Raw genomic sequence first — 57,671 nt, 5'->3', positions numbered from 1 at the left:
CCCCTCACCGGTGTTGGTGTACGCGCAGTCCGCGACCACCCGCAGCTCATTGCGCCCGGCCAGCAGCCCCGGCAGCGCGATCCGCGAGTCCTTGAAGACCTCGTTCGGGTCGAGCGCGTCGCCGTTGAGCACCACCTCGTGCACCGTGGGCGCCACCAGGTCGATGAACGACTCCGCGCCCGACTCGGCGGCGTCGAAGCGCACCGTGGTCACGGAGCGGTAGGTACCGCCCTCCTGGGCGCCGCTCAGGTCCAGTTCGATCTCGTACGCGTCCACCGTGAGGAGGCGCGCCCGCTGCTGCGCTTCCTCCCTTGTGAGGTTGGTGCCAGGCACGTCGGCCAACTCCCGTTCGTCATGTGCGGTACGCCATGCGTCAGGCGGATGGCCATCCTCGCACGTCGGCCGGTCGGCGTCGGTAGGCCAAAGGGCGACTGAACGGGAGGAACACCGAGGGGGAGCGGCCGGCCGACCGCTCCCCCTCGGACGAGGCGTGGGCGTCAGCTCAGGTCGGCCGCCACCAGCTCGGCGATCTGCACCGCGTTCAGCGCGGCGCCCTTGCGCAGGTTGTCGTTGGAGAGGAACAGCGCGAGACCGTGCTCGACCGTCTCGTCCACCCGGATCCGGCCCACATAGCTGGGGTCCTGGCCCGCGGCCTGGAGCGGGGTCGGGATCTCCGAGAGCGCCACGCCCGGGGCCGCGGCCAGCAGCTCGGAGGCGCGCTCCACGCTGATCGGACGCTCGAAGCGGGCGTTCACCTGGAGCGAGTGGCCGCTGAAGACCGGCACCCGGACACAGGTGCCGGACACCTTCAGCTCCGGGATCTCCAGGATCTTGCGGCTCTCGTTGCGGAGCTTGTGCTCCTCGTCGGTTTCGAACCGGCCGTCGTCGACGATCTTCCCGGCCAGCGGGAGCACATTGAACGCGATCGGGCGGGCGTAGACCTCGGGCGCGGGGAAGTCCACGGCCGCGCCGTCGTGGGTGAGCTCGGCCGCGCGGTCGGCGGTCTTGCGGATCTGGCCGTCGAGCTCGGCGACGCCGGACAGCCCGGAGCCGGAGACGGCCTGGTAGGTGGTGGCCACCAGGGCGGTGAGCCCGGCCTCGGCGTGCAGCGGGCGCAGCACGGGCATGGCGGCCATGGTGGTGCAGTTCGGGTTGGCGATGATGCCCTTGGGGCGGTCCACCGCGGCGTGCGGGTTGACCTCGGCGACGACCAGGGGCACCTGGGGGTCCATCCGCCAGGCCGAGGAGTTGTCGATCACGACGGGGCCCTGTGCGGCGACCTTCTCGGCCAGCGCCCTGGAGGTGGCGCCGCCCGCGGAGAACAGGACGATGTCCAGACCGGAGTAGTCGGCCGTGGCGGCGTCCTCGACGGTGATCTCGGTACCGCGCCACGGGAGCGTACGCCCGGCCGAGCGGGCGGAGGCGAACAGCCGCAGCTGCTCGGCCGGGAAGTCACGCTCGGCGAGCACCCTGCGCATCACTCCGCCGACCTGGCCGGTAGCTCCGACGATTCCGATCCTCATATCAGCCCTTTTCCTTGGTTGTGCCTGTTCGGGGCGCCTACCCTCCTGGCAAGTGTCTCAGGCGGGTCCGTTACCGTCCCGTGATTTATCCCACGGCGGGGGCGGTTCCCAGGGTGGATGAACGCCGAGTGAGGAGAAGAATTCCTGTTCACAAGGGCGCGATGACCGTTTGCTACCGCCAAGATCCACGTGTGGAGATCGGCGACCGGCGTTGCCGCCTCGTTCACCGCCAGGCCATTCCCGATGCCAACGATCCGAGGTGAGGGCAGCGTCGCTGTCCGCCCGTTTCCGCGTGTCCACTCGGGGAGATCGCGCATGTCCCGCATACGGTCCGCCGCAGCCGCCGTCGCCCACCTCGACCGGCGCACCTTCCTCGCCGCAACCGCCGCCACCGGTGCCACGGCCGGTCTGGGGCTTGCCTTCGGGCCCGGCAGTGGTTCGGCCGACGCCACGCAGCCCGCCACCGCGCGTGCCGCGGGCCGCCGGGTGGTGCAGGCCCCGGCGGCGCCCTCGACGGCCGGTACGACGCTGGAGACGTTCTCCGCCGCGCAGGGCGCCACCGGCTACCGGCGGCTCGCCGACGGCCCCGCCTGGACCCGTGAGGTCCGCGGCGAGATCACCGGCGCCAAGGGCGGCCGCGAGGACCGGCGCACCGCGCTCGCCTCGTTCGTCCAGCTCACGGATCTGCACCTGACCGATGTCCAGCACCCGATGCGCTACGAGTTCCTGCGCAGCGGGCGCGCCGGGGCCTGGCGGCCGCACGAGGCGCTGACCATCGCCGGGGTCGCCTCGCTCATCGAGCGGATCAACGGGCTGCGCGGCGGACCCGCCACCGGGGCGCCGCTGTCGTTCGTCATGACCACCGGCGACAACACCGACAACAACGCCAAGATCGAGCTGGACTGGTTCCTGGCCGCGATGAACGGCGGCCGGATCACCCCCAACACCGGCGATCCGCGCCGCTACGAGGGCGTGCAGAACAGCGGGCTCAAGGAGTTCTGGCACCCCGAGGAGGCGCTGCGCGACGCCGACAAGAAGCTCGGCTTCCCGCGCATCGACGGCTTCCTCAAGGCCGCGCTGCGCACCGTCAACAGCCCCGGGCTGCGGCTGCCGTGGTACTCCACCATCGGCAACCACGACGATCTGGCGGGCGGTGTCTACTCCCTCGGCCACGACTTCTACGCGGACTTCGCCACCGGGAAGCGCAAGCTGGAGATCATCCCGGCCGATGACGCCGAGCGGCTCTTCAAGGGCACACGCGTCGGGGGCGACCCCAAGGGCGTCCAGATGAAGGCGCTGCTGGACGCGCATGCCAAGGACATGCGCACGGTCACCCCCGACGAGCGCCGCGCGCCGTTCACCCGGGCCGAGTACCTGGCCGCGCACCTGGACCCGGCCGCCACCGGCCCCGGTCCGGTCGGCCACGGCTACACCAAGGCCAACCTCGAGCAGAACACCCTCTACTACTCGTTCCGGGTCTCCGAGAACGTGATCGGCATCAGCCTGGACACCACCGACCCGGGCGGCCACTACACCGGGTCGCTCGGCACCGCCCAACTGCGCTGGCTGGAGCGGGCCCTGAAGGCCCACAAGGACGACTACGTGATCGTCTTCAGCCACCACTACAGCCGCAGCCTGGACAACATGAACCACGACCCGGCCCGGCCGGGCGAGGCCCGCCACGGCGGGGACGAGGTCGTCGCCCTGTTCCAGCGTCACCCCAAGGTGCTGGCCTGGATCAACGGCCACAGCCACAAGAACGAGATCACCCCGCGCGGCACCTTCTGGGAGATCACCACCGCCTCACATGTGGACTTCCCCCAGCTGGCCCGGGTGTTCGAGGTCGTGGACAACCACGACGGCACGATCTCCCTGTTCACCACGCTCATCGAGTCGGCCGCGCCGCACCGCACGGACTTCTCGGACCTGTCCCAGACCGGTCTCGCGGCGCTCTACCGCGAGCTGTCCTTCAACGCGCCCGGCGCCAGCCAGAAGCTGGCCGGTGACGCCACGGACCGCAACACCGAGCTGCTGCTGCGCAAGCCCTGAGCCCTGATCCTGAGCCGCCCGCACCGGGTGGCCCGGTACCCCGCCTCCGCGCCGGGGCATCGGGGCGTCAGCGCGGCAGGACCACGACATAGGAGGCCGGGTCGCGGTCGGCCGCCGCGATCAGGGCGGTACGGACCACCGCGGCCTGTTCCTCCGGGGTCTCCCGGAGCTTCTTCGGGGTGACGCGCACGACCGTGATCCCGAGCCGCTCCAGGTGTTCGCGCTTGCGGCCGAAACCGCCGCGCCAGACCTCCTCGTCCTGGCGCGGCGCCCGGGTGTCGATCTCCACCGCCACCGCCTGGTCACGCCAGTAGGCGTCCACCCCGCCGAGAGCGGGCCCGCCGGGCAGCCGCAGCTCCACGTTCCACAGGGGCTCGGGCAGGTGGTGGCCGCGGATCATGTCGTACAGCCGCCCCTCGGCGATCGCCCGGCCCTCGGCGAGCAGCGCGTCCACGGCGTCCACGACATGCGGCCGGGACAGCAGCCGGGCCGAGTTCAGCTCCGCGACGACGGCCGTGGCCTCGCAGTGGCCGTGACGCACGGACTCGGTGAGCAGTCTGCGGACCAGGACGGCGTCGGTGAGCCGGGCGACCGCGTCGGCGAGGGCGCGGGCCACCGGGGCGGTGGGCACCCCCGCGACGTACTGGGGGCCGGGCAGGGTGCCCGCCCGCACGAAGCGGACGAAGCCGGTGGCGCGCAGCCGCCGGGTGCGCGGCACCAGGACGTCGATCCGGTCCAGGGAGGCCAGCGGGGGAGCGGAGGAGAAGTGGTGCAGGGCGAGCGCGGCAAGCCCGGTGATCATCGCCTCGCCGTGTGGCTCGCCGCCGCCCGGCGCGGAGCCGTCGGCGCCCTGGCCGCGGCTCGCGGTGTACAGCAGCGCGGCCAGCAGCCGCTCCTCGCTGGTCGCCGGGCCGGGGTGGAGCAGATGGACGCCCGGCAGGATCTGCTGCCAGGGCCCGCCGGCCCGGCTGCGCTCGGCGGCGACGGACGCCGTCACTCCGTGCTGGCGAAGCTGACAGGTTGTCAACACCCGGCGCTGGACGTCCGAGAGGTGGTGGAGGGGGCGGGGGGACAGCGGCGTGTTGTGGCTCATGCCCCCGCCATTCCCGCGCCCGCCGTACCGGCTAACCCCTGTTACAGAGTCGTCGACAAAAGCGGACAACCCCGCACTAAAGTACGGCAGTTCGAATGCCGAAAAGGCTCCCCGGCCCGATGCCCGGCGGCTCCCCGGCCCGATGCCCGGCGGCGCCCCGCCATCCCCGCCGCGCCGCGCCCTCCTGGCCGCGTCCGACCTTCCTGGCCGCGCCCCGCCATCCCGGCCGCGCGGCCCGGCTACGGTGCCCGGCCGTGAGGGGCCGGACCGTCGCCGAGGTGGCCGCCGAGCTGGACGCAGGGGAGCGCCCCGAATTCCCGGTGAACATCGCGATCACCCGGGAGGACGGCGCGGTCACGGGCGAGATGTCCATCGTCTGGACCCTGGACCCCGCAGGGGTGCCCGGCTTGCGGGGTTCCGCTGCGAGGCCCGGCTGCGAGGCCCGGCTGCGGAGTCCGACTTGCGAGGCCCTGCTGCGGGGCCAAGCTGCGAGGTCCGGCCAAGCGGCCCGGCTGCGGAGTCCGGCCGCGGGGTCCCGCGAGGCCCCGCAGCGGTGCCCGGCTTGCGGGGTCCGGCCGCACGGCTCGGTCGCGGGGTCCGCCCGTAGAGCCCCGCCGCACGGCCCGGCCGCGACGTCCCGCCCCGGTGCCCGCGCGGCGCTTGCCCGGCGGTCGCCGGGGGCGCCGCGCGGGCGTCCGAGGGTCGGCGTACGCCTTAGGCGGCTGCCCTCTCGTCGCATTGCTGCCCGCGCAGGGCGCGGGCGAGGTCGTCGCGTGCCTCCAGGACCAGCCGGCGCAGCGCGGGCGCCGCGTCCGGGTGGCCGTCCAGCCAGGCGTCGGCCGCCTCCAGGGCGCGGGCGTCGCCCTGGGCGGCCGGGAACAGCCCGCGCACGATCGCCATCCCGATCTCGATCGACCGCTCCTGCCAGATCCGCTCGATCACCTCGAAGTAGCGCGGCGCGTACGGCGCCAGCAGATCCCGCTGGCCCGGCTGGTCGAAACCGGAGATGGTGGCCTCCACCAGGGCGTTGGAGAGGCGGTCGGACTCCACCACCGCGTCCCATGCCTCGGCCTTGACCGCGGCGGAGGGCCGGGCGGCCAGACACCGCACCTGGTGGCGCTTGCCGGAGGCGGTGTCGTCGCGCGCCAGCTCGGCGCCGATCAGCGCCTCGTCGGCCTGACCGCTCGCGGCCAGCGCGGCCAGGAACGTCCAGCGCAGCTCCTGGTCCACATCCAGCCCGTCGATCCGGGCCGTGCCGTCCAGCAGCCCGCTCAGCATCCGCAGCTCGGACTCGGCGACGGCGACCTGCGCGAAGAACCGCGCCCAGGCGAGCTGATGCCCGCTGCCCGGCTCGGCCAGCCGCAGCTCGCTCAGCGCGACCTCGGCGCCCGCCGCCTCGCGCGCGTCCGGCGCCGAGTAGTGGTGCAGGGCGGACAGCGCCCACGCCTGGACCATCTGCAGCACGCCGATGTCGCTCTCGGCCCCGGCGAACCGCCGCACCAGCTCCAGATAGTCGCGGGCGGGCAGCAGCGCGTCACGGGTGAGGTTCCACAGCGCGGACCAGCTCAGCGCGCGGGCGAGGGGGTCGGTCAGCTCGCCCAGGTGCTGGCGCAGGGTGTCCAGCGACCTCTCGTCGAAGCGGATCTTGCAGTAGGTGAGGTCGTCGTCGTTGACCAGGATCAGATCGGGCCGGGAGACGCCGGTCAGCTCGGGGACGACCGTACGGGGACCGTCGACGTCCACCTCGGCGCGGGCGTAGCGCACCAGTGCCCCGGGGCGCTCACCGGCCGGGGCCTCCTTGCGGTACAGCCCCACCGCCACCCGGTGCGGCCGCAGCGTGGGGTGGCTCTCGGCGGCCTCCTGCTCCACCGCCAGCTCGGTGATGTGCCCCTCGGCGTCATAGGTGGCCTGCGGGGTGAGCGCGTTGACCCCCGCGGTCTCCAGCCAGGCGCGCGACCAGGTGGCCATGTCCCGCCCAGAGGTCTCGCCGAGCACCGACAGCAGATCCGACAGCCGGGTGTTGCCGTACGCGTGCCGCTTGAAGTAGCGCCGCGCGCCCTCCAGGAAGGCGTCCTGCCCGACGTAGGCCACCAGCTGCTTGAGCACGGACGCGCCCTTGGCGTACGTGATCCCGTCGAAGTTGAGCTTGGCGTCCTCCAGATCACGGATGTCGGCCGTGACCGGGTGGGTGGAGGGCAACTGGTCGGCGCGGTAGGCCCAGGCCTTGCGGCGGTTGGCGAAGGTGATCCAGCCGTCGGCGAAGCGGGTCGCCCCGACCAGGGCGAAGGCCCCCATGAAGTCGGCGAACGACTCCTTGAGCCACAGGTCGTCCCACCACTCCATGGTCACCAGGTCGCCGAACCACATATGCGCCATCTCGTGCAGGATGACGTTGGCCCGGTTCTCGTACGACGCCTGTGTGACCTTGCCGCGGAAGATGAACTCCTCCCGGAAGGTCACACAGCCCGGGTTCTCCATCGCGCCGAGGTTGTACTCCGGCACGAACGCCTGGTCGTACTTGCCGAACGGGTACGGATAGTCGAAGTGGTCGTGGAAGAAGTCCAGACCCTGCTTGGTGACCGTGAAGATGTCGCCCGCGTCGAAGTGCTTGGCCAGCCCCTTGCGGCACAGCGCGCCCAGCGGGATCTCCAGCTCGGAGCCGTCCGGCAGCGTGCGGCGGTAGAGGTCGCACTCGTGGTGGTACGGACCGGCGAGCACGGCCGTGATGTACGTCGAGATGGGCCGGGTCGGGACGAAGTGGCTGGTCGCGGCACCATCGCCGGCACCGGACGGCTCGACCCGGTCCACCGTCCCGTTGCTCAGCACCGTCCAGCCCTCCGGGGCGGTCACCGAGAAGGTGAACGGGCCCTTGAGATCCGGCTGTTCGAAGTTGGCGAAGACCCGGCGGGCGTCGGCCGGCTCGTACTGGGTGTAGAGGTAGACCTCGCCGTCCTCCGGGTCCACGAAGCGGTGCAGGCCCTCGCCGGTCCGGCTGTAGGCGCACTGCGCGTCCACCACCAGCTCGTTCTCCGCGGCGAGCCCCTCCAGGGCGATCCGGGAGCCGTCGAAGACCGCCGCCGCGTCCAGCTCCCGGCCGTTGAGCCGCACCGAGGTCACCGAGGGCGCCAGCAGATCGGCGAAGGTCGCCGCGCCCGGCTCGGCGCAGCGGAAGCGGATCGTGGTCGTGGAGCGGAAGGTGCGCGGCCCGGACCCGGTGTGCTCACCGACGGCGGACCGCAGATCGAGCGCAACCTCGTAACCCTCGACGGTGAGCAGCTTCGCCCGCGCACGGGCCTCGTCACGGGTCAGGTTCTCACCGGGCACGACGCGGCTCCCTCGGCAATGTCTCGCATCTCGGATATCGGACAGCGGAAATCATGTCACGGTGCACCGACAGCCGGTATCGGGGAATGGGCTCCCCTCCCGCCCGCGTTGGGTCAGGTAGCCAGTTCTCTATTCATTTGCGATGACCACGCGCCCGCTTGAGGAGAAACCATGACCGAGACTGCCAAGACGCCCGCCGACTTCTGGTTCGATCCGGGGTGTCCCTGGGCCTGGATGACCTCGCGCTGGATGCTCGAGGTGGAGAAGGTGCGCCCGGTCGAGGTGCGTTGGCACGTCATGAGCCTCGCCGTGCTCAACGAGCCCAAGCTCGATGAGCTGCCCGAGGAGTACCGCGAGCTGATGAAGACCGCCTGGGGCTCGGTCCGGGTCTGCATCGCCGCCGAGCAGCAGCACGGCAGCGAGGTCCTCGGCCCCCTCTACACCGCGCTCGGCACCCGCTACCACAACCAGGGCCTGGAGAGGGGGAACCGCGAGACGATCGTGGCCGCCCTCGAGGAGGCCGGTCTCCCCGCCGACCTCGCCGACTACGCCGACTCCGACGCGTACGACACCGAGCTGCGCGCCTCCCACAAGGAGGGCATCGACCTGGTCGGCCAGGACGTGGGCACCCCCGTCATCGCCGTCCCGGGCTCGGACGGCGAGCAGGTCGCCTTCTTCGGCCCGGTGGTCACCCCCGCCCCCAAGGGCGAGGACGCCGCCAAGCTGTGGGACGGCACGCTGCTGGTCGCCTCGATCCCCGGCTTCTACGAGATCAAGCGGACCCGTACGGTCGGCCCGATCTTCGACTGACCGCCTGAGCCGCCGCCACGGCAGGGCCCCCGCGCGAGTCGACCGCGCGGGGGCCCTTTTCGCTTCCCGGCCGCCCATGCGTGGGCACACGCATGGGCGGCCGAGTGGCCATGCCCGGGCGCTGTGCCCGGGGGCAGGGGGCTCAGCCCCGGCGGCCCACCAGCTTCCAGGCGGCCGGCAGCGCGCCCATCGCCAGCGCGGCCTTCAGCGCGTCCCCGATCAGGAACGGGGTGAGCCCGGCCGCGACCGCCTCGCCGAGGGAGCTGTGGGTGGCCAGCGCGAGATACGGGACGCCCACGGCGTAGGTGACCGCCGAACCGACCGCCATGGTGCCCGCGGTGCGCAGCACCCCGCGGTCACCGCCGCGCCGGGCCAGCGCGCCCACCACGGTCGCCGCCAGCAGCATGCCCAGCACATAGCCGAAGGACGGCATGGCGGCGCCGGAGCTGCCCTCGGCGAACCACGGCACGCCCGCCATGCCGACCAGGGTGTACAGCGCCAGCGACAGGAAGCCGCGCCGGGCGCCCAGCGAGGTGCCCACCAGCAGGGCGGCGAACGTCTGGCCGGTCACCGGCACCGGCGAACCGGGGACCGGCACCGAGATCTGGGCGGCGAGACCGGTGAGCACGGCGCCCCCGATGACCAGCGCGGTGTCCCGGGCCAGGACGCGCCGCGCGGGAAAGACCGCGTCCGCGAGGACCGTACCGGGTGTGGCGGCGGCAGAAACCGTGCTCATCAGCGATGCTCCCAGGTCAGAGGGTGGATACGGCGACGCTAACCCAACGCGCGGGCCCCGGACACCGTCGGATGACCACAAAGCCGGACGCATCGGCTTGGCGGCTTCTGGCAGAGACACCCGATACGGAGCGTGACGCAGGTGTCCGATATCCAGAAAAGTTTGGTCGTGATGTTGTCCTGATAGGACGCGCCCTTCACACTAGGGACGTTTTGCATCCGCCCGCCCGCCTCGTAAGGGACAGAGAAGAAGAATGAACCGGACATCCGCGTCCTCCGGGCCATCCGGCACCGCCGAGGCGACCGGCACGGGCGCGACCGCCACGCCACCGCTCTCCCACGGCCTCAAGCAGCGCCATCTGTCGATGATCGCCCTCGGGGGTGTGATCGGCGCGGGGCTGTTCGTCGGCTCCGGCGCCGGAATCGCCGCCGCCGGTCCGTCGATCGTGGTGGCCTACGCGGTCTCCGGGCTGCTGGTGATGCTCGTGATGCGGATGCTCGGCGAGATGTCGGCGGCCAACCCGGCCTCCGGCTCGTTCTCCGTGCACGCCGAGCGGGCGATCGGGCCCTGGGCGGGGTTCACGGTCGGCTGGATGTTCTGGATCCTGCTGTGCGTGGGCATCGCCGCCGAGGCGATCGGCGCGGCCGGGATCATGGTCCAGTGGTTCCCGGGCACCGACTCCTGGATGTGGGTCGCCCTCTTCATGGCGATGTTCTGCGCGACGAACCTGGCGGCGGTCAGCAATTTCGGCGAGTTCGAGTTCTGGTTCGCCGCGCTGAAGATCGCCGCGATCACGATCTTCCTCGTCCTCGGCGTACTCGCGATCCTCGGCGTCCTGCCGGGCACCGACGCCCCCGGCGGCTCCCACCTCACCGGTGACGGCGGCTTCCTCCCCAACGGCGTGAACGGCATGGTCGTCGGCCTGCTGGCCTCCGTCTTCGCCTACGGCGGACTGGAGACGGTGACGATCGCGGCGGCCGAGTCCGAGAACCCGGTCAAGAGCGTCGCGGGCGCGGTGCGCACCGCGATGTGGCGCATCGCCCTCTTCTACGTCGGCTCGATGGTGGTCGTGGTCACGCTGATCCCGTGGAACGACAAGGCGTTGGTCGCCGAGGGTCCCTACGTCGCCGTCCTCAACCACCTCGACATCCCCGCGGCCGGGGACATCATGAACGTGATCGTGCTGATCGCGCTGCTCTCCGCGATGAACGCCAACATCTACGGCGCCTCCCGCATGTCCTACTCCCTGGTCACCCGCGGCGAGGGCCCCGCCTTCCTGGGCCGCGTCACCGGTGGCGTCCCCCGCCTCACCGTGCTCGCCTCCTCCTTCTTCGGCTTCGTCGCGGTGCTGCTCAGCTACTGGTGGCCGGACACCATCTTCAAGTGGCTGCTCAACATGGTCGGCGCCGCGGTACTGGTGGTCTGGGGCTTCATCGCCGCCGCCCAACTGCGCATGCGCAGCCGCCTGCAGCGCGAGGCGCCGGAAAAGCTCGTGGTGAAGATGTGGCTCTTCCCGTACCTGACCTGGGTCGCCCTGGCCGCGACGGTCGGAGTGCTGGTGCTGATGCTGCGCGAGAGCGACACCCGCAGCCAGCTCTACGCCACGGCCGTGATGGCGATCGCGCTCGCGATCATCGGATACGTACGGCAGCGGACGGCGGCGGCGCGGCAGGAGGGCTGATCAGGGCCGGGATTGGGCTTCGGCCTGCGCTTGCCATTCGGCGAGCGACTCACGGTTCTGCGTGACGAACGGGTGCTCGGGGCCGAGCACCCGTTCGCGGCGCTCGACCACCTCCCGGAGCGTCGCGGTGGCCTCGTCCAGCTTGCCGAGCCCGTGGGCGACCCGTGCCTTCAGATTCAAGGCCGCGAGGGTCTGCGGGTGATCGGGACCTTGGAAGCGGATGCGCTCGGCCAGGGCACGGCGGGCCACCGGCTCGGCCTCCATGTATCGGCCCAGCACCCTCAGCCCCTCGGCATGGTTGTGGTGGGCCATGAGGGTTGCTAGGTGGCCGTGTGGTAATGCGCGCTCACAGTCCTCGACGACCCGGGCCGCCTCGTCGAACTCCTCCGAGTCGCCGAGCCGCGGCAGAACCTCAAGAAGCCACGCTCGACTGAAAAGCGTCTCCCCGGAGTCTTCGCCGAGCACCCGCCGCTGCCCGGCGATCGCGCGTCGCAGCAGGTGCACCGCTTCTTCCACATGGCCGAGGATGGCGACCGGCACATGCAAAACGGCACACGTGCGCAAAGTGTCGGGATGATCGACGCCGAGAATCCGCTCGCGGCTCCGCAGCACCTTCCTGAGCGTCGTCTCTGACTCCGTGTAGTGCCCCATGCGGTGCTGGGTCCGGCCCATGATGTGGCGCGCGCTCAGGACCACGGGGTGCTCCTCGCCCAGAAGGCGCTCGGCCACGTCCGTGACGGCCACGGACATCGACAACGCCACTGCGAAGTCACCCGCCGTGAAGAGCTGTTCCACGACGCGGACGGCCAGCCGGGCCGCCCCTTCGCCCGGCGAGCCGTGCAGCAAACGGGAGGCGTGCGGGGCCAGCAGCCGCAACTCGGTACGTGTCTCAACCGGCGCGGCATCCTCCGGCGGCAGCGCCGCCTCCAGCAACCGCCCCGCCGCCTCGGCCAGCGCCGCACGCTGCCCCTCCGGAACCCCTACCGCGACGCTGTCCAGCAGCACCCCATGAGCCTGTACGCACCGACGGCCGTCCGCCTCGACCATGCCGATCAGCGAGTGGTCGAGCAGACCGCGCAGCGCGGGCTCGACCCGGTCCGCGGCAAGCGGCGGGTCGAGGTGGCCGAGAAGCACCTCTCCCCGCGCCACCGGCATCAGCAGAGACAGCGGCACCGGGTCCGCCGCCCAGCAGGACAGCAGCCGCAGCAATGTGGTCGCCTCCGGCAGCCCCTGTCCGGCGAGGGCGTCCAGGGACAACTGCCAGGTGCGGCCCACCAAGTGGCGGGACTGGCCGCTGCCCGTACCTGCCGCGCCCTGGTCGACGAGCGCCGTCGAGTCCTCACTCAGCTTCCGGTCGTACTCGTCCATCGACCACGACTCCAGGAGTTGATGCGACAGATGCGAACCCGCCAGGGTCAGGGCCAGCGGCAGACAGCCCAGCCGTCGCGCCACCTTCTGGGCCGATTCGACGGTACCGGCGTCCGGCGCCAGATCGCAGAGGACCTGTGCCGCGTCGGCCTCCGGCAGCACCCCGACGGGGTGCCGTGCCGACCCGGTGCCCCGCCACAGCGGCGACGTCGCGTGCCGCGTGGTCACCAGGACCGTGCCGAGCGGGCTGGTGCGCAGCCAGCCGCCCTCCTCCAGGACCGTCGGGTCGTCGGCGTTGTCCAGGACCAGCAGCCAGCGCTGGGCTGAGTGGTCCAGGTAGTGCCAGACGAGGTCGGCGGCGGCACGCTGGCCGCTGGCCGCGGCGGCCAGCTCCCCCGTGGTCGCGCCCCGGTCGCCCGCCACGGCGAGCATGCCCGCTCGCAGGGAGATCCGCTCCGATGCGTTCACCCAGAGTCCGATGCGTCCCTGGTCCCTTACGGCCTCCGTGAAGAGGGCGTGCGCCACCGCCGTCTTGCCGCAGCCGCCCAGGCCGTGCAGGACGTGAACGTCACCACCGGGGCCGGTGACGGCTGCCCGGAGGCGCTCCATGAGGTCGGCGCGGTCCCGCAGGATGCCCGGCGCACGGCCGACGAGCGGGACGCGGACGGAGTCGGGGGCGGTCATGCCCCGAGTGGCAGTCGAGACCGGCGCGAGCAGCGGGGCCGCGCCGGGCTCGTAGTGGTGGTGATGCTCCTCGATGTACTGGTCGCCGCCGGTCTGGAAGACCCGGCCCTGGCCGGACGCGCGGCCGTCGATGGGGCCCGGCCCGCTCATCGCTCGGTGATGTGCTGGTCGCGGCCGGCCTGGTAGACCCGGCCGCTGCCGGACGCCTCGGCCGTCATGTGGATCTCGCCGACGGCGGGTCGTTGATCGGGGCGGCGGGGGTTCAACTCATCCAGGATGCGGCGCAGTTCGTCCGCCACCTCCGGCTGGGCCACCAGCAGTCGGCGCACCCGTCCCTGCCATTCGGCGGCCAGCTCCGCCTCGGAGTCCTCGTCGCCCGTCTCACGCGCGAGCAGCAGATCGGCGCGGCTCGCCTCGAACTCCTCGCCGATGCCGTCGGCTCTGGCGGGCTGGAACCGCTGCCAGAGCGAGACGAGGCCGTCTCTGGCCGACTCCCAGGCGGTGGTGGCCATCAGCGTGACCATGGTGGTGCCCGCCGTCCTGGCGAGATCGGCGATCTGCGGATCCATGCCCTCCCCCTTCGAGCGACCTTTGATCATAGGTCCGCCGTTCACTCTGCGGATGGATCAGATCAGGCCACTCCCGGTGCACGGCGCCCCGGCCCGACCGGCGTGCACGCGGTGGCGGAAAACGCTCTTGCTGCTAGCGTGTACTTGCAAGTTAATTGCAATAACGCGGTCCGAAGGGCTTCGCATGGCCATCTACACACTTCCTGAACTTCCGTACGACTACTCGGAGCTGGCCCCGGTCATCAGCCCCGAGATCATCGAGCTGCACCACGACAAGCACCACGCCGCGTACGTCAAGGGCGCGAACGACACGATGGAGCAGCTCGCGGAGGCGCGGGACAAGGATCAGTGGGGCTCGATCAACGGGCTCGAGAAGAACTTGGCCTTCCATCTGTCCGGCCACATCCTGCACAGCATCTACTGGCACAACATGACCGGTGACGGCGGCGGCGAGCCGCTGGAGAGGGACGGGGTCGGAGAGCTGGCCGACGCCATCGCCGAGCACTTCGGATCCTTCGCGGGCTTCAAGGCCCAGTTGTCCAAGGCCGCCGCCACCACCCAGGGATCGGGCTGGGGTGTGCTGGCGTACGAGCCGGTCAGCGGGCGGCTGGTGGTCGAGCAGGTCTACGACCACCAGGGGAACGTGGGGCAGGGCTCGGTGCCGATCCTGGTCTTCGACGCCTGGGAGCACGCCTTCTATCTGCAGTACAAGAACCAGAAGGTGGACTTCATCGAGGCCATGTGGAAGGTCGTCAACTGGCAGGATGTGGCGCGCCGTTACACGGCCGCCAAGGAGCGCGCCCACAACCTGCTGCTGGCCCCGTAACCCGGAGCGCCCGCCAGACCACCTGCTTGCGTGATCGTCTTCTCACCGAACACCGGGCAGGCGGAAAAGGGGCCCCCGCGCGGTCGACTCGCGCGGGGGCCCTGCCGTTGGTGGGAGTGGTGTCCTCAGGTGAGGGTCCAGCGCTGGTTCGAGCCGTTGTGGCAGCTCCACAGCACCAGCCGGGTGCCGTTGCCGGTGCCGTTGTCGTAGGCGTCCAGGCAGCGGCCGGAGCCCTGGTGGACGAGGGCGCCGGAGGCGTTCACCTGCCACTTCTGGCCGGTGGCACCGGTGCAGTCGCCGATGACGACCTTCGTGCCGTCGGCGGTGCCGTCCTTCTCGGCGCCCAGGCATTTGCTGCCGTAGACGGTCAGTTCATTGCGCGAGGTGAGCCGGAAGAGCTGGTTCTGGCCGCCCTGGCAGTCCCAGAGCTGAGCCTGGGCGCCGTTGGAGATCGTGTTCTGGTCCAGATCGACGCAGCGCCCGGAAGCGGCGCCGATGATCTCGGCACCGTCGGTGCCGGGGAGGTCCTGGACGGTGATGGTGTCCGGGCCGCCGCTCAAGGTCACCGTGTTGGCGCCCTTGGCCAGCGAGAGCAGGACGGAGACGGTGCGGCGGGCGGTGGCGGAGCCGGTGGGCGGCAGGGCGAGCGTGGTGGCGTACTGGCCGCCCACGCGGAGGGTGGCGGTGCGCGGGGCGGTGCCGCCGTTGGCGTAGGTGAGGTCGGCCAGTTTCAGCCCCGCCGTCTTGGCCGTGACGGTGAGGGAGCCGGTGCCCTGGTAGGTGGTGCCGGGGGCTTCCGTGCCCGAGACGGTCAGCAGCATCGCCTCACCGGCCGGGACGGTGGCGGTGTAGCCGCCGCTGTGGGTGCCCACCGGGGCGCGCTTCCAGACGTCGCGGACGGAGGCGGCGGCGCCGGTCAGCCCGAGGTCGGTCCAGCGGGCGGTGATGGGCTTGGCGGCGGAGGTGCGGTTGAGCAGCAGCACGGCGCGCTGCCCGGTGCCGGACAACACCTTGGCGTACACCTGCAGCCCCGCGGCGTCCTCGGCGACCTTCACCCCCTGCAGCCCGCGCGGGTCCTGGTCGACGGCGATGACCTCGGGGTTGGTGAGGTTGGCGGCGGTCTCCCGCGTCATGGTGGTGAGGTCGTTCCCGGCGAGCAGCGGGGCGCCGGAGATCGCCCACAGGCTCATATGGGTGCGGTCGAGCGTCGCGTTGGAACCCTTCATGCCGACCGTAAGCATGTCCGGGTCGTTGTAGTAGCCGGTGTGCTGGGCGGTGGGGTGCAGGCCCTGGTCGAAGTTGGACAGCATCGCGGTGGCCGAGGGCGTCTGCCCCCAGTAGATGATGTCGGTGCTGGTACGCCACAGATCGCCCGCGCCCGGGGCCCAGTTCCACGGTCGGCCCGAGCCCCATTCGCACAGCGACAGCACGAGACGGCGGCCGGTGACGGCGGTCGCCGCCTTGTTCGCCTCGCTGAGGGCCCTGTAGGTGGCCTCCTGGTCGAGCCCCTCGTCCTGGCCCCCGCACCAGTCGACCTTGACGTAGTCGAAGCCCCACTCCTGGAAGGCCCGCAGATCCTGCTCGTAGTGGCCTTCGCTGCCGCTGCCCGGGGCGGGCGGGGTGCCCGGCGGGGTGGGGTAGAAGTAGCCGCAGCCGTTCTTACCGGCGTCGGTGTAGATCCCGGCCTTGAGCCCCTTGCTGTGGATGTAGTCGGCGATGGCCTTCATCCCGCCGGGCCACTGCTGGGAGTCGACGGTGATGTTGCCCTTGCTGTCGCGGGTGCCCCACCACCAGCCTTCGTCGATGTTGACGTACTCGTACCCGGCCTCGGCCATGCCGGAGGACACCAGCGCGTCCACCTGGGCCTTGATCGTGTCGTAGTCGATCTGGCTGGCCAGGCTGTTCCACGAGGCCCAGCCCATGGGCGCGGCGGGTACGTCGATCTGCGGGGCGGGCGCGGCGGGGGCCGAGGTCGCCGCGTATGCCACGGCGCCCGGCCCGGTGAAGCCCAGCCCGGTGAAGCCCAGCCCGGTGAAGCCCAGCCCGGTGACGGTCAGCAGAACGGACAGCAGAACGGCCGGCAGTGCCCCGGTCAGGCGCCTGGGCCGTGATCGGGGCCGTGATCGGGGGCGTGGCCGGTCGGGGCGGAATAAGCGTGACAGGCCGAGGAGGACAAGGCGCATAAGGAAACCACTCCCATTCGATATATCGAACCATGTTCGCGATATGGGTCGTAGCTGATCTGCGAAGGATTCTGTGGACCCGGCCGGTCGATGACAAGAGGTGTGCGTGGGGAAACCGTCCCCCGACGCCACCGGGCCCCGCGCGGACGGCTCGCGCGGGGCCCCGGTGGTCCACGGCGGTCAGCCCGCGGTCTCCGGCGCCCGCCCCCGCGTCCGGCGGATCGCCCGTGCGGCCATCGGGCCGACCAGGGTGATCAGCGACAGGCACAGGATCGCCGCGGAGAGCGGGCGGGTGAAGAAGATCGTCCAGTCGCCCTCGCTGAAGGCCAGCGCACGCCGGAACTGGGTCTCCGCCATAGGACCCAGCACGGCGCCCAGGATCAGCGGGGCGACGGGATAGCCGGTGCGGCGCATGCCGAAGCCCAGGACGCCGAAGAGCACCGCGATGCCGAGGTCGACCGCGTTCTGCGACAGCGCGTACACCCCCAGGGCCGCGAAGACCAGGATGCCTGCCGTAAGCAGCGGGCGCGGCAGCCGGAGGAGCTTCACCCACAGCGGGATCAGCGGCAGGTTGAGCACGAGCAGCATCACATTGCCGATGTAGAGGCTGGCGATCAGCGTCCAGACCAGCGCCGACTGGGTCTCGAACAGTTGCGGGCCGGGCTGCACGTTGTACATCTGGAACGCGATCAGCAGCACCCCGGCCGTCGCGGAGGTGGGGATGCCCAGCGTCAGCAGAGGCATCAACACCCCGGAGAACGCGGCGTTGTTGGCGGCCTCGGGGCCCGCCACCCCCTCGATGGCGCCCTTGCCGAACTGCTTCTTGTGCCGGGACAGCCGCTTCTCCACGTTGTAGCTCAGGAACGTGGGTATCTCCGCGCCGCCCGCGGGCAGGGCGCCGATCGGCAGGCCGATCGCCGTACCCCGCAGCCACGGCTTCCAGGACCGCCGCCAGTCCTCGGGGCTCATCCCGATCTTGCCGCCCACCGGGAGCACCCGCTCCTCGGGCGCCCGCCGCAACCGGGCCGCGGTGTAGAGCGCCTCCCCGATCGCGAAGAGGCCGACGGCGACGGCCACGATCTGGATCCCGTCGTACAGCTCCGGCACCCCGAAGGTGTAGCGCGCCTGGCCGGTGAGGCTGTCGATGCCGACGAGCCCGATGGCCAGGCCCAGGAAGAGGCTGCACAGCCCGCGCGCCGGGGCGTCGGCCACGACCGCGGTGACCGTGGCGAAGGCGAGGATCATCACGGCGAAGTACTCGGCGGGCTGGATCTTCTCGGCGATCTGCGCCATGGCCGGGCCCGCGAAGGTGATCCCGACGGTGGAGATCGTGCCCGCCACGAACGAGCCGATGGCGGCCGTGGCGAGCGCGGCCCCGGCGCGCCCCGATCGGGCCATCGGATGGCCCTCCAGGGTCGTGGGGACCGACGCCGTCTCCCCGGGCACGTTCAGCAGGATGGCCGTGGTGGAACCGCCGTACATCCCGCCGTAGTAGATGCCCGCGAAGAGCACCAGCGCTCCGGTGGGGTCGAAGACGAAGGTGAGCGGGAGCAGCAGCGCCACCGTGGTGGCGGGACCCAGACCGGGCAGCACGCCGACCAGCGAGCCCAGCGTGCAGCCCGCGAACGCCAGCAGCAGATGCATGGGGCTGAAGGCGCTGCCGAAACCGCCCATGAGGTCGTTGAGGACATCCATGGTCAGAACGCCAATCGGACGATGCCGGGCGGCAGATGGATGCCCAGCAGACGGTCGAAGAGGAAGTACACGGCCAGCGCGAGCACCAGGCCGATCAGGGCGTCACGGAGGAGTCGGCGGCTGCCGAGCACCCGCGCGACCAGTGCGAAGAGCACGGCGGTCGACTGCCAGTAGCCACAGGGGGCGAGCGCGAACAGATAGCCGACCAGCAGCGCGAGCAGGGCCGCCACCGGGCGCCACTCGGTGAGCCGGGTCTCCTCGCGCGCCTGCTCGGCCTGCACCGGGTCGCTGCCGCGGAACGCCTGGACGACGGCGACCGACGCCGCGACGCACAGCCCCACGCCGACCAGCAGGGGGAACGCCCGGGGGCCCACGTCCTGGTCGATGGCCCCCTCCGGAATGGCGAACGCCCAGCCCAGCACGGCCACACCCGCGGCGAGGAAGAGCAGCGCGGCCACCCGCGGCCCCCAGAGCGGCCCATCCGGCGGGGCGGCGCCGCCGGGCGCGCCCGCGGCATCCTGCGCCGGGCTCGCCACATCGTTCCGCGCGGTCACCGCCGCGTCGCGCTCGCTCACGGCCTCGCCCGGTGTGCTCACCGCCGCGCCGCGCCCGCTCACCGCCTCGCCCGGTGTGCTCACCGCCTCGTCCCGCGCGCTCATGAGCCGAGCCCCACGGACGTGAGCGCCTGGCCGACCTGGCGCTGCTGCTTGTCGATCAGGGCGCCGTACGTCTTTCCCGGCACCCACACGCTCTTCCAGTCGTTCTGCCGCAACGCCCGCTTCCAGCACGAAGTCCGGCGCATCCGGTCCACCACCTTCACGATCGCCCGCTGTTCGTCGTCGCTCAGCCCGGGCGGGGCCATGACCCCGCCGACGCTCACCACGCTCTCGTCGCCGTAGCCGAGTGCGGAGAGGGTGGGGGCGTCGATGCCCTCGGGGGCCTTGTCGCCGCTGACCGCGAGGACCCGCAGCTTTCCGGCCTCGATCTGCGGACGGACCTCCGTCAGCGTGGACAGACCGACCTTCGAGGCCCCGCTCAGCAGCAGGTTGAGCACTTCCCCGCCGCCACCGGTGGGCACATAGGTGACCTTGCGCGCCGGGACGCCCGCGGCCTTGGCGAGGGCGGCCACCGTGATGTGGTCCGGGCCGCCCAGCGAACCGCCCACCCAGGACGTCTGCTTGGGGTCCTTCCGCATGGCTGCCAGCACCGAGCGCAGGTCGCGGAAGGAGGAACGGGCCGGCACCACGATCGCGGTCGTACTCACCGTGAGCCCGGCAACGGGCGTGAGCTCGGACAGCTTCACGGGCGAGTGGTTCTGGATGGCGCCGCCGATCATGGTCACCGTGTCCATGGTCATCAGCTGGTACGGATCGCCTCCCCGCCCCGCCATCCGGGCGAGCCCGATGGTGCCACCTGCCCCCGGGGCGTTGGTGACCGTGACGTCCTCGTCGATGGTCTTGCAGGTGGTGAGCGCCGAACCGATGCCGCGCGCCCGTGCGTCCCAGCCGCCGCCGACGCTCCCGGGAGCGAGGATCGACAGCCCGCGGGAGGGGTAGTCGGCGACGGCGCCCGAGTCGTCCAGCGAACCGATGGTGCACGCACTGCTCACCGTGGCCACGAGGGCGACCACCGCTGCCAGCCGCGGGCCGTTCCTGAGGAGAGGAGGCATGGGGACGCTCCAGGCGAGGGAGGGGAAGGCGAAGTGGGCTGGAGCTTGCGCCTCCGCCGACGGCCCCCACAAGACGATTGACTGGAAGGCGTCAATGGCCGACGCTGCCCGGATGCCCGTCGTGATCGAGCTGGGGCCCGCCCCGGAGCACCGCATCAGCACCCGCCTGTCCCCGCTCGCCGAGCTGTGCGCCTGTCTGCACGCGCTGGACGGGCCACGCCACCATCCGGCCAGCCGGCGCTGGGTGGGGGCGGTCCTGCACGGCGCGGACGAACGGCTGCTGGAGCGGGCCGGGCTGTGGGCGCCGCTGTGGGGCGCCTTCCGCGCCCGCTATCTGCTGCCCCTCACCCCGGGCCCGGAGCGCGACCTGGAGGAGGAGCTGGCGGAGGTGGCGCGGCTGGACGAGGAGACGTTCACGACCATGACCGAGCAGGCGCTCGTCGGCAAGAACGGCCATGGCCCGGGCTCCGGATCCCGGCGCGGCGGCCGCTCGCCGGAGCGCTTCCTGGCCCGGCTGCGGCAGCTCTCCGAGCGCCGGTTCGACCTGGGGCTGCGGCTGCTGGCCGACCCGGCAGGTTTCCGCGACAGCCTGCTCGCCTTTCTGTCCGCCGTGGCCGAGGAGGTCTTCGAGGCGGAGTGGACGCGGCTGCGCGCGACCCTGGAGGCCGACGCCCGGATCCGCGGTCATGAACAGTCCCGCTACGGGGCGGCCGTGCTGGCCGGATTCCCCGCCGCCCGCATGGAGCAGGACCCGCCGCGGGTGGTCTTCGACAAGCTCTACTACGCGCGGGCCAGCCTCGCCGACAGCCCCTGTCTGCTGGTGCCGTCGCTGCACATCAACCCGCATCTCGCGATCAAGCACTACCCCGGATACCCGGTCGTGGTGCAGTACCCGGTGCGCGACGCGGCGGGCGCGGAGCCAACCGCCCTGGATGTGGTGATGCGCGGGCTGCGGGCGCTGGACGAGCCGCTGCGCATCCGGATGTGCCGGGCGCTGCTGCGGCAGTCGATGACGACGACGGAGCTGGCCACCCAGTTCGAGATGACGCCCCCGCAGATGTCGCGGCATCTGCGCAAGCTGCGGGAGGCCGGAATGGTGCACACCCACCGGGAGGGCGCGCGGGTGCACTACCAGCTGGACGAGGCGGCGGTGCGCAACCTGGGCGTCGATCTGCTCTCCGCGCTGCACCGCTGAGACCGGCGGCGCCGCTCGTTCCGACCGAAGGAGCCGCTCATACCGACCGAAGGTATTGACGCTCAGGAGGCAATCATCTTGAGCGGTGTGCGGACCGCCCCGGATCGTGGCGGCACCCGCCACGGCAGAAGGAAGCGATACGTGACCACCCCCCGCGTCAAGACCACCAAGGCGTTCTACCGCACCGGCTCCACCACCTGGTTCGCCTCACGGCACGACCAGCGGTTCTCGTTCGGCCTGCACATCCCGTCGGTGCACGAGACCACCGACACCCCGCTGCCGCTGATGGTGATCCAGCACGGCACCGCGCGCACCGCGGCCCAGTACCGGGACGCGATGGCCGAGTTCTCCGAGCGGCACGGCTGTGTCGTACTCACCCCCTTGTTCCCGGCGGGCATCGGGGACCCGGAGGACCTGCACAACTTCAAGTTCATCGAGTACGGCGGCATCCGTTACGACGAGGAACTGCTGGCGATGGTGGCCGAGGCGGGGGAGCGGTTCCACATCGACACCGAGCGCTTTTTGCTGCAGGGCTTCTCGGGCGGCGGGCAGTTCGCGCACCGCTTCCTGTATCTGCACCCCGAGCGGCTCAGCGGAGTGTCCATCGGCGCGCCCGGCCGGGTCACGCTGATCGATCCCGACCGCGAGTGGTGGCTGGGCACGGCGGGGTTCGAGGAGCGCTTCGGGGTGCCGCTGCGGCTGGATGAGATCCGTAAGGTGCCCGTGCACATGGCGGTCGGGGCGGAGGACACCGAGACCTGGGAGATCAACAACCCCGGTGACTCCAACTGGATGGACGGCGCCGACGCCGTCGGCCGCACCCGCGTGGAGCGCATCACCGCGCTGCGGGACAACTACACCGCGCTGGGCATCGACGTCACCCTCGACATCGTGCCCGGCGTCGGGCACCGGGGCATGGGGGTGCTGGACGCGGTCCGGGCCTTCGCGGAGCGGGTCCTTCCGCGCGTCGTCTGACCCCGGACCCAGCCCGTGGACCCAGTCCCCGGACACGGCTGTGCCCCCGGGCGGCGGCCGGTACACCGTCGCCCAGGGGCACAGGGGAATTCAGCAGAGAGTGCCTCTACGGGGCCGCCGTCTCCTTGGCGGAGGCGTCGGAGGAGGCGGCCGGGTCGGGGCCGCGGCCGGCCACGAGGCGGTCCCGGACCAGGGCGAAGGCCACCACGAGCGCGGCCACCAGCGCGGAGAGGATCACCTGCTCGCGCCCGTCCTTGTCGGTGAGCATATAGACCAGGACGAACGAGATCATCGCGATCGTCGCCCAGGTCAGATACGGGAACAGCCACATCCGGACGATCAGCTTCTCGGGGTTCTCGCGCAGGATGATCCCGCGCATCCGCAGCTGGCTGAAGCAGATCACCAGCCAGACGAAGAGCGCGACCGCACCCGAGGAGTTCAGCAGGAAGGTGAAGACCGTGTCCGGCCACTGGTAGTTGAACCAGACCGCGACGAAGCCGAAGACGACCGAGCCGAGGATCGCGGCCGCCGGCACGCCACGGGCGTTGGTGCGGGCGAAGGCGGCCGGGGCGTCGCCGCGCTGGCCGAGCGAGAAGGCCATGCGGGAGGCGGTGTAGAGGCCGGAGTTCAGACACGAGAGCACGGCGGTCAGCACGATCACGTTCATGATGTCGCCGGCGTGCGGAATGCCGATCGAGTCCAGCGCCGCGACATAGCTGCCGTCGTCGGCGATCGCCTTTGAGTCCCAGGGCAGCAGCGTGACCACGACGAAGATCGAGCCCAGGTAGAAGACCGCGATACGCCAGATCACGCTGTTGGTGGCCTTGGTGACCGCCCGCTGCGGGTTCTCGGACTCACCGGCCGCGAGGGTGACGATCTCGCTGCCCATGAAGGAGAAGACCACCAGCAGCACACCGGTGAGGATGGCGCCCGGCCCGTTCGGCAGGAAACCGCCGTGATCGGTGAGGTGGGCCAGGCCCGCGCCCTCGTTGTCCGAATGCGGCAGTACTCCGAAGACCGCGAGCCCGCCGACCACGATGAACGCGGCGATCGCCACGACCTTGATCCCGGCGAACCAGAACTCGAACTCACCGTAGGAGCCGACCGAGACCAGGTTGGTCGCGGTGAGCACCACCATGACGATCAGGGCCCAGCCCCACTGCGGGACCGCCGGCCACCAGCCCTCCAGGATCTTGGCGCCGGCGGTGGCCTCGACCGCCAGCACCACGACCCAGAAGAACCAGTACAGCCAGCCGATGGAGAAACCGGCCCAGCGGCCGAGCGCCCGGTCGGCGTAGGCGGAGAAGGAGCCGGAGGTGGGATTGGCGGCGGACATTTCGCCGAGCATCCGCATGACGAAGACGACCATGAGGCCGACCAGCGCATACGAGACAAGAATGCCGGGACCGGCCTTCGCGATACCCGCGCTGGAGCCGACGAACAGACCGGCGCCGATCACCCCGCCGATCGCGATCATCGACAGATGGCGGTTTTTGAGCCCCGCTTTGAGGCCGTCGGGCGAGCCCGGATCGCCGGGTGCCTGCTGCTGCTCCGGCGTGGTCGCAGGTTGTGCGCTCATGTGCTGGATTCCTTTGCTCTCGCGTTACGAGCGACGCCAGTGAATCTCAGGAGGTCCGCCAGTTGAACCTTTGATTCCAGATTGTTACTTGAGGTTTTCATGAGGTTCCTTGGCACTACCGAGTTTTGTGCGACGCCTACCCGGAGCGGCGGGGGTCACACGGCCATGACACACTCGCTACATGCGCGTGTACCTCGGCTCGGATCATGCCGGTTTTGAATTCAAGAACCACCTCGTGGAGTGGCTCAACGCGGCCGGCCACGAGGCCGTCGACTGCGGCCCGCACGTCTACGACTCGCAGGACGACTACCCGCCGTTCTGCCTGCGCGCCGCGGAGCGGACCGCCGCCGACCCGGAGAGTCTCGGCATCGTCATCGGCGGATCCGGCAATGGTGAGCAGATCGCGGCGAACAAGGTCAAGGGGGTGCGCGCGGCACTGGCCTGGAGCGAGCAGACCGCGGCCCTCGGCCGTGAGCACAACAACGCCAATGTGATCAGCGTCGGCGCCCGGATGCACACGCAGGACGAGGCGACCAAGTTCGTCGAGATCTTCCTGAACACCCCGTACTCGGGCGAGGAGCGGCACACCCGCCGCATCGAGATGCTCAGCGCCTACGAGACCACCGGCGAGCTGCCGCCCATCCCGGCCCACCACCCGCAAGGCGACTGATGCCCGAAGGGCACACGATCCACCGGCTGGCCGCCGACCACCTCGAGACCTTCGGCGGCCGGCCCGTCCGGGCCACCAGCCCACAGGGGAAGTTCGCCGACGGCGCCGGGCTGATCGACGGCCAGCCGCTGCACCACGCCGAGGCCCACGGCAAGCACCTCTTCCTGGACTTCGCGGCCACCGGCTGGGTCCACGTCCACCTCGGGCTCTTCGGTACGTACGCCTTCGGCCCGGCCCCCGCCCCGCCCGCCACTGACACCGTCCGGCTGCGGCTGGTGAACCCCGAGGGCTACGCGGATCTGCGCGGCCCGACCGCCTGTGCGCTGATCACCGACGGGGAGAAGCAGGCGATCCACGACCGGCTGGGCCCCGATCCGCTGCGCCCGGCGGACGACGGCGAGCGGGCCTGGACCCGGATCTCCCGCAGCCGGGTCAGCGTGGCCGCGCTGCTCATGGACCAGAAGGTGATCTCCGGCGTCGGGAACGTCTACCGCGCCGAAGTGCTCTTCCGGCACGGCATCGACCCCTACCGGCCCGGCCGTGCGCTGAGTCGCGCCGAATGGGACGCGATCTGGGCCGACCTGGTGGCGCTGATGCGCGAGGGAGTGCGGAACAACCGGATCGACACGGTCCGCCCCGAGCACACCCCCGAGGCGATGGGCCGCCCGCCGCGCGTGGACGACCACGGCGGTGAGGTCTATGTCTACCGGCGCGCCGGACAGCCCTGCCATGTCTGCGGTGGCGAGATCCGTACCGCCGATCTCGCCGCCCGCAACCTCTTCTGGTGCCCTGACTGCCAGCGGCCCTAAGGCGACGGCCGTAAGGCGGCGACCGTAAGGCAGCAGCCGCAAGGCAGCGCCCTTGAAACGGCCGCCGGGCCGCTCACCCTCAGGGCCGCGTCCGCCGCCCCGAAGCCGTCAGAAGCCGTGGGGCAACCATGGGGCGACCGGGGAGGCGAAAGCCGTCGCTGCCTCCGTAAGGGCGCCCTGACGGATCTCCTGGACGCGTCCCGCACCCGCCAGCGCGGTCAGCGAAACCCCACCGAGATACGCCGCCCCCAGCTCCCGTACGCCCAGCCGGAGATCGGGAGCGTCCTGTGTCCGCTCGCAGGAGGCGCCCTTGGCGTCGCCGCTCAGCCGCCAGCGCCCCTCGTTCCACGGGCAGAAGGGGTCCGTGACCTCCAGGACGGCGTCCACCGGGGCCGTGTACGTCCGCCTCTCGAGCGCGGCCCCCACGTCCACCAGGCGGACGTACAGCGAGTCGCGCAGCCTTACGCCGCACCGCCGGATGTCCGAGACCAGGTGCTGCCACGGATCGTCGACCGGGCGGGAACCGGTCCGGATCACCGAGGTCAGGTCGAGCTCGAAGAGCAGGCGCCACAGCGCCGCGTAGGACGCCGGGTCCAGGGCCTCCAGGTCACGCAGGATGACCGTGCCCTTCGGCCCGGCCAGATCCCAGTCGGGCTTGACCGCGAAGCGCGCATAGCCGCTGACCTCGCCGCCCGACTCGGCCAGCACACAGCGCAGTGGGGAGGCCCCTTCGCGCTCGCCCGGCGGGTCCAGCAGCGGCAGCCGCTCCCAGCCGGGGCGCCGCTCCAGCATGCCCGGCCGGGCGGACACCCGCCGGGCGTAGACGGCCTCGCACGTCTCGACGGCCGACTCCGGGGGCACCACGCGCAGCCGCACGTCGTCGGTGCCCTCGGGGACGGTCAGCCGCACCTGGGTGGTGTCGATCTCGGCGTAGGCGTTCTGCGTGGCGGCGCCGTACCCGAACCGTCCGTAGATGTCCGGTTCCGATGCGGTCAGAACGGCCAGCGGCTCATCGCCCGCCGCACGTATGTCGTCCAACTGCCGCCGCATCATGCTCCGCAGCACTCCGCGCCGCCGGTGCGTGGCCTGCACGCTCACCATCGTGACACCGGCCGTGGGGACGATCGCCCCGCCGGGAACCGACAGCCGGAAGCTGAACAGCCCCGCCGTGCCGACGATGTCGGCGCCGTCCCAGACGCCGATCGAGCGCTCGCATTCGGTCAACTCCCTCCAGAGCGCGGATTCCTCCGGCGCTTCGGGAACTCCTCCGAATGCGAGTACCAGTTTTCCGTACCAATCATCCCAAATCGATGGGTCGAGCACACGCAGCTCAGTCCTCATATTCCCATCCCTAGCAGCCGTTTCCCGTACACGCGAACGAATTTCGCTTACTATTGCCCCCCTGGCAGGGTGGTTCAACGCGCCACGAATCGACGCGCGTCCGAACGGGTGGGTAGGGTCCCGATGCAATGACTGGCGGCGTGGACACTCCGTGGGCCCGGATGCGCAGAGCTCTGCACCGGGCTCGCACAGGCGTGCGCAAAGCCGGAGTGGACTACTTCCGCGGCGAGGGCTCCGACCGGCTCGCCCTGACGGCGCTGCTCCTCGGCATCCCCGCCATCGCCGGAGGCACCATCGCCCAGCCCGACTGGTGCTCCCCGTCCGCCCTCGTCCTGCCCATCGTCGCGGGCGGGCTGCTGCTGCGCCCCGCCAGCCTGCTCGCCCTCTACGCGGCGGCCGCCACGGCCCTGATCGTGGAGTCCGCCGTGCTCGGCCCGTACACCGAGGAGGACGCCTCCTCCCGGGTCACCCCCGGCACCATCCTGGTCGTCGCCGCCGTGGGCTTCTTCGGCCTGCTGATCGCCCAGTTCCGCAGCCGCGTCGGGGTGCCCTGGCGGCGCGGCGGCACCATGCTCTTCGACCTGCGCGAGCGCATCCGCGTCCAGAGCAAGCTGCCCGGTCTGCCGCGTGGCTGGCACCGCGAGATGGCGCTGCGCCCGGCCGGTGGACAGTCCTTCTCCGGTGACTTCGTCGTGGCCGCCCGCACCGGCGGCGGCCGCACCCTCGAGGTCGTCCTCACCGACGTCTCCGGCAAGGGCATGGACGCCGCCTCGCGCGCCCTGCTGCTCTCCGGCGCCTTCGGCGGCCTCCTCGGCTCCCTGCCCCCGCACGGCTTCCTCCCGGCCGCCAACGGCTATCTCCTGCGCCAGGACTGGGACGAGGGCTTCGCGACCTCCATCCATCTCGTCCTCGACCTCGACAGCGGCGACTTCGAGCTCTTCTCCGCCGGACATCTGCCCGCGCTCCAGCTGAGCGCGGGCACCGGCAAGTGGGAGGAGAAGTCCGCCGACGGTCCGCTGCTGGGCGTCTACGACGGCGCCCAGTTCGACCCCACCAAGGGCACCCTCCGCCCCGGCGACGTCCTGATGCTCTTCACCGACGGCCTCGTCGAGACCGCCGACCGGGACATCAGCGAAGGCATCGACCGCCTTACGGGCGAGGCGGACCGCTACGTCGGCTCCGGCTTCCACGGCGCGGCCTGGCATCTGATCGAGACGGTCGCGAAGGACGTCAACGACGACCGGGCCCTGCTGCTGATCTGCCGCCAGTAGCCGCACCTTTCCCGCCCGACCGCCCGATGGCGCCTGCCCGCGAGGTCCCGGCGGGGGTTAACCCCACCCCGGATACGCCGGTCGCCGTCATGGCTGCCGAGGGGCCGCGATCCGTACGTTCGAGGGGAATCGGGCGAACTCCTCGGAAGGGTCACCACCATGCGGCTGCGCAAGCGGCGAGAGACGGCGGCACCGGCGCCGCACCACGACGCCCATGCCATCGAACTCCACGGCATCCAGCGCCGCTACGGCCGCGGCCGCACCGCCGTCCACGCCTTGCGCGGCATCGACCTCGCCCTGCCGCGCGGCAGCTTCACCGCCGTCATGGGCCCCTCGGGCTGCGGCAAGTCGACGTTCCTGCAGTGCGCCGCCGGGCTCGACCGGCCGACCGCCGGGTCCGTGCGGCTCGGCGGCACCGAAATCACCGGAATGAGTGAGAACAAGCTCACCGCGCTGCGCCGCGCCCGCCTCGGGTTCGTCTTCCAGTCCTTCAACCTCCTCCCCTCCCTGACCGTCGAGCAGAACGTGCTGCTCCCGATGCGGCTCGCGGGCACCCGCCCCGACCGCCACCGGGCCCGTGAGGTGCTCGCCCAGGTCGGGCTGGGGGAACAGACCAGGCGGCGGCCCGGTGAGCTCTCCGGCGGCCAGCAGCAGCGCGTGGCCATCGCCCGCGCCCTGGTCACCCGCCCCGACGTGGTCTTCGCCGACGAGCCGACCGGCGCCCTGGACACCAACACCGCCGCCGAGGTGCTCACCCTCCTGCGGCAGGCCGTGGACGCGATGGGCGCGACCGTCGTGATGGTCACGCACGACCCGGTCGCCGCGAGCTACGCCGACCGCGTGCTCTTCCTCGCCGACGGCGCGATCGCCGACCGGCTCCTCCGCGCCCCGGCGCACGAGATCGCCGAGCGGATGACCCGCCTCACCGCCCGCACTCCGGCCCCTGCCACGGCCTGGGCCGCGGAGGGGGTCCGGTGAAGCCGCTCACCAACGGGCTGGCCCGCGCCGCCGTGCGCTTCAAGCCGTCCGCCTTCGCGGGCACCTTCATCGCCCTGGCCGTGGCCGCGGCGATCGTGTCCGCGTGCGGCATCCTGCTGGAGACCGGGATCCGGGCCTCCGTACCGCCGCAGCGCTATGCGAGCGCCCCGGTCGTGGTCGCCGCCGACCAGCGGGTGCACTACGTCATCGGCCATGGCGACGACCGCTCGGACGAATCCGAGCAGGTACCCGACCGCGCCCGGCTCGACGCCTCCCTGGTGGCCACCGCCGCCCGCACCCAGGGGGCCGCGGCAGCGGCCCCGGATATGACCTTCCCTCTCCGCACCGCCGATGGGGCGCTCACCGGCCATGGCTGGGGCGCGGCACCTTTCACGGGGGTGGCGCTCGCCTCGGGCGCGGCGCCCCGTGACGGCGAGGCGGTCCTCAGCCCCGGGGCGGCCCGTGCGGCGGGTACCGGCGTCGGCGGCCGGATCACGATGACGGCGCCGGACGGCCGCCACACGTTCCAGGTCTCCGGTGTGACCCGTAAGGCGGGCGGCGCCGACGCCGACGGCCTTACGGCGTGGTTCACCGACCGCCGGGCCCAGGCGCTGAGCGGCCATCCCACCACTGTGGACGCCGTCCTCGTCCGCCCCCGCCCCGGCACCACGCCGGACCGGCTGGCCGCCCATCTGGAGCGGACCGTGAAGGGCGCGGCGCACTCCCCGCGCGTGCACACCGGCGGCGACCGCGGCGCGATCGAGGAGCCCGCGCTCGCGAACGCCAGGGAGACGCTCATGGGGATCGGCGGCTCCTTCGGCGGGATCGCGACCGCCGTCGCCGTCTTCACCACGGCGGGCACCGTCGCCCTCTCCGTCGGGCAGCGCGGCCGCGAGGTGGCCCTGCTGCGGGCGATCGGCGCCACCCCGCGCCAGATCCGCCGCTCCGTCGCGGCCGAGGCGGTCCTGGTGGCACCGCTCGCGGGCGCGGTCGGCCTGCTGCCCGGGTACGCGCTCGCCCACTGGTGGTTCGGACAGCTCAAGGAGAAGGGCGCCATCCCCGGACCCGTGGAGCTCTCCGTCTCCTGGATCCCGCTCGTCACCGCCGTCGGCGCGGGGCTTCTCACCTCGCTCCTGGCCGGCCTGATGGCCGCCCGCCGCCCGGCGCGGATCCCGCCGGGGCGGGCGCTCGGCGAGGCGGCCGTCGAACGGCTGCGGCCCGGTGTGATCCGTACGGTCCTCGGTGTCGCGGCCCTCGTCGGCGGCATCGTCATGACCGGGGTCGCCGCCTCCGCCTCCGGCGACGACGCGGCCAACGCCGCGCTCGGGGTCGTGATGCTGTTCATGCTCGCCGTGGCCCTGCTCGGCCCGGTCATCGCCCGGCTGTGCGCCTGGCTGATCGGTCTGCCGCTGCGCGCGGGACCGGCGTCGGCCCATCTGGCCTCGGCCAACAGCCGGGCCAACGCCCGCCGCCTGGCCTCGGCGATCACCCCCATCGTGCTGGCCATGGCCTTCGCCTCGACGCTCGTGTTCATGCACACCAGCGAAGACCGCGCGGGCGACCGCCAGCGGCGGGCGGGCATCGTCGCCGACCAGGTGATCTCCGCCCCGGACGGGCTCCCCTCCGGTACCGCGGCCCGCGCCGGTTCCGTACGGGGCGTGGCCGCGTCGGTGGGGCTGCTGCGCACGGGGGTGCTGGTCCCGGCGGGCTCGGGCGACGGCCGCTGGCTGCGGACCGCGTCGACACAGGGCGTCTCGGGGAGCGGCCGCGACCTGGCGGCCGTACAGGACCTGGACGTCCGTAAGGGCCGCCTGGACGCCCTGGGGCCGGGCCGGGTGGCGGTCGACGCGCTCCTGGCGAAGGCGGCCCACGCCCGGGTCGGGCACCGGCTCGCCCTCCACCTCCCGGACGGTACGAGGATCTCGCCCACCGTGGTCGCGATCTACGGGCGCGGGCTGGGGATCGCCGAGCTCACCCTGCCCCGTACAGCTCTGGCCGGCCATGTGACGTCGTCGTTCGACAGCGATGTGCTGGTGCGGGACACGGAGGGGGCGGACCGTAAGGCCGTCGCGGCGGCGCTGGGCCGGCTCGGCGAGCAGGTCACCGACCGGGACGGCTACGCGGCGGCCCAGGACGAGGACCGGAAGCTGAACGCCTGGGCCAACACCGTCATGGCGGCCGTCCTCGGTGGGTTCGCCGCCGTCGCCGCCGTCAACACCCTGGTCATGACGGTGCTGGACCGCCGCCGGGAACTGGGCACCCTGCGGCTGATCGGCACCACCCGGCGGCAGGTGCTCGGGATGGTGCGCTGGGAGGCGCTGCTGGTGGCCACGGCGGGCATCGCCCTGGGAACGGCGATCGCGATGGCCACGCTGGTGCCGATGATGCGCGGCCTGACCGGCGAGGACCCGTACGTGCCGCCGCTCACCTACGCGGGCTTCGCGGGCGCCGCCGTGGCGCTCGGCCTCGCGGCGACGGCGCTCCCGGCCCGTGCGGCGCTGCGCCGCACCACGCCGAAGCCGTGAAGGGCTGGCCCGTGGGGGTCCGCGGTCCAGCCCTTCGCGTCGTGACCGTCGGCGCGCTAGGCCGACGTCGTCGTACGGCTGCGGGCCTGTTCGGCGGGGTCCTTACGGAAGGCCCAGGCCATCTTCGGCTCCATGGCGAAGCGGAAGGCGCGCTGGACGGGAGGCGTGCACAGCACGGTGACCACGGAGGCGGCGATGACCGTGACCGCGATCTCCCCCAGCGGCTTGTGCAGCCACTCGTGGTTGTCGAACCAGCCCCAGAAGCGGGAGCCCTTGGCGAGGAAGCCGTGCAGCAGGTAGCCGTACAGCGTCCCGGCGCCCAGCACCGTGAACCACATGTGCCGCCGCGGCACCCAGGCGAAGAAGCAGCTCACCAGTACGACCGAGCAGCCGAAGAGGGCGAGCGTCATCACCGGGCCGGTCCACGGCGGCGCGCCCAGCTCCTGGACGCTGTCGCGGTGGTAGAACCACGCCGAGCTCATCCGCGGCGCCGCCCAGTAGGCGAAGACGAGGGCGCACGCGAAGATCGGCACGGACGCGATCCGCACGGAGCGGCGGCGGATCAGCTGGAAGTGCTCGGGCTTCATGCACAGGCCGAGGACGAAGAACGGCAGGAACTGCAGCAGCCGCTGCATGTCCAGGTCGTCGCCGATGTCGGGCGAGACCGCCGCGAGGGTGGCGACCGCGAGCGAGAGCGGGATCGGCCAGCGCACCAGCTTCCAGAGCGGAGTGGTCAGCCGCCATACGAACAGCGCGACCAGGAACCAGGTGAGGTACCAGGGGTCGAGCAGGCTGAAGTCGTACGTCGGGTCGTCGTCCGCCCAGCGCTTGAACAGCGTGTACGCGACCTCGAAGATCAGGTAGGGCACCGCTACGCCGGTGACCAGCCGCTTGAGCCGGTCCGGTCGCATGTCGAAGCTGCGCGAGAAGTAGCCGGAGATCAGGATGAAGGCCGGCATGTGGAAGGTGTACACGACCATGTACAGCGCTTCCGCGGTGCGGCTGGAGTCGGTCAGCGGCTCCCAGGAGTGGGCCATCGCGACCAGCACGATCGCGAGGTACTTCGCGTTGTCGAAGAACGCGTCCCGCTGCTTGGGCTTCTGTTCGGCGGGGGCGCTGGGGGCGGGCGGGGTGGACGCCTGCTGCCCTGGTTCTTCGGCCCGCGGCGTAGGGGGAGTGGGCGCCGCCTCCTGGGGGAGGGGGGTCCGCTGATAACCGTGTGGGCGCAGGGAGTTGGTCACAGGCCCTCCCACCAGGAACTGGGGGAGACCACCCGGGACCTCACTGCGCGTGGGGGAGTCATGGCAGCGTGAAACATCTAAGGCACGATAGCGCTCAAACCTGTATTACGTAAAACCTCGTTCTGTTTGCTTTCTGTTCATGGCCTTCGCATCGTGGCCGATAGTCGACTCGGGGAAGTCGGCGGGGAGTCGACAAAGCGATGCGATCATTCGATATCCCGGCCCAGGCGGCCCGTTCTGACCACTTTCATCCTACTTAATTGGGGCATATGCCCCGCAGGAGGCTCTGGCGGAATGTCTGATTCATTGATGTTTTGTCACCCTGTCGAGTGATCGCCGGGCGAATTCCGAATTCCCGCCCGAGATGATCCGGGGCGGTCGGAATTAACCAGCCGGGCGCCCCGCCGAGTTGTGGGCAGCATCACCCGCGCCCCTTTGAATGAGCGGTTACCGGACGGGTACCGAAGGGGTGGGTGGCGTGTGCACAGGTGACCGTATATCGCTCCATCCCGCTGCTGAGCGGGGGTAGTTGATGGCACGATGGTGACTGCGGGGGTGTGCGGGGTCGCGTGCTTCCGGGGCCTGTGAGACGTGTGCGACTGAGGGTGGGATGTTGTGGCCATTTCCCTGTCATTGGTGCTGCTGGTGGGCATCATCCTGGTGATAATGATCCGGAATGGCCGGGTCAAGTGGGGTCCTGCCCTCGTCGCGATCCTCTTCGGGTTCCTGCTCGCCTCGTCCAACGTCGCACCGGACATCCAGAAGTTCCTCGACTCGGCCGCCCAGGCGATTGCCGACATCAACCCCTGACGCCGCCCGACTCGGCCCCGAGGCATCCGCGCCCCGCGTCACGGGGGCGCGGATGCCCGGGCGTGTGCGCATACGCAAACGGCCCGGCTCCGGGGAGTTCCCCGGGCCGGGCCGAAAGCAGTGGAGCGGGCGACGGGAATCGAACCCGCGTAGCCAGTTTGGAAGACTGGGGCTCTACCATTGAGCTACGCCCGCACACGCCGCGTACACGGATGCACCGGTCACCCGGACACCTCCGCCCAGGCATGATCACCCGGATCGCGGCATGAGATGCATCGTAGCGGTTCCCCACCGTTCCCCGCACACCCTTGCCCACCAGTCGAATAACCGGCAGCCGGGGGGTCCGCGGGCATGTACCCTACGTGTCGCACCGACGGGGTGTGGCGCAGCTTGGTAGCGCGTCCGCTTTGGGAGCGGAAGGTCGTCGGTTCGAATCCGGCCACCCCGACCATCCACAGGCGTCAAGATCGCGTTGTGGGGCCCGTCATGCTTGCGGTTACTATGCAAGCTGCGTGTCTGTGTCTTTTTTAACCGGACGCGAATCCGCTGCGACGCGACAGCGCACCGCAGCTGAACACCACACGTCAGCCCCCCAAGGAGACCCAACCGTGAAGAGCGCCGTGGAGAACCTGAACCCGACCCGGGTTCGGCTCACTGTCGAGGTGCCCTTCGAGGAGCTCAAGCCCAGCCTCGACGCGGCGTACAAGAAGATCAACCAGCAGGTCACGGTGCCTGGGTTCCGTAAGGGCAAGATCCCGGCCCGCATCATCGACCAGCGGTTCGGTCGTGGCGCCGTCCTGGAAGAGGCCGTCAACGAGGCGCTCCCGAAGTTCTACACCGACGCGGTCAACGAGGGTGAGCTGAACCCGCTCGGCCAGCCCGAGGTGGACATCACCGAGCTCAAGGACAACGAGCTCCTGACCTTCACCGCCGAGGTCGACATCCGCCCGACGATCGAGATCCCGGACTACTCCGGTATCGAGGTCACCGTCGACGCCGTCGAGGTCTCGGACGAGGACCTCGACAAGTCCGTCGAGCAGCTGCGCGAGCGGTTCGCCACCACCAGCCCGGTGGAGCGCGCCGCCGCCGAGGGCGACATCGTCGTGATCGACCTCGAGGCCAAGGTCGAGGGCGAGGTCCTGGAGGACGGTGTCGCCAGCGGCGTCACCTACACCATTGGCTCGGGCGAGCTGCTGGACGGCATCGACGAGGCCGTGACCGGCCTGGAGGCGGGTGGCGAGGCCACCTTCACCTCCGAGCTCAAGGGCGGCTCCGCCCAGGGCAAGGAGGCCGAGGTCTCGGTCAAGGTGTCCGAGGTCAAGGCCCGTGAGCTGCCGGAGCTCGACGACGACTTCGCCCAGCTGGCCAGCGAGTTCGACACCCTCGAGGAGCTTCGCGCGGACAGCCGTAAGCGCCTGGAGCGGTCGAAGAAGTTCGAGCAGGCCACCCAGGCCCAGGAGAAGGTGCTGGACGCCCTGCTGGAGCTGGTCGAGGTGCCGATCCCCGAGAAGCTCCTCGAGGAAGAGATCAACACCCGTAAGCACAACCTCGAGCACCACCAGCTCGGCCAGATGGGCCTGAACCTCGAGTCGTACCTGCAGATGCAGGACAAGACCGCCGAGGAGTTCGACGCCGAGCTCAAGGAGCAGGCCGAGAAGGGCATCCGGACCCAGTTCGTCCTCGACGAGCTGGTCAACAAGGAGCAGCTGTCCGTCGGCCAGGAGGAGCTCACCGAGCACCTCATGCGCCGTGCGCAGTCCTCCGGCATGAGCCCGGACCAGTTCGCCCAGGCCGTCGTCGAGGGCGGCCAGGTGCCGATGCTCGTCGGCGAGGTCGCCCGCGGCAAGGCGCTGGCCGTCGTGGTCGAGGCCGCCAAGGTCGTCGACGACAAGGGCGAGACCGTCGACCTGGACGACGAGGAGGACGAGACCGGCGAGACGGTCGAGGCCACCTCCGAGGCCGTCGAGGCGCCCGCCGAGGCCGAGGCCGAGGCCGCGACCGAGACCGCCGAGGAGCCCGCGGAGTCCCAGGAGAAGCAGGACAAGGCCGAGGGCTGATCCCGGTCCGCTCCACAGCCCGTACGAACGGGCCCGAACGTCTGCACGCGTCCGGGCCCGTTCGTGTTCCGCGATACCGGTCCGGTTCCGGAACATGCGCTCAGAGCGAACAGTTCCTGATGCGGGATGGCGCCCGCCGACCAGCGCGTTAGGGTCCGTAGATACGAGGGCAGGGGAGTCTCGCAAGCCCGCCGGGGCCGCACCGGCGGCCACATCCCCGCACCCCAGAAGAAGACGCTGAGACGGCCAGTCAGCCGTCAGAGACGAGCAGGTGGATACGTGACGAATACGATGCCTTCCGCCGCCGGCGAGCCGACCGTCGGTGGCCTCGGCGACCAGGTCTACAACCGGCTGCTCGGCGAGCGGATCATCTTCCTCGGCCAGCAGGTCGACGACGACATCGCCAACAAGATCACGGCTCAGCTGCTCCTGCTCGCCGCCGATCCGGACAAGGACATTTACCTTTACATCAACTCTCCGGGCGGCTCGATCTCGGCCGGCATGGCGATCTACGACACCATGCAGTACATCCAGAACGACGTGGTCACCATCGCGATGGGCCTGGCCGCCTCGATGGGGCAGTTCCTGCTGAGCGCGGGCACCCCGGGCAAGCGTTTCGCGCTGCCCAATGCCGAGATCCTGATCCACCAGCCCTCCGCGGGTCTGGCGGGTTCCGCCTCGGACATCAAGATTCACGCCGAGCGGCTGCTGCACACCAAGAAGCGCATGGCCGAGCTGACCTCCTTCCACACCGGCCAGACGGTTGAGCAGATCGTCCGTGACTCCGACCGCGACCGCTGGTTCTCCGCCCAGGAGGCCAAGGAGTACGGCCTGGTCGACGACGTCATGACGTCCGCCTCCAGCGTTCCGGGCGGGGGCGGCACCGGGGCCTGAGTCCCGCCGTCCCGTAGCCGACCTCCAGCCCCCAGATCGCCACAGGATGGTGAAGACCCAGATGAGCAACTTCCCCGGCAGCGGCCTGTACACGGGCCCGATGGCCGAATCCCGCTATGTCGTTCCGCGTTTCGTCGAGCGCACCTCCCAGGGCATCCGCGAGTACGACCCGTACGCGAAGCTCTTCGAGGAGCGCGTGATCTTCCTGGGCGTCCAGATCGACGACGCCTCGGCCAACGACGTCATGGCGCAGCTGCTGTGCCTGGAGTCGATGGACCCGGACCGTGACATTTCGGTCTACATCAACTCTCCCGGCGGCTCGTTCACCGCGCTGACCGCCATTTACGACACGATGCAGTTCGTCAAGCCCGATATCCAGACGGTCTGCATGGGTCAGGCGGCGTCCGCCGCGGCCGTGCTGCTCGCCGCCGGTACGCCGGGCAAGCGGATGGCCCTGCCCAATGCCCGCATCCTGATCCACCAGCCGTACAGTGAGACCGGGCGTGGTCAGGTCTCCGACCTGGAGATCGCGGCCAACGAGATCCTGCGGATGCGCTCGCAGCTCGAGGAGATGCTGGCCAAGCACTCCACCACGCCCATCGAGAAGATCCGCGACGATATCGAGCGGGACAAGATCCTCACGGCCGAGGAGTCCCTGGCGTACGGTCTTGTCGACCAGATCGTTTCCACCCGCAAGACGTCGGTCGGTCTCGGCTGAATCTTCGGTGGCGACACCTCCCTTGGACCGAGTAGGTCCAAGGGGGGCCCGAACCGGGGGCCCGGCAAGGTACCGTCGTAGAGGGCTGGGGGCCCCGGCCCACGGAAAAAGAAGCAGAAAGCGCAGCGCAAGCACCCGGTTCCGCGCAGCAAAGCGGATCCAAGGCGAAGGGGAAGCACCTCGTGGCACGCATCGGTGACGGCGGCGACCTGCTCAAGTGCTCGTTCTGCGGGAAGAGCCAGAAGCAGGTGAAGAAGCTCATCGCGGGCCCGGGTGTGTACATCTGCGATGAATGCATCGATCTCTGCAACGAGATCATCGAGGAGGAGCTCGCCGAGACCTCCGAAGTGCGCTGGGAGGAACTCCCCAAGCCGCGCGAGATCTATGAATTCCTCGAGGGCTACGTGGTCGGCCAGGAGGCCGCCAAGAAGGCCCTCTCGGTCGCCGTCTACAACCACTACAAGCGGGTTCAGGCGGGCGAGAACGGCGGCCACAGCCGGGACGACGGCATCGAGTTGGCCAAGTCCAACATTCTGCTGCTCGGCCCCACCGGCTCCGGCAAGACCCTGCTGGCGCAGACCCTCGCCCGGATGCTCAACGTCCCCTTCGCCATCGCCGACGCCACCGCGCTCACCGAGGCGGGCTATGTCGGCGAGGACGTGGAGAACATCCTCCTCAAGCTGATCCAGGCCGCTGACTACGACGTCAAGAAGGCCGAGACGGGCATCATCTACATCGACGAGATCGACAAGGTGGCCCGTAAGAGCGAGAACCCCTCGATCACCCGCGATGTGTCCGGCGAGGGCGTTCAGCAGGCGCTGCTGAAAATCCTGGAAGGGACCACGGCGTCGGTGCCGCCGCAGGGCGGCCGGAAACATCCGCACCAGGAGTTCATCCAGATCGACACCACGAATGTGCTGTTCATCGTGGGCGGTGCCTTCGCCGGTCTGGAGAAGATCATCGAGTCGCGGGCCGGTGCCAAGGGCATCGGGTTCGGCGCCACGATCCGCTCCAAGCGCGAGATCGAGGCGAGCGACCAGTTCCAGGAGGTCATGCCCGAGGACCTGGTGAAGTTCGGAATGATCCCGGAATTCATCGGCCGTCTCCCGGTCATCACCTCCGTCCACAACCTCGACCGCGAGGCGCTGCTGCAGATCCTCGTCGAGCCGCGGAACGCGCTGGTGAAGCAGTACCAGCGGCTGTTCGAACTCGACGGTGTGGAGCTGGACTTCGACCGTCCGGCCCTGGAGGCCATCGCCGACCAGGCGATCCTGCGCGGCACCGGGGCCCGGGGCCTGCGCGCCATCATCGAGGAAGTGCTGATGTCGGCGATGTACGAGGTGCCGTCCCGCAAGGACGTGGCCCGCGTCGTCATCACCGAGGACGTCGTGCACTCCAATGTGAATCCCACGCTGGTGCCCCGCACCCGGGGTACCGAGCCGGGCGAGCGGCACGAGAAGAGCGCGTAGGCGCCACGCACGCGTAGTCGCCCCGCAGAGAGCATGCGAAGAGGGCCCCGGTCTCCGGGGCCCTCTTCGTGTCGTACGCGCCCTGTGGGCGCCTTACGGGCGGTTCAGGCGGGCTTGCGGGTGTCCTGGTAGATGCCCGCGGTCACCTTGGCGAAGGACTCCATGTCGGCGTCCGACGGCGAGGTGTTCTCCGCGTTGACGTCGAGCACCATCGCCGCGTCCGTCTCCTCCGCCCAGACGCAGGCCGGGGCGTAGATCCGGTCGTAGAGCTTGACCACCTCGCACTCCACCGAGGGACCGTCAGCGCCCTCCGGCTGGAACCGCTTGCGCTTCTCCTCCACCGTGGGGGAGCCGTCGCCGCCCGCGAAGCCCTTGAACATCTCGTCCCGGACCGCCTCCGGGTCCCTGATCTCGCCGTACATCCCGGAGAAGGCGAGCCCCGAGTTGTCGTCGTCCGACCGCTTGTACTGGGCCAGGACAGAGGTCGCGCCCTCGGGCATGCCGCCCTGCACGCTGGTGCCCTCGTTGTCGAGGTCGTCCGTGCCCTTGTCCAGCGTGTACGTGCCGTCGTCGAGCGTCTTGGGGGTGACCAGCTTCATCGACTTCGGGCCGTCGTCGCCGCCGGACAGCACCACGGCGCCGGTGACGATCGCGCCCACCACCACGAGCCCGGCCAACGTCACTGCGATGATCTTGGTGCGGTTGCCGCCCCCGCCGGCCGCGGGCGGCGCGGGGTAGGGCGGCTGGCCGTAGGGACCCGCCTGCTGCTGCGGGTAGCCGTAGCCCTGCGGGGGCGGCTGCTGCGGATAGCCGTAACCCTGCGGCTGCGCGTACGGGTTGGGCTCCGCGGGCTGCTGCTGCCCTTCGCTGTACGGATTGGGCTGAGCGCCCCCGTACGGGCTGGGTCCGCCGCCGTAGGGCCCCGGTGGCGGTGGCTGGTTGTGGCTCATGGCTGTGGGGGTCCCCCTCCGGATCGGCTGTGGCCTGTGAACTGGGCGGCCCGCTCGGCTACTTGATCTCCACGCGCGCGTCGTTGCGGACCTTCGCGGTGATGTCAGCGGCGTCGTCGAGCGACATGCCGTTGCCGGACAGCGCCGCGGCCGCGTCGGAGACGACCACATAGCCCACCGTGCTGTTGTCGCCCCACATGCAGATCGGGATCGTGAACCCCTTGCTGGGTATGCCGCTGGAGCTGGAGCCCTCGCCCGGGGTGAACTTGGTGTTCTGGCACTTCATCACGGCGTTCTCGAAGCCGCTGGGCGTCACCGACTCCGGGCTGCCCACGAGCTCGGCCTTCATCCCGCTGCTGGTCGAGGAGTCCTTCTCGGCCTCCTGAGCGATCTTCGCGAAGGCGCCGTCGACTACCGCCTCCGGGTCCTTCACCTCGCCCCAGACCCCGTTGAGCTGGAGCTTCTTCACGCTCATGCCCTCGCCGGACTTGTACTCCGCGCTCACGGGCTCGGGGTTGCTGACGCCGAACTTCTCGAAGTCGTCCGCGTCCGAGGAGGTGAGTCCGCCGCCGGCGCCGGAGGACTCCTTGGTGTAGTCGCCGGCCACCGTCTCGGGGGTGGTGAGCTTGTACCGCTTGCCGTCGTCGGCGACCTTACCGCCGCCACCGCCACCGCCACCGCCACCGTTGTCGTCCCCGCCCTGGATCACCAGGACGCCGCCGACGATCGCGGCCACCACGACCACCGCGCCGATCGCGACCCACAGGCCCTTCTTCTTGCCGCCACCCTGCCCCGGGTCCGGCTGGTACGGGCCCGGCATGCCCGGCTGGCCGTACGGCTGCTGCTGGCCGTACGGGTTCGGGGGCTGTCCGTAGGGGCCCGGCTGCCCCTGCGGCTGCCCGGGGTAGCCGTAGCCCGGCTGCGGCGGCTGCGGCGGCTGTCCATAGGGACCCGGCTGCTGCGGGTAGCCGTAGCCGGGCTGGCCGGCCGCACCACCCTGTCCGTAGGGACCCGGCTGTTGGGGCTGCTGGCCATAGGGGCCCGGCTGGTTGTAGCTCATCTGTATCCCTCGTTGGTGAAACCGCTGTTGTGTTGCTGTTCGCCGGTCGCGGGCTAGCCGTCGATCTCGACTCGCGCGTCCTTGCGCACCTTGGCCGTGAGGCCGGCGGCGTCCTCGAGGGACATACCGCCGCCGAGAACCGCGGCCGCCGGGTCCGCCATGACTGTGACGCCCAGGGTGTCCTTGTCGCCCCAGACGCACGCGGGGGCCTCCATGGATCCCTGATCCGAGGTGAACTTCATGGACTGGCACTTCAGGACGTCCCCGTCGAAGCCGTCCGGGGAGAACGTCTGGGGACTGCCCTTGGCCTGCGCGGTGCCGTTGTCCTGCAGCGTCTTGACGATGACCGCCAGTGCGAGATCCGCGCCCCGCGCCGGGTCGGTCACCTCGCCCCAGACGCCGGTGAACTTCAGCATCTCCTTGCCGGAGGTCTGGTAGTCGGCCGCCACCAGATGCGGGTCCTTGACGACCGGCACCTGCTGGAGGTCCTTCCTGCCCGCCGCCGACAGATCACTGTCGTCCGTGCCCGAGCCCTGGCGCTCGTAGTCCGCGGCCACGGTCTTGGGCGTGGTCAGCTTGTACGGGCCGCCGCTGCCGCCGCCGAACAGCATGAACGCCCCCGCCCCCAGCGCCCCCACGACCACCACCGCGCCGACCGCGAGACCCACCTTGCGGCCCTTACCGCGGCCACCGGCCGCCGGTCCCTGGGGCGGCGGCGCCTGGGGCCCGCCGTAGTAGCCCGGGCCCTGCTGGGGCACGGGGCCTTGCTGGGGCACAGGGCTCGGCTGGGGCGGCTGGGGAGGCTGCCCGTAAGGGTTCGCGGGCTGAGGGTGTCCGTAGCCGCCGGACCCGCCGTAAGGGCTCGGCTGACCGTAGCCGCCCTGCGGCGGCTGGCCGTAGCCCGGTGTCTGCGCATACGGATTGGGCACCGGCGGCTGGCCGGCGCCGTACGCCCCTGGCTGGCCCCCATAGGGGCCGGGCTGCGGCGGCGGCTGCTGATGGCTCATGTGCCTCTCCTTATGCGCATGACAGTTCCAACATCCTTCCCGACGGCCCAGGGCGCCTTGGCCCCGGGGCCACAACGGGTTCGTAACGGAAGGCCGCGGCCCTTTAGACTGCGGAGGTGACCGAGAACTCTTCGCAGCGCCCCACGAGCGGGCCGAACAGCCACCCCGAACTGCCGACCCAGTACGCGCCGGCCGATGTAGAGGGGCCGCTGTACGAGCGCTGGGTAGAGCGCGGTTACTTCGAGGCGGACGCGAAGAGCGACAAAGAGCCCTACACCATCGTCATCCCGCCCCCAATGTGACCGGCTCGCTCCACCTCGGCCATGCCTTCGAGCACACGATCATCGATGCGCTCACCCGGCGCAAGCGAATGCAGGGCTTTGAGACGCTCTGGCAGCCCGGTATGGACCACGCCGGTATCGCCACGCAGAACGTTGTCGAGCGCGAGCTGGCCAAGGAGGGCGTCTCCCGCCACGACCTGGGCCGCGAGGCGTTCGTCGAGCGCGTCTGGCAGTGGAAGGGCGAGTCCGGCGGGCAGATCTCCGGCCAGATGCGGCGCCTGGGCGACGGCGTCGCGTGGAACCGTGAGCGCTTCACCATGGACGAGGGGCTCTCCAAGGCCGTCCAGACGATCTTCAAGCGGCTCTACGAGGACGAGCTGATCTACCGCGCCGAGCGCATCATCAACTGGTGCCCGCGCTGCCTTACGGCCATCTCGGACATCGAGGTGGAGTACGACGACGATGAGGGCGAACTCGTCTCGATCCGGTACGGCGAGGGCGACGCTTCCATTGTTGTCGCGACCACCCGTGCCGAGACGATGCTGGGAGACACCGCGGTCGCCGTCCACCCCGACGACGAGCGCTACCGCCATCTCGTCGGCACCGAGATCGAACTGCCGCTCACCGGCCGCCGGATCCCGATCGTCGCCGACGAGCATGTCGACCCCGAGTTCGGCACCGGTGCGGTCAAGGTCACCCCGGCCCACGACCCGAACGACTTCGAGATCGGCCAGCGGCACGGCCTGCCGAACCTGACCGTCATGGACGAGCACGCGGTCATCACCGCCCATGGCCCCTTCCAGGGCCTGGACCGCCTTGAGGCGCGCAGCGCCGTCGTCGGCGCCCTGCGCGCCGAGGGCCGGATCGTCGCCGAGAAGCGCCCGTACACCCACTCCGTGGGCCACTGCTCGCGCTGTAAGACGACCATCGAGCCGCGGCTGTCCATGCAGTGGTGGGTCAAGGTCGGCCCGCTGGCCAAGGCCGCGGGCGACGCGGTCCGCGACGGCCGGGTGAAGATCCACCCGGAGGACATGTCGAAGCGCTACTTCGACTGGGTCGACAACCTCCACGACTGGTGCATCTCGCGCCAGCTGTGGTGGGGCCACCGGATCCCGGTCTGGTACGGGCCGAACGGCGAGGTCGTCTGCGTCGGACCGAACGAGGAGCCGCCGAGCGGCGAGGGCTGGCACCAGGACAGCGATGTCCTGGACACCTGGTTCTCGTCCGGCCTGTGGCCGTTCTCCACGCTCGGCTGGCCCGAGCAGACCGAGAGCATGGAGAAGTTCTATCCGAACTCGGTCCTGGTCACCGGCTACGACATCCTCTTCTTCTGGGTCGCCCGGATGATGATGTTCGGCCTGTACGCGATGGACGGCACCCCGCCGTTCCACACCATCGCGCTGCACGGCATGGTGCGTGACCAGTTCGGCAAGAAGATGTCCAAGTCCTTTGGCAACGCGGTCAATCCGCTGGACTGGATGGACACCTACGGATCGGACGCGGTCCGCTTCACCCTGGCCCGGGGCGCCAACCCCGGGGTCGACGTTCCGATCGGCGAGGACTGGGTCCAGGCGTCCCGCAACTTCGCCAACAAGATCTGGAACGCGACCCGCTTCGCGCTGATGAATGGGGCGACGGTCGAGGGCGAACTCCCCGCCCCCGAGCGGCTGTCCGCCACCGACCGCTGGATCCTGTCCCGGCTGAACGCGGTGGTCGCCGAGGTTGGCGCGTACTACGAGGACTACCAGTTCGCCAAGCTCTCCGACGTCCTCTACCACTTCGCGTGGGACGAGGTCTTCGACTGGTACGTCGAGCTGTCCAAGACCACCTTCGCCAAGGGCGGTGCGGAGGCCGACGCCGCTCGGCGCGTCCTCGGCGAGGTCCTGGACATCACGCTGCGGCTGCTGCACCCGGTGGTCCCGTTCGTCACCGAGAAGCTGTGGACCTCGCTGACCGGCCGGGAGTCCGTCGTCATCGCGGAGTGGCCCGGCGACAGCGGCTTCCGGGACGAGGCTGCCGAGCGGGAGATCGAGAACCTCCAGCAGGTGGTCACCGAGGTCCGTCGGTTCCGCGCCGACCAGGGCCTCCAGCCCGGTCAGCGGGTCCCGGCGCGGCTGGAGCTGTCCGGCACCTCGCTCGCCGCCCACGAGGACGCGATGCGCTCCCTGCTGCGCCTCCAGCCGGCCGGTGAGGACTTCACGGCCACCGCCTCGCTGCCGGTCGCGGGCGCGACCGTGGCGCTGGACCTCTCCGGTGCGATCGACGTCGAGGCCGAGCGCAAGCGGCTGGCCAAGGACCTCGCCGCGGCCGAGAAGGACAAGGCGCAGACGACCGCGAAGCTGTCCAACGAGGGCTTCCTGGCCAAGGCCCCCGACCATGTGGTGGAGAAGATCCGCACCCGGCAGGCGACCGCCGAGGCCGATATCGCGCGGATCACCGCCCAGTTGGCGGCCCTCCCCAAGGGCTGACCGAGGGCTGGCCGAAAGCCGGTCGGCACTGATCGCACGAGGCGCCCCCGCCGGATTCCGGCGGGGGCGCTTTGGTGTGTGCGATGTGCCACAGACGCCCCGAGAAGCCTCACAAACGCCTCACAGGCCCCGCACAGCAAAGCCCCACCGGGAACCAAACACTGCCTTCCGGGAGTTCTCCGGCAGTACGTCCCGGAAGGAGCTCCACCCTCCATGAACAAGCCGCTGCGAAGGGCCTCCATTTTCTCGCTTCTGCTCGTGCTGGCCCTGCTCGCCTGGGCCACCTATGTGCAGTTGGCGAGAGGCGACAGTCTCCGGGACAACTCGCACAACAGCCGTGTGGCCATCTCCCAGTACGCCGGCCCGCTGGGTGACATCCTGGCCGGCGGCAAGCCGATCACCGGCTCGGCGTCTACCGACGGCGACCTGAAGTACAAGCGCACCTACACCGACGGCAAGCTCTGGGCCCCGGTCACCGGCTACGCCTCCCAGTCCTACGGCAGCACTCAGCTCGAGGCCCTGGACCGACAGGTCCTCGACGGCTCCGACAGCCGGCTGAAGAACCCGCTCGAGGCGGTCACGCGGGAGCGGTCCAAGCCCGGCGATGTGATCACCACGATCAAGCCGGCCGTGCAGAAGGCCGCCTATGAGGGCCTGGGGAACAAGACCGGCGCGGCCGTGGCGCTCGACCCCACGACCGGCGCCGTCCTGGGCCTGGCCAGCACGCCCTCGTACGACCCCGGCAGCTTCGCGGGCTCCTCCACCAAGGACCAGAAGGCGTGGCTCGCGCTGCAGAAGGACAAGAAGCAGCCGATGCTGAACCGCGCGCTGCGCCAGACGTACCCGCCGGGCTCGACCTTCAAGGTCCTGGTCGCCGCCGCGGCGCTGGAGAACGGGCTGTACTCGTCGGTGGACGAGCCGACCAAGAGCCCGGATCCGTACCGGCTGCCGGGCACGGTCACCGATATGCACAACGAGAACAGGTCGGCGCCCTGTAAGAACGCGACGATACGCACCGCCCTGGAGTACTCGTGCAACACGGTCTTCGCGAAGATGGCCGTGGACCTGGGCCAGTCCAAGGTGTCGGCGCAGGCCGAGAAGCTGGGCTTCGACGACTCCAAACTGGACATCCCGGTGCGCGCCGCGAAGAGCCTCTACCCGAGCGGGATGAACGACTCGCAGACGGCCCTGAGCGGTATGGGCCAGTTCGATGTGACGGCCACTCCGCTGCAGATGGCGATGGTCTCCTCGGCCATCGCGAACGACGGCAAGCTGATGACCCCGTACGAGGTCGACCGCACCACGGACGGCACTGCCTCCGCCCTGGACCGTAACCAGGACAAGACCTACGGCGAGGCGATGTCCAAGCACACCGCGTCCGAGCTGCAGTCCGCGATGCGGACGGTCGTGGATCAGGGCACCGGGACCAACGCGAAGATCCCCGGGGTGACGGTGGGCGGCAAGACCGGCACCGCCCAGCACGGTGAGAACAACAGCGCCAATCCCTACGCGTGGTTCATCAGCTACGCGGACGCCGGCGGCGGCCACAAGGTCGCGGTCGCGGTGGTGGTCGAGGACAGCGACGCGGCCCGCGCCGACATTTCTGGCGGCGGCCTCGCGGGGCCGATCGCCAAGTCGATGATGAAGGCTGCTCTCGGCGGCGAGTGAGCCGAAGGGGCGCGTCGCTGTCGTAAGGGAGAGCGCGCGCAGGGAGCGAGGAACGAGTGACCGAGCACGGTCGACCGTCGACAGCGACTAGAGCGCCCCGGAGGCGAGCCGCCTTGTCACAGATACCGGGTCGTGACCCCCTCGGTGATACCGGGTCGTGACCCCGGGGATGGCGCTGGCCCGGCTTGTCACCCCTGCCTCGTAGACTGGTCGGCGTGAGCGAGGAGCGCCCCCAGAACGAGTCCGACGAGTTCGAAGAGATCGTCGAAGCCGAGACCGACCGTGACCCCGATCTGGCGGTGATCGAGGCCGGTAGCCGGACGCTGCGTGCGCAGTCCGGGCCACCGCAGGGGGACGGCATTCCGTCCCGCCCGGCCGACCCGGAGCTGGACCGCGCCCTGCGCGAGGTGGAGGGCGAGCTGGCCAAGCGCTGGCCGGAGACCAAGCTGGACCCGTCGCTGGTGCGCATCGAGTCGCTGATGGACATCCTCGGTTCGCCGCAGCGGTCCTATCCCTCGATCCACATCACCGGCACGAACGGCAAGACCAGCACCGCCCGTATGGTCGAGTCGCTGCTGGGCGCCTTCGAGCTGCGCACCGGCCGCTACACCAGCCCCCATGTCCAGTCGATCACCGAGCGGATCAGCCTGGACGGGGCGCCGATCTCCGCCGAGCGGTTCATCGAGACGTACCAGGACATCCAGCCGTACATCGAGATGGTCGACGCCCAGCAGGAGCACCGGCTGTCCTTCTTCGAGGTGCTCACCGGGATGGCGTACGCGGCCTTCGCGGACGCGCCCGTGGACATCGCGGTGGTCGAGGTCGGCATGGGCGGCTCCTGGGACGCCACCAATGTGGTCGACGCGGGCGTCGCGGTGATCATGCCGATCTCGCTGGACCACACCGACCGGCTCGGCACCACTCCGGAGCAGATCGCCACGGAGAAGGCCGGCATAGTGAAGCAGGACGCCACCGTGGTGCTCGCGCAGCAGCCGGTGGAGGCCGCCTCCGTGGTGCTCAAGCGCGCCGTCGAGGTGGACGCCACGGTCGCCCGTGAGGGCATGGAGTTCGGGGTGCTCTCCCGGGAGGTGGCGGTCGGCGGTCAGCTGCTGACCCTGCGCGGCCTCGGCGGGGAGTACCCCGATGTCTTCCTCCCGCTGCACGGCGCCCACCAGGCACACAACGCGGCGATGGCGCTGGCCGCCGTCGAGGCGTTCTTCGGCGTCGGCTCCCAGCAGGCCCGCACGCTCGACATCGACACGATCCGCTCCGCCTTCGCCTCCGTGACCTCGCCGGGCCGGATGGAGGTCGTGCGCCGCAGCCCCACCGTGGTGCTGGACGCCGCGCACAACCCCGCGGGCGCCCGTGCGGCGGCCGAGGCGGTCACCGAGTCCTTCGACTTCAGCCGGCTGGTCGGCGTGGTCGGGGCGAGCGCCGACAAGGATGTCCGCGGTCTGCTGGAAGCCTTCGAGCCGATCTTCGCCGAGGTCGTGGTGACCCGCAATTCCAGCCATCGCGCGATGGACCCGGACGAGCTGGCCGCGATCGCCGTCGAGGTCTTCGGCTCCGACCGGGTCCAGGTCGAGCCGCGGCTGGACGACGCCCTGGAGGAAGCCATCACCCTGGCGGAGGAAGAGGGTGAATACGCCGGAGCGGGTGTTCTGGTGACCGGGTCGGTGATCACGGTCGGCGAGGCCCGGCTGCTTCTGGGAAGGGGCTGATATGCGGACGCTGTGCGCTTCCACCCTCATCGGTGAGTTCTTTGTGATCGGCTTCGCCGGGCTGGTCGCGATGAAGACGTCCGGGCTGTCGACGGGCACCGTCTGGACGGTCAGCGGGATCGCCATGGCGCTGTGTGTGCTGCTGTGCGGAATGCTGAGCCGTCCGGGCGCGGTGCAGATCGGCTGGGCCCTGCAGATCGGCCTGGTGCTGAGCGGTTTCGTGGTGACCACCATGTTCGTCCTCGGGGTGGTCTTCGCCGCGCTGTGGTGGGCCTCGGTCCACTTCGGCCGTAAGGTCGACGAGGCGAAGGCGCGGTTCGCCGCGGCCTCGGCCACCTCGCCTGACGCTGCGTGACGTGGCCCTCGTTCACCCATGTAGCCTCTGCCTCACAGCGCCACCCGCACGCCATTCCCCAAAGGAGCCCGCACCGTGAGCCAGCGCACGCTCGTCCTTCTCAAGCCCGACGCCGTCCGACGCGGTCTGGTGGGCGAGATTCTGGGGCGGATCGAGAAGAAGGCGGGCTGGACGATCAGCGCCCTCGAACTGCGTCAGCTGGACCGTGAGGTCCTGGAGCAGCACTACGCCGAGCATGTCGGCAAGCCCTTTTACGAGCCCCTGATGGAGTTCATGGTCTCCGCTCCGGCCGTGGCGCTGGTCGTCGAGGGCGAGCGGGTCATCGAGGGAGTCCGGGCGCTGGCCGGGCCGACCGACCCGATCGCCGCGGCGCCCGGGTCCATCCGTGGCGATTTCGGCACCATCGTTCGGGAAAATCTGATCCATGCCTCGGACTCCGAGGAGTCCGCCGAACGGGAAATCAAGATTTTCTTTCCCGGGCTCGCCTGATCCCGATCCGAGCGGTACTGATCGGCCATCAGTTTGATCATCTGCTTGCCACACCCCTGCTGACCTGGGGGCGGCCGAATTGCTCGGCCGCCCTTCGGCATATGGGAGCCGATCGGGGGAACGCATCTCCGCGACACGACGTCACCATTAGAGGAGGCGGGGTCGTGTTCTGCTGACAATGGCGGAGGACCCCCGCAGCGTGTTCGAGCGGGCGTGACTACGATGAAGCCTCCGCGCCTCGCAGCGCACACCCATCCTGCCGACCTCTAGCAAGCAATCGCTCCAGCAGGGAAGGCCTGACGTATCCTCATGGGGAACAACATGTCGTTCATCGGCCGTGACATGGCTGTCGACCTCGGGACCGCCAACACGCTGGTGTACGTCAGGGGCCGCGGGATCGTCCTCAACGAGCCATCCGTCGTCGCCATCAACACCAACACTGGCGGAATTCTCGCCGTGGGCGCCGAGGCGAAGAAGATGATCGGCCGCACCCCTGGCAACATCGTCGCTGTGCGTCCGCTCAAGGACGGCGTTATCGCCGACTTCGAGATCACCGAGCGGATGTTGCGGTACTTCATCCTGAAAATTCATAAGCGCCGCTATCTCGCCCGGCCCCGAGTGGTCGTCTGTGTGCCTTCCGGTATCACCGGAGTCGAGCGCCGTGCCGTCATCGAGGCGTCCACTCAGGCGGGCGCCCGTCAGGTGCACATCATCGAGGAGCCCATGGCCGCGGCCATCGGTTCCGGCCTTCCCGTCCACGAGGCCACCGGCAATATGGTCGTGGACATCGGCGGCGGCACCACCGAGGTCGCCGTCATCTCGCTGGGCGGCATCGTCACCGCGCAGTCCATCCGGGTGGCGGGCGATGAGCTGGACAACGCGATCATCCAGCACATCAAGAAGGAGTACAGCCTGCTGCTCGGCGAGCGCACCGCCGAGAACATCAAGATCACCATCGGCTCCGCGGCCGAGAGCGACGAAGAGGAACACACCGAGATCCGCGGCCGTGACCTCGTCAGCGGCCTCCCCAAGACCGTCGTGATCTCCGCCGCCGAGGTCCGCAAGGCCATGGAGGAGCCGGTCAACTCGATCGTCGACGCCGTCAAAACCACCCTCGACAAGTGCCCCCCGGAGCTCTCCGGCGACGTGATGGACCGCGGCATCGTGCTCACCGGTGGCGGTGCGCTGCTGCGCGGCCTGGATGAGCGGCTGCGCCAGGAGACCGGGATGCCGATCCATATCGCCGAGGACCCGCTGGACTCCGTCGCGCTCGGGTCCGGCAAGTGCGTGGAGGAGTTCGAGGCGCTCCAGCAGGTGCTGGACGCCCAGCCCCGCAGATGACAATCCGGCGAACCGGCCGTGCGGGTGGTTGGCTGCCCGTGCGGCGGAACGCTGATATACAGGCATAAGGCTCCCCAGGACCGGCCGGTCACCACATCACCGGCACCGGCACCGGTCCGACTTCGACGAGGAAGGCACGTCGCCGCACGTGAGGGACACACGAGAGAGCCGGCTGCTCCTGGTGCTGCTGGTCGCCATCGCGTTCGCGCTGATCACGGTGGATATCCGCGGCGGCGAGGACTCACCCCTCGACGGCGCCCGTCAGGCCGCCGCCTCCGTCTTCGGGCCTGTGGAGGACGGCGTCGCGTCCGCCGTCGACCCGGTCGGCAACGCCGTCGCGGCCGTACGGGAATCCGGTGACCGGCGCGACCGGGTCCGCCGCCTGGAGGAAGAGAACACCAAGCTCAAGCAAAAGCTCGGCAACGACTCCCGCAACCGCGCCCGCTCGGCCGAGCTCGACAAGCTGCTCAAGACCGCGGGCGCCGGCCAATACGGCATCAAGGGCGCCCAGGTCATCGGCATCGGCGCCGCCCAGGGCTTCTCCTGGACCGTCACCCTCGACATCGGCAGCAACGACGGCATCCGCCGCGACATGACCGTCATCAACGGCGACGGGCTGGTCGGCCGGGTCACCACCGTCGGCTCCTCGACGGCGACCGTGCTGCTCGCCATCGACCCGGACTTCACCGTCGGCACCCGTATGGAGGGGTCGGGCGAGCTCGGCTTCGCCACCGGACGCGGCGACCGCTCGCTCCATGTGCAGCTCCTCAACGGCAAGGCCCGGATCAAGCCGGGCGACCGGATGGTCACCTTCGGCTCCCAGGCGGACAAGCCGTTCGTCCCCGGAGTCCCGGTCGGCAAGGTCGTGCGCGTCGACCCCACCGGAGGGGATCTCACCCGCACGCTTCAAGTGCGCCCGTACGTGCGGTTCAGCAAGCTGGACATCGTCGGGGTCGTCGTCCAGCCGCCGCGCGGCAACCCGCGTGACACCGTGCTGCCGCCCAAGCCCGCGAAGCCCAAGCCGACGCCCACGGTCACCGTCACGGCCAACCCCTCAGCCACCGCCACGAGCCCGGCCGCCAACAGGAGCTGACCGATGCTGCACCTCAACCGGATCGTCCTGTCGACCTGCCTGGTGGTCTTCGCCCTCGTCGTCCAGATCTGTGTGCTGGCCCGGCTCCAACTGCCCGGCGCCGTCCCGGACCTGCTGCTCCTCGTCGTGCTCGGTCTCGCGCTCGTCTACGGCCACACCGGCGGTGCGCTCATCGGCTTCGCCGCGGGCCTGCTCGCCGACCTCGCCCCGCCCGCCGACCACGCCGCCGGCCGCTATGCCCTGGTGCTCTGCGTCATCGGCTATCTGGCGGGGCTCGCCAAGCCGGAGTCCGGCCAGCTCAGGTCGGCCACCGGGCCGATGCTGGTGGTCGTGGCGGCGGCCATCGGCGCCACGCTGCTGTACGCCGGGGTCGGCATCCTCGTCGGCGACGACGCGGCCCGTCAGGTGGGCCTGGGCAAGCTGCTGTTCACCGCGGCCCTCTACGACCTGCTGCTGGCACCCTTCACGGTGCCGCTGATCATGGGGCTGGCCAGACGGAGTGAGAACGATCCGATGGCCGACAGCGCGGGCGGCGGCGGTGAGAGCCCGTCCCGCTGGATCAGCACGGCGGGCGGCGTCAGCACCGGCCGGGTCGGCCGGATGAGCCGGCTCAAGCGTCCGGGCCGGGCGGCCCGGATCGGCAGCCAGCGCGGCGGGCTGCTGGCCCGCACCGGGAAGAACAGGACGGCACGCATCAAGGGGGTCAAGCGCCTGTGAGCACGGCCCTCCCGCCGCCCGCCGCCCTCCCCTCTGCCGTCCTCTCGTCGCCCACCACCGCCCTCAGGGGATGCCATGAGTAATATCCCCGAGACCGGACGGACCCCCCGGGTCACCATCCGGCTCGTCGGCCTCCAGATCCTGGTCTTCTCGCTGCTGCTGACCCTCGGCGGGCGCCTGTGGTACCTGCAGATCCGCAACGGCGACGAGTACACCGCCGAAGCCGCCAACAACCACGTCCAGCAGGTCGTCCGGCCCGCCGTGCGCGGCTCCATACTGGACGCCCGCGGTGTGCCGCTCGCCGACAACGAGACCCGTCTGGTCGTCTCCGCCAGCCGCACCGAGCTGATGAAGATGCCGGACGACGGCAAGGCCGCCCTCACTCGCCTGGCCGACGTCCTGGGCATGAAGCCCAAGGACGTCATGGACAAGGTCCGGCTGTGCGACGCCAAGACCCCGCAGCCCTGTTGGAACGGTTCCCCGTACCAGCCCATCCCGATCACGGACGAGGCCAGCGCCAAGCAGGCGCTGCAGATCCGCGAGCGCGAAGAGGACTTCCCCGGCATCAGCGCCGAGCCCACCGCCGTGCGCCGCTATGCCGCTCCCGCCGGTTCCAACGCCGCCCAGGTGCTCGGCTATCTCTCCCCGGTCACCGATGAGCAGGTGAAGGAGGCCGAGCACACCAAGTCGCCCCTGCTCCGCTCGGACCAGGTCGGCAGCAACGGCCTCGAGCGCCAGTACGACAGCGAGCTGCGCGGCAAGGCCGGGGTGACCCGTTACGAGGTCGACAACCTCGGCCGTGTCATCGGTCAGCGGGAGAGTCAGCAGGCGCGTCCCGGCGACAACGTCGTCACCAGCATCGACTCGCGTGTCCAATCGGTCGCGGAGAAGGAGCTGGAGCAGGCGATGCGGGACGCCCGCAAGCAGCACGACCGGAACACCGGCACCAACTACAAGGCGGACTCGGGCGCGGTCGTGGTCATGGAGGCCAAGACCGGCCGGGTGGTGGCCATGGCGTCCAACCCGTCGTACGACCCCAACGCCTGGGTCGGCGGCATCTCCGGCAAGGACTACAAGCAGCTCACCGGCAAGAAGTCCAACTACCCGCTGCTCAACCGGGCGATCCAGGGACAGGCGGCCCCCGGCTCGATCTTCAAGGTCGTCCCGACGACCGCCGCGATCAACGCCGGCTACTCCTTCAACGGGCCGTATCCCTGCACCAGCTCGTTCAACATCGGCAGCCAGGTCTTCAAGAACTTCGAGTCCGAGAACTACGGCGGGATCAGCCTCGGCCGCGCGCTGGAGGTCTCCTGCGACACCGTCTTCTACCACCTCGCCTACGAGCAGTGGAAGAAGGACGGCGGCAACAAGCCCAAGAAGAAGCCGGGGGACTGGTTCTACCGGACCGCCCACCAGTTCGGCCTCGGTAAGGAGACCGGCATCGACCTCCCCAACGAGGTCACCGGCCGGGTCCCGGACCGCCAGTGGAAGAAGGACTACTGGAAGGCCAACAAGGACGCCTGGTGCAAGACCGGCAAGAAGAATGGGAGCTACGGCGAGCGGATCGCCTACGAGAACTGCCTCGAGGGCATGAAGATGCGCGCCGGTGACTCCGTGAACTACTCCATCGGCCAGGGCGACACCCTCGTCACCCCGATCCAGATGGCCACCATCTACTCGGCCATCAGCAACGGCGGAACGCTCTACAACCCGACCGTCGGCAAGGCGGTCGTCAGCCCCGACGGCAAGGACGTCCAGGAGATCAAGCCGGAGTCGCACGGCAAGCTGCCGATGAAGGGCCAGACCCGCGAGAAGATCGACAGCGCGCTCGCGGGCGTCGCCACCCGGGGCACCGCCGCCTGGCGGTTCCAGGGCTGGCCGCAGGACAAGATCCCGATGCACGCCAAGACCGGTACCGCGGAGGTCTACGGCAAGCAGACCACCTCGTGGTTCGCGACGTACACCAAGGACTACTCGATCGTCATGACGATCTCCCAGGGCGGTACCGGATCCGGGGCCTCCGGCCCGGCGGTGCGCAAGATCTACAACGCGCTGTACGGGGTCGACGCCAAGGGCGGCATCGACAAGAAGAAGGCGCTGCTGCCCCAGCCGCAGGCCAACCTGCCGAAGATCTCCTCGGACGGCTCCATCGAGCCCCAGCCCCTGGGCAAGCAGTTCGAGGCGGCTTCCCGTGAGCGGCGGCGGGGAGGGGATTCGTGAGCGCGTCCACGCACGGATACTCCGTCCGCCGCTTCACTCCGGAGCGCGGCACCTGGAGCAAGCTCATGGCGCGCGACTCCGTCGTGCGCCGCCTCGACTGGGTGCTGCTGCTCACCGCGCTGGCCCTGTCCGCGATCGGCGGGGCGCTCGTCTACTCCGCCACCCGCAACCGCACCGAACTGAACCAGGGCGACCCGTACTACTTCCTGGTCCGGCACGCCCTGAACACCGGCATCGGGCTGGTGCTCGCCATCGGCACCGTCTGGCTGGGTCATCGCACCCTGCGGGGCGCGGTCCCGGTCCTCTACGGCCTGTCCGTCGTCCTCGTCCTCGCCGTGCTCACCCCGCTGGGCTCGACGATCAACGGGGCGCACGCGTGGATCGTGGTCGGCGGCGGATTCTCCCTGCAGCCGGGTGAGTTCGCCAAGATCACGATCATTCTGGGCATGGCGATGCTGCTGGCCGCGCGCGTGGACGCGGGTGACCGGCTCAACCCCGACCACCGGACCGTCGTCCAGTCGCTCGGCCTGGCCGCACTGCCCATCGCGATCGTGCTGCTGATGCCGGACCTCGGCTCGGTGATGGTCATGGCGGTGATCGTGCTCGCCGTGCTGCTCGCCTCCGGCGCGTCCAACCGCTGGATCGCCGGGCTGATCCTCACGGCCGTGGTCGGCGCGCTGCTCATCTGGCAGCTGCACGTCCTCGACCAGTACCAGATCGACCGCTTCGCCGCCTTCGCCAACCCCGCGCTCGACCCGGCCGGGGTCGGCTACAACACCAACCAGGCGCGGATCGCGATCGGCTCGGGCGGTCTCACCGGTAAGGGGCTCTTCCACGGCACCCAGACCACCGGTCAGTTCGTCCCCGAGCAGCAGACCGACTTCGTCTTCTCGGTCGCGGGGGAGGAGCTCGGCTTCCTCGGCGCGGGCCTGATCATCGTGCTGCTGGGGGTCGTGCTGTGGCGCGCCTGCCGGATCGCGCGCGACACCACGGAGCTGTACGGGACCGTCGTCGCGGCCGGGATCATCGCCTGGTTCGCCTTCCAGTCGTTCGAGAACATCGGGATGACGCTGGGCATCATGCCGGTGGCCGGTCTGCCGCTGCCGTTCGTCTCCTACGGCGGAACCTCGATGTTCGCCGTATGGATCGCGATCGGGCTGCTGCAGTCCATCCGAGTGCAGCGGCCCGTCTCCGCTTAGGGCTGATTGGCCCCAGTTCGGGTACGTGACATCACATGGTGGACACGAAGCAGGAGATAGAACGCAAGTACGAGGCCACCGCCGAAGAAGCCGGTCCGTCCGGGCGGCCCGACCTGCCGGGTCTTCCCGAATTGACCGGGGCGGGTCCGGTCGCGACCGTGGTGAGCCGAGGTGTCGCGACCCTCGAGGCCACCTATTACGACACCCCCGGGCGAAGGCTGCTGGCCGACGGCATCACCTTGCGCCACCGCACCGGCGGCGCCGACGAGGGCTGGCATCTGAAGCTGCCCGTCGGCCCGGACACCCGGGAGGAGCTGCAGGCGCCGCTCGGCGTCGAGGTACCCGCAGAGATGGCCGCGCTGCTGCGCTCGCGGGTCCGCCACGATCCGCTGCGCCCGCTCGCCCATCTGCACACCGAGCGGGACCGTAAGGATCTGGTGGACGCCGACGGCACCGTGCTCGCCGAGGTGTCCGTCGACCGCGTCACGGCCCGGCGGCTGGCGCCCGAGGAGAGCGAACCGGTGCGGTGGACCGAGGTCGAGGTCGAGCTCGCCGAGGGCCGGGGCCACGATCAGCGGCTGCTCGACGCGGTCGAGGGGCGACTGCGCGACGGCGGTCTGCACCGCGCCGACACCCCCTCCAAGCTCGCCAAGGCCCTGGCCGAGACGGAGAAGGCCGCGGTCGCGGTCGAGACCGGCGGAGACGGGCCCGGCCGGTCCGCCAAGCCCGGGAAGCCCGCGAAGAGCGCCCGCCAGGTCGAGCAGGCCGCGTCGGCGGTCCGGCGGCCGCTCGGCGCCGACGACGTCGTCCTGGACTACGTACGCCGTCAGATCGACGCCATGGTGCGGCTGGACCCCGCCGTGCGCAGGGACCTGCCGGACGCGGTGCACCGGATGCGGGTCGCCACTCGCCGGCTGCGCAGCGCCTTCCGCTCCTACCGCAAGGTCCTGGACCGTACGGTGACCGATCCGATCGGCGACGAGCTGAAGTGGCTGGCCGGTGAGCTCGGTGTGGAACGCGACCGCGAGGTGCTCACCGAGCGGCTCGAAGGCCGTCTCGCCGAGCTGCCGGACGACCTCCGGCTCGGCCCGGTGCGGAACCGGCTGGACCACTGGTCGCAGGGGCGCCGCGACGGCGCCCGCGCGGCCGTCCTGGGCGCGCTGGACAGCGAGCGCTATCTCACGCTCCTGGACACCCTCGACGCCCTGGCGGCCGATCCGCCGCTGCGCCCCGCCGCCGCGAAGCCGGCCGCGCCGGTGGTCGTGGGGGCCGTGCTGCGCGACTACGGGCGGCTCGCCACCCGCATGGCCACCGCCCTGGAGACGCCCGCGGGGCCGGACCGCGATGTGGCCGTCCATCAGGCCCGTAAGGCCGCCAAGCGCGTCCGCTACGCCGCGGAGACGGCCCGGCCCGCGCTCGGCAGGCCCGCCAAGAAGTTCGCCCGCCGTATGCAGGCCGTACAGGACGTGCTCGGCGACCACCAGGACAGCGTCGTCGTGCGCGAGGCGCTGCGGGCGCTGGCCACCCAGGCCCACGGCGCGGGGGAGAGTGACTTCACCTTCGGCCTGCTGTACGGCAGGGAGGAGGCGCGGGCCGCCGCCCGCGAGCGTGAGCTGCCCGGTCTGTGGGCCGATGTCTCCCGTAAGAAGCACCGGGCGGCGCTGGAGTCGTAGATCCGTGGCGAGGGAGTCCGGCGCGGCAGGTACGCTAGAGGGTCACCCCTGTCAGCTTCACGAAAGTCCGCGATGTCTGTCGAGTCGGTCTTCCCACAGCTCGAGGCCCTGCTGCCGCATGTGCAGAAGCCCATCCAGTACGTAGGCGGTGAGCTCAATTCCACCGTCAAGGACTGGGACTCCTGCGACGTCCGCTGGTCGCTCATGTACCCGGACGCCTACGAGGTCGGTCTCCCCAACCAGGGCGTCATGATTCTTTACGAGGTCCTCAACGAGCGCGAGGGTGTGCTCGCCGAGCGCACCTACAGCGTGTGGCCGGACCTCGAGGAGCTGATGCGCGAGCACAAGGTGCCGCAGTTCACCGTGGATTCGCACCGCCCGGTGTCCGCGTTCGACTTCCTCGGCGTCTCCTTCTCCACCGAGTTGGGGTACACCAACCTCCTCACCGCGCTCGACCTCGCGGGCGTCCCCCTGGACGCCGCGGACCGCACCGAGGACCACCCCGTCGTGGTCGCGGGCGGCCACGCCGCGTTCAACCCGGAGCCGATCGCCGACTTCATCGACTGCGCGGTGATCGGCGACGGTGAGCAGGCCGTGCTCGACATGACCGCGATCCTCCGCGCCTGGAAGGCCGAGGGCCGCCCGGGCGGCCGCGATGAGCTGCTCTTCCGTCTCGCGCGTACCGGC

The 57,671-nt window shown here is 70.5% G+C and carries 44 protein-coding genes, 2 tRNA genes and 2 pseudogenes (2 of these 48 cut by a window edge); 30 read left to right on the top strand and 18 right to left on the bottom strand.

Features of this window, described 5'->3' with window-relative positions:
• Positions 1 to 333 carry the 5' portion of an aminopeptidase N gene (pepN, locus tag CGL27_RS18120; protein ID WP_119994441.1) on the bottom strand. It extends 2,238 nt beyond the left edge of the window, so only the first 333 of its 2,571 coding nucleotides appear in the window; the start codon lies at positions 331 to 333; its stop codon lies off the left edge, out of view.
• Between the two features lie 164 nt (positions 334 to 497).
• Entirely contained in the window at positions 498 to 1,523 is a 1,026-nt protein-coding gene (locus CGL27_RS18115; RefSeq protein WP_078641443.1) for an aspartate-semialdehyde dehydrogenase, read from the bottom strand.
• Positions 1,524 to 1,838: 315 nt separating this feature from the next.
• On the opposite strand from CGL27_RS18115, the gene CGL27_RS18110 reads away from it, so the two are divergent.
• Entirely contained in the window at positions 1,839 to 3,572 is a 1,734-nt protein-coding gene (locus CGL27_RS18110) for a TIGR03767 family metallophosphoesterase (protein WP_119988431.1), read from the top strand.
• Positions 3,573 to 3,639: 67 nt separating this feature from the next.
• Here the strand turns inward: CGL27_RS18110 and CGL27_RS18105 are convergent, their stop codons facing one another.
• On the bottom strand, positions 3,640 to 4,665 hold the full coding sequence (locus CGL27_RS18105; protein WP_119988428.1) for a hypothetical protein: 1,026 nt from the start codon (positions 4,663 to 4,665) through the stop codon (positions 3,640 to 3,642).
• A gap of 260 nt (positions 4,666 to 4,925) precedes the next feature.
• Between CGL27_RS18105 and CGL27_RS52065 the strand changes: the two are divergent.
• A pseudogene (locus CGL27_RS52065) lies at positions 4,926 to 5,063 on the top strand (DUF4442 domain-containing protein); the annotation flags it as partial.
• Positions 5,064 to 5,379: 316 nt separating this feature from the next.
• On the opposite strand, the gene pepN (CGL27_RS18095) reads toward CGL27_RS52065, so the two are convergent.
• A complete protein-coding gene (gene pepN, locus CGL27_RS18095) occupies positions 5,380 to 7,989 on the bottom strand; it encodes an aminopeptidase N (protein WP_119988425.1) in 2,610 nt (869 codons plus the stop codon).
• A 171-nt stretch (positions 7,990 to 8,160) separates the two neighbouring features.
• Between pepN (CGL27_RS18095) and CGL27_RS18090 the strand changes: the two genes are divergently transcribed.
• Positions 8,161 to 8,799, top strand: coding sequence for a DsbA family protein (locus tag CGL27_RS18090; protein WP_119988422.1), 639 nt, complete (start codon positions 8,161 to 8,163; stop codon positions 8,797 to 8,799).
• A gap of 142 nt (positions 8,800 to 8,941) precedes the next feature.
• On the opposite strand, the gene CGL27_RS18085 is transcribed toward CGL27_RS18090, so the two are convergent.
• Positions 8,942 to 9,535, bottom strand: a complete 594-nt coding sequence (locus CGL27_RS18085) for a biotin transporter BioY (protein ID WP_119988420.1) — start codon at positions 9,533 to 9,535, stop codon at positions 8,942 to 8,944.
• A gap of 253 nt (positions 9,536 to 9,788) precedes the next feature.
• Here CGL27_RS18085 and CGL27_RS18080 point away from each other — a divergent pair, with 253 nt between their 5' ends.
• On the top strand, positions 9,789 to 11,216 hold the full coding sequence (locus CGL27_RS18080) for an amino acid permease (RefSeq protein ID WP_119988416.1): 1,428 nt from the start codon (positions 9,789 to 9,791) through the stop codon (positions 11,214 to 11,216).
• Here the strand turns inward: CGL27_RS18080 and CGL27_RS18075 are convergent, their stop codons facing one another.
• Positions 11,217 to 13,418: a tetratricopeptide repeat protein gene (locus CGL27_RS18075; RefSeq protein ID WP_119988414.1), complete on the bottom strand. Its 2,202-nt coding sequence runs from the start codon at positions 13,416 to 13,418 to the stop codon at positions 11,217 to 11,219.
• Positions 13,415 to 13,837, bottom strand: a complete 423-nt coding sequence (locus CGL27_RS50975; RefSeq protein WP_119994440.1) for a hypothetical protein — start codon at positions 13,835 to 13,837, stop codon at positions 13,415 to 13,417. The genes CGL27_RS18075 and CGL27_RS50975 overlap by 4 nt, the downstream gene beginning before the upstream one ends.
• A 184-nt stretch (positions 13,838 to 14,021) precedes the next feature.
• On the opposite strand from CGL27_RS50975, the gene CGL27_RS18065 reads away from it, so the two are divergent.
• The gene (locus CGL27_RS18065; RefSeq protein WP_059145691.1) at positions 14,022 to 14,663 is read left to right on the top strand and encodes a superoxide dismutase; all 642 of its coding nucleotides are present in this window, start codon (positions 14,022 to 14,024) and stop codon (positions 14,661 to 14,663) included.
• A 125-nt stretch (positions 14,664 to 14,788) separates the two neighbouring features.
• On the opposite strand, the gene CGL27_RS18060 is transcribed toward CGL27_RS18065, so the two are convergent.
• The 4 genes from CGL27_RS18060 to CGL27_RS18045 form a co-directional block, all read right to left on the bottom strand.
• Positions 14,789 to 16,846 carry a ricin-type beta-trefoil lectin domain protein gene (locus CGL27_RS18060; protein WP_119988411.1) on the bottom strand — a complete coding sequence of 686 codons (2,058 nt, stop codon included), beginning with the start codon at positions 16,844 to 16,846 and terminating at the stop codon, positions 14,789 to 14,791.
• 180 nt (positions 16,847 to 17,026) lie between these two features.
• Positions 17,027 to 18,541: a tripartite tricarboxylate transporter permease gene (locus CGL27_RS18055; RefSeq protein WP_119988408.1), complete on the bottom strand. Its 1,515-nt coding sequence runs from the start codon at positions 18,539 to 18,541 to the stop codon at positions 17,027 to 17,029.
• Between the two features lie 2 nt (positions 18,542 to 18,543).
• Positions 18,544 to 19,200, bottom strand: a complete 657-nt coding sequence (locus CGL27_RS18050; RefSeq protein WP_240450541.1) for a tripartite tricarboxylate transporter TctB family protein — start codon at positions 19,198 to 19,200, stop codon at positions 18,544 to 18,546.
• The gene (locus CGL27_RS18045) at positions 19,197 to 20,210 is read right to left on the bottom strand and encodes a tripartite tricarboxylate transporter substrate binding protein (RefSeq protein WP_119988405.1); all 1,014 of its coding nucleotides are present in this window, start codon (positions 20,208 to 20,210) and stop codon (positions 19,197 to 19,199) included. Before CGL27_RS18045 ends, CGL27_RS18050 begins: the two co-directional genes overlap by 4 nt.
• 112 nt (positions 20,211 to 20,322) lie before the next feature.
• Between CGL27_RS18045 and CGL27_RS18040 the strand changes: the two genes are divergently transcribed.
• Both CGL27_RS18040 and CGL27_RS18035 read left to right on the top strand, forming a co-directional pair.
• On the top strand, positions 20,323 to 21,405 hold the full coding sequence (locus tag CGL27_RS18040; RefSeq protein ID WP_119994439.1) for a DUF5937 family protein: 1,083 nt from the start codon (positions 20,323 to 20,325) through the stop codon (positions 21,403 to 21,405).
• A gap of 141 nt (positions 21,406 to 21,546) precedes the next feature.
• On the top strand, positions 21,547 to 22,380 hold the full coding sequence (locus CGL27_RS18035; protein ID WP_078641431.1) for a hydrolase: 834 nt from the start codon (positions 21,547 to 21,549) through the stop codon (positions 22,378 to 22,380).
• A gap of 106 nt (positions 22,381 to 22,486) precedes the next feature.
• Here the strand turns inward: CGL27_RS18035 and CGL27_RS18030 are convergent, their stop codons facing one another.
• A complete protein-coding gene (locus tag CGL27_RS18030) occupies positions 22,487 to 23,959 on the bottom strand; it encodes an amino acid permease (RefSeq protein ID WP_078641430.1) in 1,473 nt (490 codons plus the stop codon).
• Between the two features lie 181 nt (positions 23,960 to 24,140).
• Here CGL27_RS18030 and CGL27_RS18025 point away from each other — a divergent pair, with 181 nt between their 5' ends.
• Positions 24,141 to 24,629 carry a ribose-5-phosphate isomerase gene (locus CGL27_RS18025; RefSeq protein WP_119988403.1) on the top strand — a complete coding sequence of 163 codons (489 nt, stop codon included), beginning with the start codon at positions 24,141 to 24,143 and terminating at the stop codon, positions 24,627 to 24,629.
• Positions 24,629 to 25,438 (top strand): DNA-formamidopyrimidine glycosylase family protein, encoded by an 810-nt coding sequence (locus CGL27_RS18020; protein WP_119988401.1) that lies wholly within the window; start codon positions 24,629 to 24,631, stop codon positions 25,436 to 25,438. Before CGL27_RS18025 ends, CGL27_RS18020 begins: the two co-directional genes overlap by 1 nt.
• Positions 25,439 to 25,546: 108 nt before the next feature.
• On the opposite strand, the gene CGL27_RS18015 is transcribed toward CGL27_RS18020, so the two are convergent.
• Positions 25,547 to 26,779, bottom strand: coding sequence for a GNAT family N-acetyltransferase (locus CGL27_RS18015; RefSeq protein ID WP_119988398.1), 1,233 nt, complete (start codon positions 26,777 to 26,779; stop codon positions 25,547 to 25,549).
• Positions 26,780 to 26,907: 128 nt separating this feature from the next.
• Here CGL27_RS18015 and CGL27_RS18010 point away from each other — a divergent pair, with 128 nt between their 5' ends.
• The 3 genes from CGL27_RS18010 (at position 26,908) to CGL27_RS18000 (ending at position 31,553) form a co-directional block, all read left to right on the top strand.
• Positions 26,908 to 28,050, top strand: coding sequence for a PP2C family protein-serine/threonine phosphatase (locus tag CGL27_RS18010; RefSeq protein ID WP_078641427.1), 1,143 nt, complete (start codon positions 26,908 to 26,910; stop codon positions 28,048 to 28,050).
• A 159-nt stretch (positions 28,051 to 28,209) separates the two neighbouring features.
• Positions 28,210 to 29,028, top strand: a complete 819-nt coding sequence (locus CGL27_RS18005; RefSeq protein WP_078641426.1) for an ABC transporter ATP-binding protein — start codon at positions 28,210 to 28,212, stop codon at positions 29,026 to 29,028.
• Positions 29,025 to 31,553, top strand: coding sequence for an ABC transporter permease (locus CGL27_RS18000; RefSeq protein ID WP_119988395.1), 2,529 nt, complete (start codon positions 29,025 to 29,027; stop codon positions 31,551 to 31,553). Before CGL27_RS18005 ends, CGL27_RS18000 begins: the two co-directional genes overlap by 4 nt.
• 56 nt (positions 31,554 to 31,609) lie before the next feature.
• Here the strand turns inward: CGL27_RS18000 and CGL27_RS17995 are convergent, their stop codons facing one another.
• Positions 31,610 to 32,794 (bottom strand): acyltransferase family protein, encoded by a 1,185-nt coding sequence (locus CGL27_RS17995; RefSeq protein ID WP_119988392.1) that lies wholly within the window; start codon positions 32,792 to 32,794, stop codon positions 31,610 to 31,612.
• A gap of 615 nt (positions 32,795 to 33,409) precedes the next feature.
• Here CGL27_RS17995 and CGL27_RS17990 point away from each other — a divergent pair.
• Positions 33,410 to 33,604, top strand: coding sequence for a hypothetical protein (locus tag CGL27_RS17990; protein ID WP_119988389.1), 195 nt, complete (start codon positions 33,410 to 33,412; stop codon positions 33,602 to 33,604).
• Between the two features lie 121 nt (positions 33,605 to 33,725).
• On the opposite strand, the gene CGL27_RS17985 is transcribed toward CGL27_RS17990, so the two are convergent.
• A tRNA-Gly gene (locus CGL27_RS17985) sits at positions 33,726 to 33,799 on the bottom strand.
• 179 nt (positions 33,800 to 33,978) lie between these two features.
• Here CGL27_RS17985 and CGL27_RS17980 point away from each other — a divergent pair.
• The 5 genes from CGL27_RS17980 (at position 33,979) to clpX (ending at position 38,742) form a co-directional block, all read left to right on the top strand.
• A tRNA-Pro gene (locus CGL27_RS17980) sits at positions 33,979 to 34,055 on the top strand.
• 157 nt (positions 34,056 to 34,212) lie between these two features.
• Positions 34,213 to 35,661: a trigger factor gene (gene tig, locus CGL27_RS17975; protein ID WP_162953017.1), complete on the top strand. Its 1,449-nt coding sequence runs from the start codon at positions 34,213 to 34,215 to the stop codon at positions 35,659 to 35,661.
• Positions 35,662 to 35,940: 279 nt separating this feature from the next.
• Positions 35,941 to 36,555: an ATP-dependent Clp protease proteolytic subunit gene (locus CGL27_RS17970; RefSeq protein ID WP_014060704.1), complete on the top strand. Its 615-nt coding sequence runs from the start codon at positions 35,941 to 35,943 to the stop codon at positions 36,553 to 36,555.
• 61 nt (positions 36,556 to 36,616) lie between these two features.
• Complete coding sequence (locus CGL27_RS17965; RefSeq protein WP_037945933.1) at positions 36,617 to 37,273, top strand: ATP-dependent Clp protease proteolytic subunit; 657 nt, start codon at positions 36,617 to 36,619, stop codon at positions 37,271 to 37,273.
• 182 nt (positions 37,274 to 37,455) lie between these two features.
• Entirely contained in the window at positions 37,456 to 38,742 is a 1,287-nt protein-coding gene (clpX, locus tag CGL27_RS17960; RefSeq protein WP_059145704.1) for an ATP-dependent Clp protease ATP-binding subunit ClpX, read from the top strand.
• Between the two features lie 104 nt (positions 38,743 to 38,846).
• Here clpX and CGL27_RS17955 read toward each other — a convergent pair whose 3' ends face one another.
• The 3 genes from CGL27_RS17955 to CGL27_RS17945 are packed head-to-tail and all read right to left on the bottom strand — an operon-like array spanning position 38,847 to position 41,759.
• On the bottom strand, positions 38,847 to 39,692 hold the full coding sequence (locus CGL27_RS17955; protein ID WP_119988384.1) for a hypothetical protein: 846 nt from the start codon (positions 39,690 to 39,692) through the stop codon (positions 38,847 to 38,849).
• Positions 39,693 to 39,750: 58 nt separating this feature from the next.
• Complete coding sequence (locus CGL27_RS17950) at positions 39,751 to 40,752, bottom strand: hypothetical protein (RefSeq protein WP_119988381.1); 1,002 nt, start codon at positions 40,750 to 40,752, stop codon at positions 39,751 to 39,753.
• 53 nt (positions 40,753 to 40,805) lie between these two features.
• Positions 40,806 to 41,759 carry a hypothetical protein gene (locus CGL27_RS17945; RefSeq protein WP_078641419.1) on the bottom strand — a complete coding sequence of 318 codons (954 nt, stop codon included), beginning with the start codon at positions 41,757 to 41,759 and terminating at the stop codon, positions 40,806 to 40,808.
• Positions 41,760 to 41,875: 116 nt separating this feature from the next.
• Here CGL27_RS17945 and CGL27_RS17940 point away from each other — a divergent pair.
• The 12 genes and pseudogenes from CGL27_RS17940 to CGL27_RS17885 form a co-directional block, all read left to right on the top strand.
• Positions 41,876 to 44,508: pseudogene (locus CGL27_RS17940) on the top strand (valine--tRNA ligase).
• 213 nt (positions 44,509 to 44,721) lie between these two features.
• Complete coding sequence (locus CGL27_RS17935; RefSeq protein ID WP_119988379.1) at positions 44,722 to 46,176, top strand: penicillin-binding protein 2; 1,455 nt, start codon at positions 44,722 to 44,724, stop codon at positions 46,174 to 46,176.
• A 215-nt stretch (positions 46,177 to 46,391) separates the two neighbouring features.
• Positions 46,392 to 47,897, top strand: coding sequence for a folylpolyglutamate synthase/dihydrofolate synthase family protein (locus tag CGL27_RS17930; RefSeq protein WP_119988376.1), 1,506 nt, complete (start codon positions 46,392 to 46,394; stop codon positions 47,895 to 47,897).
• Position 47,898: 1 nt separating this feature from the next.
• Positions 47,899 to 48,252 (top strand): DUF4233 domain-containing protein, encoded by a 354-nt coding sequence (locus tag CGL27_RS17925; protein ID WP_119988373.1) that lies wholly within the window; start codon positions 47,899 to 47,901, stop codon positions 48,250 to 48,252.
• A 75-nt stretch (positions 48,253 to 48,327) separates the two neighbouring features.
• Entirely contained in the window at positions 48,328 to 48,741 is a 414-nt protein-coding gene (gene ndk, locus CGL27_RS17920; protein ID WP_119988371.1) for a nucleoside-diphosphate kinase, read from the top strand.
• 321 nt (positions 48,742 to 49,062) lie between these two features.
• The gene (locus CGL27_RS17915) at positions 49,063 to 50,082 is read left to right on the top strand and encodes a rod shape-determining protein (RefSeq protein WP_014060693.1); all 1,020 of its coding nucleotides are present in this window, start codon (positions 49,063 to 49,065) and stop codon (positions 50,080 to 50,082) included.
• Positions 50,083 to 50,230: 148 nt separating this feature from the next.
• A complete protein-coding gene (gene mreC, locus CGL27_RS17910; protein WP_078641413.1) occupies positions 50,231 to 51,175 on the top strand; it encodes a rod shape-determining protein MreC in 945 nt (314 codons plus the stop codon).
• Positions 51,176 to 51,181: 6 nt separating this feature from the next.
• Positions 51,182 to 51,892 carry a rod shape-determining protein MreD gene (gene mreD, locus CGL27_RS17905; protein WP_043241082.1) on the top strand — a complete coding sequence of 237 codons (711 nt, stop codon included), beginning with the start codon at positions 51,182 to 51,184 and terminating at the stop codon, positions 51,890 to 51,892.
• Positions 51,893 to 51,967: 75 nt separating this feature from the next.
• Complete coding sequence (gene mrdA / locus CGL27_RS17900) at positions 51,968 to 54,112, top strand: penicillin-binding protein 2 (protein ID WP_119988368.1); 2,145 nt, start codon at positions 51,968 to 51,970, stop codon at positions 54,110 to 54,112.
• A 65-nt stretch (positions 54,113 to 54,177) separates the two neighbouring features.
• Entirely contained in the window at positions 54,178 to 55,311 is a 1,134-nt protein-coding gene (gene rodA, locus CGL27_RS17895) for a rod shape-determining protein RodA (RefSeq protein ID WP_237299876.1), read from the top strand.
• Positions 55,312 to 55,346: 35 nt separating this feature from the next.
• Entirely contained in the window at positions 55,347 to 56,984 is a 1,638-nt protein-coding gene (locus tag CGL27_RS17890) for a CYTH and CHAD domain-containing protein (RefSeq protein WP_119988365.1), read from the top strand.
• A gap of 72 nt (positions 56,985 to 57,056) precedes the next feature.
• On the top strand, positions 57,057 to 57,671 hold the 5' portion of the coding sequence (locus tag CGL27_RS17885; protein WP_078641409.1) for a TIGR03960 family B12-binding radical SAM protein. 1,308 nt of this gene lie beyond the right edge of the window; 615 of the gene's 1,923 nt are visible here — the first part of the coding sequence; the start codon lies at positions 57,057 to 57,059; its stop codon lies off the right edge, out of view.

Source organism: Streptomyces sp. 11-1-2 (assembly GCF_003595545.1).
Classification (GTDB): Bacteria; Actinomycetota; Actinomycetes; order Streptomycetales; family Streptomycetaceae; genus Streptomyces; species Streptomyces hygroscopicus_B.
Note: the sequence above shows the minus strand (reverse complement) of the source record. Positions and strands in the feature narration are given on the sequence as shown.

Coding starts and splice junctions, on each gene's coding strand:
- CGL27_RS18115 (WP_078641443.1), bottom strand. CDS start 1,523: ATGAGGATCGGAATCGTCGGAGCTACCGGCCAGGTCGGCGGAGTGATG.
- CGL27_RS18110 (WP_119988431.1), top strand. CDS start 1,839: ATGTCCCGCATACGGTCCGCCGCAGCCGCCGTCGCCCACCTCGACCGG.
- CGL27_RS18105 (WP_119988428.1), bottom strand. CDS start 4,665: ATGAGCCACAACACGCCGCTGTCCCCCCGCCCCCTCCACCACCTCTCG.
- CGL27_RS18090 (WP_119988422.1), top strand. CDS start 8,161: ATGACCGAGACTGCCAAGACGCCCGCCGACTTCTGGTTCGATCCGGGG.
- CGL27_RS18085 (WP_119988420.1), bottom strand. CDS start 9,535: ATGAGCACGGTTTCTGCCGCCGCCACACCCGGTACGGTCCTCGCGGAC.
- CGL27_RS18080 (WP_119988416.1), top strand. CDS start 9,789: ATGAACCGGACATCCGCGTCCTCCGGGCCATCCGGCACCGCCGAGGCG.
- CGL27_RS18075 (WP_119988414.1), bottom strand. CDS start 13,418: ATGAGCGGGCCGGGCCCCATCGACGGCCGCGCGTCCGGCCAGGGCCGG.
- CGL27_RS50975 (WP_119994440.1), bottom strand. CDS start 13,837: ATGGATCCGCAGATCGCCGATCTCGCCAGGACGGCGGGCACCACCATG.
- CGL27_RS18065 (WP_059145691.1), top strand. CDS start 14,022: ATGGCCATCTACACACTTCCTGAACTTCCGTACGACTACTCGGAGCTG.
- CGL27_RS18060 (WP_119988411.1), bottom strand. CDS start 16,846: ATGCGCCTTGTCCTCCTCGGCCTGTCACGCTTATTCCGCCCCGACCGG.
- CGL27_RS18055 (WP_119988408.1), bottom strand. CDS start 18,541: ATGGATGTCCTCAACGACCTCATGGGCGGTTTCGGCAGCGCCTTCAGC.
- CGL27_RS18050 (WP_240450541.1), bottom strand. CDS start 19,200: ATGAGCGCGCGGGACGAGGCGGTGAGCACACCGGGCGAGGCGGTGAGC.
- CGL27_RS18045 (WP_119988405.1), bottom strand. CDS start 20,210: ATGCCTCCTCTCCTCAGGAACGGCCCGCGGCTGGCAGCGGTGGTCGCC.
- CGL27_RS18040 (WP_119994439.1), top strand. CDS start 20,323: ATGCCCGTCGTGATCGAGCTGGGGCCCGCCCCGGAGCACCGCATCAGC.
- CGL27_RS18030 (WP_078641430.1), bottom strand. CDS start 23,959: ATGAGCGCACAACCTGCGACCACGCCGGAGCAGCAGCAGGCACCCGGC.
- CGL27_RS18025 (WP_119988403.1), top strand. CDS start 24,141: ATGCGCGTGTACCTCGGCTCGGATCATGCCGGTTTTGAATTCAAGAAC.
- CGL27_RS18020 (WP_119988401.1), top strand. CDS start 24,629: ATGCCCGAAGGGCACACGATCCACCGGCTGGCCGCCGACCACCTCGAG.
- CGL27_RS18015 (WP_119988398.1), bottom strand. CDS start 26,779: ATGAGGACTGAGCTGCGTGTGCTCGACCCATCGATTTGGGATGATTGG.
- CGL27_RS18010 (WP_078641427.1), top strand. CDS start 26,908: ATGACTGGCGGCGTGGACACTCCGTGGGCCCGGATGCGCAGAGCTCTG.
- CGL27_RS18005 (WP_078641426.1), top strand. CDS start 28,210: ATGCGGCTGCGCAAGCGGCGAGAGACGGCGGCACCGGCGCCGCACCAC.
- CGL27_RS17965 (WP_037945933.1), top strand. CDS start 36,617: ATGAGCAACTTCCCCGGCAGCGGCCTGTACACGGGCCCGATGGCCGAA.
- CGL27_RS17955 (WP_119988384.1), bottom strand. CDS start 39,692: ATGAGCCACAACCAGCCACCGCCACCGGGGCCCTACGGCGGCGGACCC.
- CGL27_RS17950 (WP_119988381.1), bottom strand. CDS start 40,752: ATGAGCTACAACCAGCCGGGCCCCTATGGCCAGCAGCCCCAACAGCCG.
- CGL27_RS17945 (WP_078641419.1), bottom strand. CDS start 41,759: ATGAGCCATCAGCAGCCGCCGCCGCAGCCCGGCCCCTATGGGGGCCAG.
- CGL27_RS17935 (WP_119988379.1), top strand. CDS start 44,722: ATGAACAAGCCGCTGCGAAGGGCCTCCATTTTCTCGCTTCTGCTCGTG.
- CGL27_RS17925 (WP_119988373.1), top strand. CDS start 47,899: ATGCGGACGCTGTGCGCTTCCACCCTCATCGGTGAGTTCTTTGTGATC.
- CGL27_RS17915 (WP_014060693.1), top strand. CDS start 49,063: ATGTCGTTCATCGGCCGTGACATGGCTGTCGACCTCGGGACCGCCAAC.
- mrdA (WP_119988368.1), top strand. CDS start 51,968: ATGAGTAATATCCCCGAGACCGGACGGACCCCCCGGGTCACCATCCGG.
- rodA (WP_237299876.1), top strand. CDS start 54,178: ATGGCGCGCGACTCCGTCGTGCGCCGCCTCGACTGGGTGCTGCTGCTC.
- CGL27_RS17890 (WP_119988365.1), top strand. CDS start 55,347: ATGGTGGACACGAAGCAGGAGATAGAACGCAAGTACGAGGCCACCGCC.